This is a genomic window from Rhizobium sp. TBD182, assembly GCF_001950375.1.
Classification (GTDB): Bacteria; Pseudomonadota; Alphaproteobacteria; order Rhizobiales; family Rhizobiaceae; genus Agrobacterium; species Agrobacterium tumefaciens.
Genome location: NZ_BDLN01000004.1, coordinates 247049 through 304719, shown reverse-complemented (window position 1 = coordinate 304719; position 57671 = coordinate 247049). Strand labels below are relative to the sequence as shown.

The 57671-nt window shown below is 58.8% G+C and carries 53 protein-coding genes (1 of these 53 cut by a window edge); 18 read left to right on the top strand and 35 right to left on the bottom strand.

The features are described 5' to 3' along the window. The 4 genes from T18_RS15585 to T18_RS15570 all read left to right on the top strand — a co-directional run. A protein-coding gene (locus tag T18_RS15585; protein WP_038492328.1) for an autotransporter assembly complex protein TamA crosses the window boundary here: on the top strand, positions 1-1850 show its 3' portion. Its footprint begins 76 nt before the window's first position; only the last 1850 of its 1926 coding nucleotides appear in the window; its start codon lies off the left edge, out of view; its stop codon occupies positions 1848-1850. 45 nt (positions 1851-1895) lie between these two features. After that, entirely contained in the window at positions 1896-6056 is a 4161-nt protein-coding gene (locus T18_RS15580; protein ID WP_038492331.1) for a translocation/assembly module TamB domain-containing protein, read from the top strand. A 167-nt stretch (positions 6057-6223) separates the two neighbouring features. Further along, entirely contained in the window at positions 6224-6700 is a 477-nt protein-coding gene (locus T18_RS15575) for a chemotaxis protein CheW (protein WP_003504949.1), read from the top strand. Between the two features lie 372 nt (positions 6701-7072). After that, positions 7073-8845 carry a methyl-accepting chemotaxis protein gene (locus tag T18_RS15570; RefSeq protein WP_038492338.1) on the top strand — a complete coding sequence of 591 codons (1773 nt, stop codon included), beginning with the start codon at positions 7073-7075 and terminating at the stop codon, positions 8843-8845. A 43-nt stretch (positions 8846-8888) separates the two neighbouring features. Here the strand turns inward: T18_RS15570 and fdhD are convergent, their stop codons facing one another. From fdhD to T18_RS15530, 8 genes are all read right to left on the bottom strand, one after another. Further along, complete coding sequence (fdhD, locus tag T18_RS15565) at positions 8889-9704, bottom strand: formate dehydrogenase accessory sulfurtransferase FdhD (RefSeq protein ID WP_075807705.1); 816 nt, start codon at positions 9702-9704, stop codon at positions 8889-8891. Between the two features lie 275 nt (positions 9705-9979). Then, positions 9980-10390 carry a F0F1 ATP synthase subunit epsilon gene (locus T18_RS15560; RefSeq protein ID WP_038492341.1) on the bottom strand — a complete coding sequence of 137 codons (411 nt, stop codon included), beginning with the start codon at positions 10388-10390 and terminating at the stop codon, positions 9980-9982. 129 nt (positions 10391-10519) lie between these two features. Next, positions 10520-11974: a F0F1 ATP synthase subunit beta gene (gene atpD / locus T18_RS15555; RefSeq protein ID WP_003516750.1), complete on the bottom strand. Its 1455-nt coding sequence runs from the start codon at positions 11972-11974 to the stop codon at positions 10520-10522. 23 nt (positions 11975-11997) lie between these two features. After that, complete coding sequence (locus T18_RS15550; protein ID WP_003516748.1) at positions 11998-12876, bottom strand: F0F1 ATP synthase subunit gamma; 879 nt, start codon at positions 12874-12876, stop codon at positions 11998-12000. 30 nt (positions 12877-12906) lie between these two features. Beyond that, positions 12907-14436: a F0F1 ATP synthase subunit alpha gene (gene atpA / locus T18_RS15545; protein ID WP_003516747.1), complete on the bottom strand. Its 1530-nt coding sequence runs from the start codon at positions 14434-14436 to the stop codon at positions 12907-12909. Then, complete coding sequence (locus tag T18_RS15540; protein WP_025594541.1) at positions 14436-15002, bottom strand: F0F1 ATP synthase subunit delta; 567 nt, start codon at positions 15000-15002, stop codon at positions 14436-14438. The genes atpA and T18_RS15540 overlap by 1 nt, the downstream gene beginning before the upstream one ends. A 261-nt stretch (positions 15003-15263) precedes the next feature. Further along, positions 15264-15650 (bottom strand): phage infection protein, encoded by a 387-nt coding sequence (locus tag T18_RS15535; RefSeq protein WP_019566060.1) that lies wholly within the window; start codon positions 15648-15650, stop codon positions 15264-15266. Between the two features lie 77 nt (positions 15651-15727). Further along, positions 15728-17944, bottom strand: a complete 2217-nt coding sequence (locus T18_RS15530; protein ID WP_038492960.1) for a primosomal protein N' — start codon at positions 17942-17944, stop codon at positions 15728-15730. A 144-nt stretch (positions 17945-18088) separates the two neighbouring features. On the opposite strand from T18_RS15530, the gene T18_RS15525 reads away from it, so the two are divergent. Together T18_RS15525 and T18_RS15520 are read left to right on the top strand one after the other, a co-directional pair. Next, complete coding sequence (locus T18_RS15525; protein WP_038492346.1) at positions 18089-19036, top strand: tyrosine recombinase XerC; 948 nt, start codon at positions 18089-18091, stop codon at positions 19034-19036. An 80-nt stretch (positions 19037-19116) separates the two neighbouring features. Continuing rightward, positions 19117-20211, top strand: coding sequence for a TraB/GumN family protein (locus T18_RS15520; RefSeq protein ID WP_038492348.1), 1095 nt, complete (start codon positions 19117-19119; stop codon positions 20209-20211). Here the strand turns inward: T18_RS15520 and T18_RS15515 are convergent. The 16 genes from T18_RS15515 to sdhC all read right to left on the bottom strand — a co-directional run bounded on the left by T18_RS15515 (position 20195) and on the right by sdhC (position 37348). Beyond that, complete coding sequence (locus T18_RS15515; RefSeq protein ID WP_038492351.1) at positions 20195-20683, bottom strand: DUF2867 domain-containing protein; 489 nt, start codon at positions 20681-20683, stop codon at positions 20195-20197. The two genes, T18_RS15520 and T18_RS15515, sit on opposite strands and share 17 nt — an antisense overlap. Before the next feature lie 166 nt (positions 20684-20849). Then, entirely contained in the window at positions 20850-21350 is a 501-nt protein-coding gene (locus T18_RS15510; RefSeq protein WP_013636883.1) for a cytochrome b, read from the bottom strand. Between the two features lie 112 nt (positions 21351-21462). Further along, positions 21463-22869, bottom strand: coding sequence for a dihydrolipoyl dehydrogenase (lpdA, locus tag T18_RS15505; protein WP_038492354.1), 1407 nt, complete (start codon positions 22867-22869; stop codon positions 21463-21465). 64 nt (positions 22870-22933) lie between these two features. Then, complete coding sequence (locus tag T18_RS15500) at positions 22934-23578, bottom strand: LysE family translocator (RefSeq protein ID WP_003516732.1); 645 nt, start codon at positions 23576-23578, stop codon at positions 22934-22936. A 14-nt stretch (positions 23579-23592) separates the two neighbouring features. Continuing rightward, a complete protein-coding gene (locus T18_RS15495; protein ID WP_013636885.1) occupies positions 23593-24006 on the bottom strand; it encodes an MAPEG family protein in 414 nt (137 codons plus the stop codon). A 68-nt stretch (positions 24007-24074) separates the two neighbouring features. Then, positions 24075-25307, bottom strand: coding sequence for a 2-oxoglutarate dehydrogenase complex dihydrolipoyllysine-residue succinyltransferase (gene odhB / locus T18_RS15490; RefSeq protein WP_019566052.1), 1233 nt, complete (start codon positions 25305-25307; stop codon positions 24075-24077). A gap of 53 nt (positions 25308-25360) precedes the next feature. Continuing rightward, positions 25361-28357 carry a 2-oxoglutarate dehydrogenase E1 component gene (locus tag T18_RS15485; protein WP_003516728.1) on the bottom strand — a complete coding sequence of 999 codons (2997 nt, stop codon included), beginning with the start codon at positions 28355-28357 and terminating at the stop codon, positions 25361-25363. Positions 28358-28533: 176 nt separating this feature from the next. Further along, positions 28534-29436: a succinate--CoA ligase subunit alpha gene (sucD, locus tag T18_RS15480; protein ID WP_003516727.1), complete on the bottom strand. Its 903-nt coding sequence runs from the start codon at positions 29434-29436 to the stop codon at positions 28534-28536. 17 nt (positions 29437-29453) lie between these two features. After that, positions 29454-30647, bottom strand: coding sequence for an ADP-forming succinate--CoA ligase subunit beta (gene sucC / locus T18_RS15475; protein WP_003516725.1), 1194 nt, complete (start codon positions 30645-30647; stop codon positions 29454-29456). 131 nt (positions 30648-30778) lie between these two features. Then, a complete protein-coding gene (gene mdh, locus T18_RS15470; RefSeq protein WP_003516723.1) occupies positions 30779-31741 on the bottom strand; it encodes a malate dehydrogenase in 963 nt (320 codons plus the stop codon). Between the two features lie 176 nt (positions 31742-31917). Further along, on the bottom strand, positions 31918-33081 hold the full coding sequence (gene zapE, locus T18_RS15465) for a cell division protein ZapE (protein ID WP_013636887.1): 1164 nt from the start codon (positions 33079-33081) through the stop codon (positions 31918-31920). An 87-nt stretch (positions 33082-33168) separates the two neighbouring features. Then, positions 33169-33711 carry a protease inhibitor Inh/omp19 family protein gene (locus T18_RS15460; RefSeq protein ID WP_003516719.1) on the bottom strand — a complete coding sequence of 181 codons (543 nt, stop codon included), beginning with the start codon at positions 33709-33711 and terminating at the stop codon, positions 33169-33171. Between the two features lie 205 nt (positions 33712-33916). After that, positions 33917-34696 (bottom strand): succinate dehydrogenase iron-sulfur subunit, encoded by a 780-nt coding sequence (locus T18_RS15455; RefSeq protein WP_003516718.1) that lies wholly within the window; start codon positions 34694-34696, stop codon positions 33917-33919. Between the two features lie 15 nt (positions 34697-34711). Then, entirely contained in the window at positions 34712-36553 is a 1842-nt protein-coding gene (gene sdhA / locus T18_RS15450; protein ID WP_013636888.1) for a succinate dehydrogenase flavoprotein subunit, read from the bottom strand. Between the two features lie 7 nt (positions 36554-36560). Further along, the gene (gene sdhD / locus T18_RS15445) at positions 36561-36941 is read right to left on the bottom strand and encodes a succinate dehydrogenase, hydrophobic membrane anchor protein (RefSeq protein WP_003516716.1); all 381 of its coding nucleotides are present in this window, start codon (positions 36939-36941) and stop codon (positions 36561-36563) included. Positions 36942-36955: 14 nt separating this feature from the next. Next, positions 36956-37348 (bottom strand): succinate dehydrogenase, cytochrome b556 subunit, encoded by a 393-nt coding sequence (gene sdhC, locus T18_RS15440; RefSeq protein ID WP_013636889.1) that lies wholly within the window; start codon positions 37346-37348, stop codon positions 36956-36958. Positions 37349-37654: 306 nt separating this feature from the next. Between sdhC and T18_RS15435 the strand changes: the two genes are divergently transcribed. Next, complete coding sequence (locus T18_RS15435) at positions 37655-38023, top strand: hypothetical protein (RefSeq protein ID WP_038492360.1); 369 nt, start codon at positions 37655-37657, stop codon at positions 38021-38023. 5 nt (positions 38024-38028) lie between these two features. Here T18_RS15435 and T18_RS15430 read toward each other — a convergent pair whose 3' ends face one another. The 5 genes from T18_RS15430 to tsaD form a co-directional block, all read right to left on the bottom strand. After that, the gene (locus tag T18_RS15430; protein WP_038492363.1) at positions 38029-38673 is read right to left on the bottom strand and encodes a class I SAM-dependent methyltransferase; all 645 of its coding nucleotides are present in this window, start codon (positions 38671-38673) and stop codon (positions 38029-38031) included. 7 nt (positions 38674-38680) lie between these two features. Next, a complete protein-coding gene (locus tag T18_RS15425; protein ID WP_003516712.1) occupies positions 38681-39124 on the bottom strand; it encodes an EVE domain-containing protein in 444 nt (147 codons plus the stop codon). Between the two features lie 6 nt (positions 39125-39130). Further along, positions 39131-39424 carry a YciI-like protein gene (locus T18_RS15420; RefSeq protein ID WP_003516711.1) on the bottom strand — a complete coding sequence of 98 codons (294 nt, stop codon included), beginning with the start codon at positions 39422-39424 and terminating at the stop codon, positions 39131-39133. Positions 39425-39510: 86 nt separating this feature from the next. Next, the gene (locus T18_RS15415) at positions 39511-40494 is read right to left on the bottom strand and encodes an NAD(P)H-dependent glycerol-3-phosphate dehydrogenase (protein ID WP_038492366.1); all 984 of its coding nucleotides are present in this window, start codon (positions 40492-40494) and stop codon (positions 39511-39513) included. Beyond that, positions 40494-41591 carry a tRNA (adenosine(37)-N6)-threonylcarbamoyltransferase complex transferase subunit TsaD gene (tsaD, locus tag T18_RS15410; RefSeq protein WP_013636893.1) on the bottom strand — a complete coding sequence of 366 codons (1098 nt, stop codon included), beginning with the start codon at positions 41589-41591 and terminating at the stop codon, positions 40494-40496. The genes T18_RS15415 and tsaD overlap by 1 nt, the downstream gene beginning before the upstream one ends. A 73-nt stretch (positions 41592-41664) precedes the next feature. On the opposite strand from tsaD, the gene hemC reads away from it, so the two are divergent. The 6 genes from hemC to T18_RS15380 all read left to right on the top strand — a co-directional run bounded on the left by hemC (position 41665) and on the right by T18_RS15380 (position 47686). Further along, the gene (gene hemC, locus T18_RS15405) at positions 41665-42594 is read left to right on the top strand and encodes a hydroxymethylbilane synthase (protein WP_038492370.1); all 930 of its coding nucleotides are present in this window, start codon (positions 41665-41667) and stop codon (positions 42592-42594) included. A gap of 4 nt (positions 42595-42598) precedes the next feature. Then, on the top strand, positions 42599-43339 hold the full coding sequence (locus T18_RS15400; RefSeq protein ID WP_038492373.1) for a uroporphyrinogen-III synthase: 741 nt from the start codon (positions 42599-42601) through the stop codon (positions 43337-43339). Between the two features lie 73 nt (positions 43340-43412). Then, positions 43413-44855, top strand: coding sequence for a COG4223 family protein (locus T18_RS15395; protein ID WP_038492376.1), 1443 nt, complete (start codon positions 43413-43415; stop codon positions 44853-44855). A gap of 3 nt (positions 44856-44858) precedes the next feature. Continuing rightward, complete coding sequence (locus T18_RS15390) at positions 44859-46466, top strand: heme biosynthesis protein HemY (protein WP_038492379.1); 1608 nt, start codon at positions 44859-44861, stop codon at positions 46464-46466. A gap of 10 nt (positions 46467-46476) precedes the next feature. Further along, positions 46477-46965, top strand: a complete 489-nt coding sequence (locus T18_RS15385) for a TerB family tellurite resistance protein (protein WP_003516699.1) — start codon at positions 46477-46479, stop codon at positions 46963-46965. Beyond that, positions 46955-47686 (top strand): glutamine amidotransferase, encoded by a 732-nt coding sequence (locus tag T18_RS15380; RefSeq protein ID WP_003516697.1) that lies wholly within the window; start codon positions 46955-46957, stop codon positions 47684-47686. The genes T18_RS15385 and T18_RS15380 overlap by 11 nt, the downstream gene beginning before the upstream one ends. A 12-nt stretch (positions 47687-47698) precedes the next feature. Here the strand turns inward: T18_RS15380 and T18_RS15375 are convergent, their stop codons facing one another. Continuing rightward, positions 47699-48931: an MFS transporter gene (locus T18_RS15375; protein WP_038492382.1), complete on the bottom strand. Its 1233-nt coding sequence runs from the start codon at positions 48929-48931 to the stop codon at positions 47699-47701. A 137-nt stretch (positions 48932-49068) separates the two neighbouring features. Between T18_RS15375 and T18_RS15370 the strand changes: the two genes are divergently transcribed. Both T18_RS15370 and T18_RS15365 read left to right on the top strand, forming a co-directional pair. Continuing rightward, complete coding sequence (locus T18_RS15370; RefSeq protein ID WP_003516688.1) at positions 49069-49359, top strand: YggT family protein; 291 nt, start codon at positions 49069-49071, stop codon at positions 49357-49359. Beyond that, positions 49356-49667 (top strand): DUF167 domain-containing protein, encoded by a 312-nt coding sequence (locus tag T18_RS15365; protein WP_038492385.1) that lies wholly within the window; start codon positions 49356-49358, stop codon positions 49665-49667. The genes T18_RS15370 and T18_RS15365 overlap by 4 nt, the downstream gene beginning before the upstream one ends. A 14-nt stretch (positions 49668-49681) precedes the next feature. On the opposite strand, the gene ppa is transcribed toward T18_RS15365, so the two are convergent. The 4 genes from ppa to T18_RS15345 all read right to left on the bottom strand — a co-directional run bounded on the left by ppa (position 49682) and on the right by T18_RS15345 (position 55137). Continuing rightward, positions 49682-50215, bottom strand: a complete 534-nt coding sequence (ppa, locus tag T18_RS15360; RefSeq protein ID WP_003516686.1) for an inorganic diphosphatase — start codon at positions 50213-50215, stop codon at positions 49682-49684. Between the two features lie 169 nt (positions 50216-50384). After that, a complete protein-coding gene (locus T18_RS15355) occupies positions 50385-50891 on the bottom strand; it encodes a GNAT family N-acetyltransferase (RefSeq protein WP_003516685.1) in 507 nt (168 codons plus the stop codon). A 215-nt stretch (positions 50892-51106) separates the two neighbouring features. Then, positions 51107-52927 (bottom strand): translational GTPase TypA, encoded by a 1821-nt coding sequence (gene typA, locus T18_RS15350; protein ID WP_003516684.1) that lies wholly within the window; start codon positions 52925-52927, stop codon positions 51107-51109. 149 nt (positions 52928-53076) lie between these two features. Next, the gene (locus T18_RS15345) at positions 53077-55137 is read right to left on the bottom strand and encodes a M3 family metallopeptidase (protein ID WP_038492388.1); all 2061 of its coding nucleotides are present in this window, start codon (positions 55135-55137) and stop codon (positions 53077-53079) included. A gap of 176 nt (positions 55138-55313) precedes the next feature. On the opposite strand from T18_RS15345, the gene T18_RS15340 reads away from it, so the two are divergent. From T18_RS15340 to T18_RS15330, 3 genes are all read left to right on the top strand, one after another. Next, positions 55314-55739 (top strand): hypothetical protein, encoded by a 426-nt coding sequence (locus T18_RS15340; protein ID WP_013636902.1) that lies wholly within the window; start codon positions 55314-55316, stop codon positions 55737-55739. 133 nt (positions 55740-55872) lie between these two features. Next, entirely contained in the window at positions 55873-56328 is a 456-nt protein-coding gene (locus tag T18_RS15335; RefSeq protein WP_003516681.1) for a MarR family winged helix-turn-helix transcriptional regulator, read from the top strand. 20 nt (positions 56329-56348) lie between these two features. Continuing rightward, entirely contained in the window at positions 56349-57527 is a 1179-nt protein-coding gene (locus tag T18_RS15330; RefSeq protein WP_075807725.1) for a multidrug effflux MFS transporter, read from the top strand. Between the two features lie 55 nt (positions 57528-57582). Here the strand turns inward: T18_RS15330 and T18_RS27740 are convergent. Then, a partial coding sequence (locus T18_RS27740; RefSeq protein ID WP_323455231.1) for a hypothetical protein occupies positions 57583-57671 on the bottom strand: 89 nt, incomplete at its 5' end.

The following is a 57671-nucleotide window of genomic DNA, read 5'->3' as shown; positions in this document are numbered from 1 at the left end:
CGTTCGCCCTGTACCCGGCGTTTACTCGCGATGCCTTTGCTTTCAAGCTGTTCGGCGTGCGTCTTTGGGGTTCGGAAGAACCGGAGATCGAAGTTATAAATCCGGTCAAATATGCCGTGACGCTGAATGCTGCCGATGCAGACAAATCTCTCAAAGGCAGCCTGGAAAACAGCTCGCTTCTTCTGGCCGACAAGGACAAACCGGCCTCCGGCGATCTCGGCCTTCTGATCAAGGCGCGTGATGACAGGGACAGGCTGATCGCAGCGCTTTACGAAAACGCCCGGTATGGCGGCATCGTCAAGGTCACGGTCGCCGGCAAGGATGTGGACGATCTGCCACCCAATCCGGTCTTCGATCACTCCGCTCCGGTGCCCGTGGTGATAACCGTCACCCCCGGCCCGGTCTTCACGCTCGGCACTATCAGGCTCGAGGGCGATGTGACGGGCCGCAACCTTGAAGAATACGGTCTCGTCACCGGCGGCGATGCCGGATCTCTGGCAATCATCCGCGCCGGCAACAAGCTGATCGATGATCTGAAAGCCGAAGGCCGCCCGCTTGCGAAGCTGACGAAACGCGAGGCCGTTGCAAACCACGCGACGAACACGGTCGATATTACCATGGCTGCCGAAGGTGGCCCCGTGGCACCCCTCGGCGCGGTCACCGTCACCGGCGAAAAAACCGTCGACGGCAACTTCATCCGCCGTTATTCGCGCCTCAATGGCGGCGAACCCTACTCCCCGGAAAAACTGCGCAAGGCCGCAGACCGGCTACGCCAGCTCGGCGTCTTTTCCAGCCTGACAATCAAGGAAGCAGGAACGCTGTCACGCGATGGCTCCATTCCGCTCACCATCGAGGTGTCAGAGGGCAAGCACCGTTATTTCGGCGTCGGCGCACAATATTCCACCACGGAAGGCATTGGCCTCCAGGGGTATTGGGGCCACAGGAACCTGTTCGGGCAGGCGGAATCGCTGCGGATCGAGGGTTCGGTTTCACGCATCGCCGAAGCATCGAGCGTCGAAGGCATGGACTATTCGGCGGGCATCACCTTCACAAAGCCCGGCATGTTCAACCCGCGCACCACATTCAAGACCAGCCTGATCGCCAAGACCGAACATCCCGATACCTATGAGGCCAAGACTATAACTGGAGCCGCCGGTTTCAGTTATGAGCTGAACGACACCGATACCGCAGCCGCCGGTCTCGAGGTGCAGTGGGCAGATACCGAAGACGCATTCGGCAAGAACAAATATCTGACCACCTCCATACCGCTGGAATTCGTTCGCGATACGCGCGACGACAAGCTCAACCCCACTGAAGGCTTTCGTGCATCGGTGGCCGCCAAGCCCAGCTACGAAGCGCTGAACGGCACTTTCTTTTCCTCCTTTGAAGGCTCTATTTCGGGTTATAAGGGACTTGGCGCCGAAGATCGCTTGATCATGGCCGGAAAGCTTTCCGGCGGCGTGCTCGTCGGCGGCAGCAATCTGCAGGACATACCGACCACAAGGCGCTTTTATGCCGGCGGCGGCGGATCCGTCCGCGGCTATAGCTACCAGGAAATATCGCCCTATAATGCAGCCGGTGATGCAACTGGCGGCCGCTCTTACGTGGTTGGCTCCATCGAAGCCCGTATCAAGGTCACCGATACGATCGGAATCGTGCCCTTCATCGATGCGGGTGTGGTATCCGACAGCGTAACCCCTGATTTCTCCGATATCCGGGCTGGCGCCGGTATTGGTTTGCGTTACGCAACACCCTTTGGGCCTTTGCGTCTTGATGTCGCCATGCCGCTTGAAAAATATGATGGTGGCAACAATTTCGGCATTTATGCTGGCATCGGCCAGTCTTTTTAAACGCCGCCATCGAACACCCTAGCAACAGAGTGTAGATTACGCTTGATGACAACGTTGATTCGATTGCTGAAATGGCTGGGCTACGCTGCTCTTTGCGGCGTGGTGCTGGTGTTGCTTGCGGTTCTGTTCGTCGGTCTTACCCCGATGGGTGCAAGAATTGCCGCAAAGCAGATTTCATCGCTCGTTTCCACGCCCGACCAGACAATCGAAATCTCTCCACCCAGCGGTCTTTTGACCGGTAGCCTGCGGCTCGACAATGTCACTCTTGCGGATCGGCAGGGACCTTACGCCCGTGTGAACCAGATCGCCGTTGACTGGTCGCCGCTCTCGCTTCTTGCCGGAACCTTCCACGCCGACCGGGTGTCGGCCGGATCGATTGATGTCGATCGCAAACCGCTTCCCGCTGAGCAAACATCGACCAAAAGCTCCGGCAGTTCGTCCCTGCCGATTGAAATCGACATCGACAGTTTCGATTTCCCCGATATTAGCCTCGGACAATCCCTTCTTGGCCGCGACTTCGAGCTGACCGCCGAGGGCAATCTCAAGGCCGCGCAGGACGATATCAGGCTATCGCTCACCGCCCACCGGCAGAGCACGCCGGACGCTGCGGTCAATGCAGACATCGCGTTTCTGCCGAATGAAAATGTCTTGAAGTTGAAAGCGGAGATGAAGGAGCCCGAGGGCGGGCTTCTGGCCACGCTGCTCTCGCTTCCGGGCACACCCGCCGTGGCGATCGATGTGAACGGTGAAGGTCCGCTTTCTGACTGGACCGGCACTCTGCGCGGCAACGTCGCCGGCAACCCCGTGCTCAACGTCACCGGCCACCATCTACTTGGAGACGACGGCACGCGGCGTATCGAGGTCGCAGGCGGCGGCCAGCCCGATCTGCTTCTGCCCCCCGCTTTCCGACAGCTTTTCGCCGGCGAGACGAAACTTGATGCAAACGCCACGCTCTCACCGCAGGGGCGCATCGAAATCGGCAGCAGCACGCTGGAAACCGGCACATTGCTGCTGACGGCCTCGGGCACCGTGGATCCGAACGGCCAGAACGATCTTAGTGCCAACCTCATCGGCACCGCCGGGCCAGTGGATTTCCGCTGGCCGCTGAACAATGGCGAGATCCAGGCCCTCATCAATGGCATTGATCTTTCCCTGAAGGGCAACGCTGATGCCGCTCATCTCAACACCACGGCATCGTTGCGCAGCCTTTCCCTGCCACAGGGTAGGCTTGATGATGTCAAGCTGACGGCCAGGAGCGGCAATCTCAACATTGCCGATCGCAGCGGCACCATCGACACCATTCTCTCCGTGGCACAATCGTCCTTCGTCAGCCCAGATATCGACCGGCTGGTGCGTGCGCCGGTCACCATCAAGGCGCCGGTCAGCCTCACCTCGTCGACCATCGGCTTTGACGGCGCGACGCTGGAGAGCGCCAGTGTCGGCGGAACGCTGAACGGCAGTTTCGACCTCGCCAACAATCGCCTGACATCCAGCGTGCAGCTCTTCGCGTTGCCCGCCACCCTGCCGCCAGCGCTGGCGGAAAAATTCGATACCACCATAGCTTTGCAGGGCGATATCGACCTGATCATTGGCGGGCGCACAAGCGTTCAGAACCTCGTGGTCAAATCCGGAACAATTGAAGCGACAGGTGATGTCAGTCTCGAAGACGACGCGTTGAGCGCCAATCTGACGGGCAAGTTTCCCGCTCTCGAAAAACTGACGCCACAGGCAAAGGGCGTTGCCGATTTTGCAATTGAAGCCAGCGGCGCGCTTGCCGCGCCCGACTTCAATGTCACCTTAAGCTCCGAAAGTGCCACACTTGCCGGACGGAAGCTTGAAGCCCTGAAGGTCAATGCCGCAGGCAAGGCCGATCCGGCCGCACCGCAGGCAAAACTGACCGCCAGCGGCAGCCTCGACCGGCAGAAGATCGACGCCAACGCCAATGTGGTGCAGACAGAAAACGGCACGGCAATACCCGAGCTTCATGTGGCAGTGGGTCGCAACATCTTGAACGGCAAGCTGCAATTCTCGCAACAATTCCTGCCATCTGGCAATCTGTCGTTCAATTTCCCGGACTTGGCCCTGCTGGCGGCACTTGCCGCGCAACAGGCAGATGGCGATATTGCCGGCGACATCGTACTCAGTAACGATAACGGCCGGATTGCCGCGACGATAAAGGCGAATGGCGGCAGTATCCGCCAGGGCACAACGGTTATTTCGAAGCTCGCTGCCGATATCTCCATTGACGACCTTCAGGCGCTCGCCATCAACGGCAAGGTCAGCGCCGACAGCGTCAATGCTGGCACCGCGGCGATTTCGGCGCTGAATGCAACCATTGGCCATTCCGGCACGACCACCAACTTCGATGTCAACGGACGCTACGACAATGCGCCGCTCGTGGTAAAGGGCAGTGCCAATACCGCAGGATCGCCGATGACCGTGCGGCTCGATGCCTTCTCGGCCGCCCCCAAGGGCATTGCCGTACGGCTCGAAAAGCCGAGTACAATTGCGATCGAAAACGGCACGGCCCGCATCTCCGGTCTGACTATCATCACCGGCGACGGGCGCGTCGAGGTAAACGGCACGGCGGGTTCGACACTCGACATCAACGCCAATATCCGCTCGCTTCCCGCGAACCTCGCAAATGCCTTCGCCACCGGGCTGGATGCGGCGGGGAGTATATCCGGGACAGTCAGCGCCAAGGGCACGGCTTCAGACCCGGCGGTCGATTATAATCTGAACTGGACGAATGCCGAGGTTGCCCAGACGCGTGCGGCAGGGCTCGCAGCGCTCGGCATCAAGGCAAACGGCCGTTTCGCCGGCGGCACCCTGCAGATCGATACGAATGTAACCGGTCAGGGCGGCATGTCGCTTTCGGGCGGCGGCTCCCTCGGCATTGCCGGTAACCGTCCGCTTTCCATGGCCTTTTCCGGGAGGTTGCCCTTCTCCGCCGTTGCCGCACAAACCGCAGCACAGGGCCTCGATGTGGACGGCACCGCCGCCATCGATGTGAAGATTTCCGGCAGCGCTTCCGCGCCTGTCGTTACCGGCAGCATCACCACCGATGGTACACGACTGACCGATGTGCGCCGTAACCTCACGGTCAACGGGCTGGCAGCAACGGTCACCTTCGATCGTGATCGCGCCGTCATCTCCCGGCTGACGGGAAAGCTTGCTGGCGGTGGAACGATCTCGGGAACGGGTAGCGTCGGTATAACGGGCGGTTCGGGCTTTCCAGCCGACATCACGATCACGTTGGACCGCGCCGGTTACAATGATGGCACGCTGGTGACGACCATCGTAAGCGGCACGCTGACGCTGAAGGGTCCGCTTCTGAATTCGCCCGTGCTTGGCGGCAAGCTGACGCTGGACAGAAGCGCCATCACCATCCCGGAGAAACTTCCAGCCTCGCTGACGGAAATCGACGTCAAGCACAAGAACGCCCCGCCGCAGGTGCGGGCGCAGGTAAAGGCACTCGGCAACGATCAGGGCGGCAGTGGTAGTTCATCGACCATCAATCTTGATCTTCAGGTAAACGCACCAAGCGGCATCTTCGTGCGCGGACGCGGCATCGACGCAGAACTGACCGGCAATCTGACCATTCGCGGCACGGCGGCTGTTCCCGTCATCTCCGGCGGTTTTGAAATGCGCCGTGGACGGCTCGAAATTCTCACCCGCCGTCTCGATTTCAATACGGGCAAGATAACTTTCGGCGGCGGCCTCGTGCCGGTTCTGGATATGGAGGCGCAGTCCACCGCTGGTTCCGCCACCATCACCGTTGCGGTTTCCGGCAATGCCAACGACCCGACATTCGCCTTCTCCTCAACCCCGGCTCTGCCGCAGGATGAGGTTATGGCACAGCTGATCTTCGGCCAATCCATGTCCAAGCTCTCGGCCTTGCAGATCGCGCGGCTGGCGGATGCGGCAGCCCAGCTTGCCGGCGGGCGCTCCACATCGTTGTTCGACAAGCTCCGAAGCAATCTCGGTGTCGACGATCTCGACATCTCGACGGATTCGGAAGGCCAGGCCCGCGTTTCCGCCGGCAAATATCTCAACGAGCGAACCTATCTCGAACTGCAGCAAAGCGGCGATTCCGGCGCGAAGGCCATCATCAACCTCGATGTCGGGCGCGGCGTGAAGCTGCGCGGTGAAGCGGGCGGTAATGGCGAAGGTGCAGCCGGTATATTTTACGAGAAAGAATATTGAAGTCTTCGCATTTAGGTTTGCGAAACCATCTCATGCTACGAATCTTCCATTGAAGGCGGAAAATATTGTTTCCGGCTGTTCAGGCACCAGGCAGAACGCCAAATTCGCATATGCAAGTGTCGGTGCACTTGCGCTGGCCTCCACAGCGAGCATTGGGAAGAATTCTGATGGCAATGATAAACTCTACCAACTTTGGCGGCGAGACGCTCGAAATCATCGCATTCCGCCTGCATGATCAGGAATTCTGCGTGAAGACGACGACTATCCGCGAAATTCGCGGCTGGGCGCCTTCAACGCCCATTCCCCACGCGCCGAAAGACGTCATCGGCGTCATGAACCTGCGCGGTTCGGTTATTCCGATCATCGATCTCGCACACAAACTCGGAATGAAAAGCACCGTCGCAAATGAAAGAAGCGCCATCGTGGTGGCCGAAGTGCACAACATGGTCATCGGCATGCTCGTCGATCGCGTTTCGGACATTCTGACGATCCCGGCAAATCAGGTCCAGCCGGTTCCGGAAATCTCGGCCTCTTTCGACAAGTCCTACTCCGAAGGCATCATTGCCAACGAACATGGCATGATCTGCTTCCTGAACCTTGCAAAGATGTTCAAGGGAACCGAAGCGGAAGATCTCGCCGCCTGATCGTTGCAATTCCTTTGCATGACGGCCGGTTCGCGTTCTTAGGCAACCTAAGAACAGAGGCTCAAATACGAGACTATTGACCATTGAACCAAACCGCCGGAGCACCTGCCCGGCGGTTTTTGTTTTCATGACCGTCTCTTTTATTAAATAAGAACATTTTAATATTATAGATATCTAATATTAAAAGCCGACGAACAGTATCGCGCCTACATCACATCACGCGGGGTCCGATACCTGACCGAGGCTGACAAGTCGCAAGTGCCTGCATTGCTGCCTTTGGCGGCAGAACCTGTTCGTTGTTCAACATGATACGGCGCCGACCACACCTCCTGTGCGGCAGCGCGCGCCGAGGCCGCTATTTGGGGGACGTTAATGCTGGGGTTAGGGAAAAGCGCAGACAATCGAAATATGCTCGATGCGATATCCAGATCGCAGGCAGTCATAGAATTCGATCTTAAAGGCAATATTCTTACGGCAAACAGCAATTTCTGTGTGACGCTGGGCTATGATCTCGCGGAGATCGTCGGCAAGCATCATCGTATTTTCTGCGACCGGGAATTTGTCGCATCGCACGCATACCAGGAATTCTGGGAATCTCTTGCGCGCGGCGAATTTCAGGGCAAGGAATATCGCCGCATACGCAAGGATGGATCGACCATATGGATCGAGGCCTCCTACAACCCCGTCTTCAGGTCAGGCAAACCCTATAAGGTTGTCAAGATAGCGACCGACATCACAGCCAAGAAGATCAAGGCTGTAGAAGATGCTGGCAAACTCGAAGCGCTTTCACGCTCCCAGGCCACCATCGAATTTTTGCCGGATGGCACGATCATTACCGCCAATCCGAATTTCTGCGCCACTGTCAACTACGACCTCAAGGAAATCGAAGGCCGGCACCACCGTATGTTCTGCGATCCGGCCTATGCAGCATCGCCAGCCTATGCCAATTTCTGGCCGCGGCTGGCATCCGGAGAATTCATCTCGGACGAATTTGTTCGTTATGGAAAGAACGGCAAGGAGATATGGATCCAGGCCGCTTACAACCCGGTATTGGATGAGACAGGCAAGGTGGTGAAGGTTGTGAAATTCGCAACCGACGTGACGCCGCGTATGAGCGCCATCACCCTTCTCGCCGATGCCTTGCAGGCACTGGCCGAGGGTGACCTGGTGCAGCGCCTCGATAGCAGCTTCGTGCCCAGCATGGAGAAATTGCGCCAGGACTTCAACGACGTGGTCGGCAAACTTCAGTCCACCATGCAGACGATTGCTCACAATGCCTCGACAATCGCATCCGGCTCGGGTGAAATCCGCATAGCCGCCGATCAGCTCTCGCAGCGAACCGAACAGCAGGCGGCCTCGCTGGAAGAAACAGCAGCGGCACTGGAGCAAATCACCACCACCGTGACCGATGCCAGCCAGCGCGCCGGCGAGGCCGGGAAACTGGTGCTGCGCACGAGAGAACATGCCGAACATTCCGGTGAAGTCGTTCAGCAGGCAATTTCCGCCATGGACGCGATTTCGCGCTCCTCCGGTGAAATCACCAACATCATCGGCGTCATTGACGACATCGCATTCCAGACCAATCTACTGGCGCTGAATGCGGGCGTGGAAGCTGCCCGTGCCGGTGAAGCGGGCAAGGGTTTCGCGGTGGTCGCCCAAGAGGTACGGGAACTCGCGCAACGATCCGCCGTTGCTGCCAAGGAAATCAAGTCCCTCATTAACACCTCCCGCGAACAGGTCGCCAATGGCGTCGATCTGGTTGGCAGAACCGGCGGTGCGCTGCGGGATATTCAATCGCAAATGGGCGAAATCGATGCCAACGTCTCGGCCATCGTCGAGGCCTCGCGCGAACAGGCCAACGGTCTGAGAGAAATCAACCAGGCCGTCAACGTTATGGATCAGGCGACCCAGAAAAACGCGGCTATGGTGGAAGAAACCACTGCCGCCAGCCACGGCCTCGCCAATGAAGCGGACAACCTGCACGAATTGCTGCGGCAGTTCAGAATATCGCGCGAAGGACAGGTATCATCCGCCCAGCCGATCAATAAAAGACCCGCTGCAATAACGAGGCTGACAGCACCACAGCCGCGATACACAACGGCAAGGTCTCACGGAAATGCTGCGCCCGAATGGGCGGAGTTTTAGTATGCTTCGAAGCCCGGATGCCAATGCCGGCCGGCAACTGGCATTATAAAATAACGCGGTCCGCACGGGTGAAGATTTCGAAGTCTTCACCCCGCACCAGCGCAACAAGCGTGATGCCCGCACTCTCGGCGGTTTCGATGGCAAGCGCGGTAGGAGCCGAAATTGCTGCCATAACCGGACTACCAAGGATCGCTGTCTTCTGAACCATCTCCACCGACAGGCGACTGGTGACGGCAACAATGCCTGTCTTGGCGGAAATACCGGCATTCACGACAGCACCGGCCAACTTGTCGAGCGCATTGTGGCGACCGACATCTTCGCGCACCGCAAGCAAACCATCTTGAGGACTATAAAAACCCGCACCGTGAACGGCTCTCGTTTCGCGGTTGAGGCTTTGTGCGTCGCTCAGTGCTTTCACCGCGGCAACGATATCATCACCGTGGATCGACATTCTCGCGCCGCTGAGATCGGGGACCACGCGAACCGCCTGTTCTATGGATTCGATCCCGCACAGACCGCAACCAACCGGACCCGCCATATGCCGCCGTCTCGCCCGCAGGGCATCAGCCTCGGCATCCATCAGATCCACCTGGACATCATAGCCCTGCCCGGCTTCAATGACCTCTATCGCCCGGATTTCGGTGCGTGCCGAAATGATGCCCTCTGTCAGGCTGAAGCCGACGGCAAAATCGATAAGATCAGCGGGACTAGCCATCATCACGGCATGGGTGCTGCCGCCGTAAGAAAAGGCAACCGGCACCTCCTCCGGCACGGCACGCTCACCCGTGCTGAGGGCGCCCTGTCGCAGCGCGGATCTTGCGACCCTTCGATAACTGGCTTCTATCGACACGGCGATTATCCCTCCATGACAAGAAACATGCCTTCTCGCCTACTCCCGACCGGCAGCAGCACGTTACTTTTCACCATCATGTCTAGCCTATCGCCCTGAAAATCGGAATCGATTTCCGCAAACGTAATGAGCGGACCGAAGCGCATTTACTGGAACGAGAACTCAGATTTTTCTGCCTGCTTAAGAAAACAGGCAGTGGCCGAAAACAAAAAAGCGACCGAAACGGCCGCTTTCTGTTTTGGGTATTGTGTGGACAGTCATTCTTTCGAACCCGCCCGGTGCTTTCAAGCGGCGACGAGAACCTCATGCAGGTTCGTCAGTTCGTAGAGATGCTTTTCAAGCTTGGTCAAATGCTCGTGGTGATGATTGCCTTCCTGGATTTCGGCCTTGGCCAAATCGATGCGCTTCTGCAGCGTGTCAGGGGACATATCGTCAGCCGAAACAGCGGATTCTGCGAGAAGCGTGCAACCTGTCGGAAGAATATCGCCAAAACCACCGAAAACGACGTATTTATGGGTTTCGCCAGAGGCGAATTTCACCGTCACCAGGCCCGGCTTGATCGTCGTCATGGTGGGCGCGTGATTGGCCAGAACCGTCATCTCACCCAGCGTAGCCGGAATGACGACTTCCGTAACCGTTTCGGAAACGAGCAGACGTTCCGGGGAAACGAGATCGAATTTGAAACTGTCAGCCATGGCTATTCACTTCTTTTCAATTACGCGGGCGTCACGGACTTGTTTATTAAAACGCCGGCAAAGCCGTTCCGGTTTCACCGTCATCGTCGGCGAGGCGCGTGGTCGAACCACGCGCCCGCCAATTCATAATCAGGCAGCTTCAGCAGTCAGCTTCTTTGCCTTTTCGATGGCTTCTTCCATCGAACCGACCATGTAGAAAGCTGCTTCCGGCAGGCTGTCGTATTCGCCGTTGACCAGGCCCTTGAAGCCCTTGATCGTGTCTTCGAGTGCGACGAGCTTGCCCGGAGAACCGGTGAAGACTTCGGCAACGAAGAACGGCTGCGACAGGAAGCGCTCGATCTTGCGGGCGCGGGCAACCGTCAGCTTGTCTTCTTCCGACAGTTCGTCCATGCCGAGGATGGCGATGATGTCCTGAAGGGACTTGTAGCGCTGCAGGGTCGACTGAACCTTACGGGCAACCTCGTAGTGTTCTTCACCGACGATCATCGGGTCGAGCATGCGCGAGGTGGAGTCCAGCGGGTCAACAGCCGGGTAAATACCCTTTTCTGCGATCGAACGCGACAGAACCGTCGTTGCGTCAAGGTGCGCGAACGAAGTGGCCGGCGCAGGGTCGGTCAAGTCGTCGGCGGGAACGTAAATCGCCTGAACAGAGGTGATCGAACCCTTGTTCGTGGTGGTGATGCGTTCCTGCATCTGGCCCATGTCGGTTGCGAGCGTTGGCTGATAGCCCACAGCCGAAGGAATACGGCCGAGAAGAGCCGACACTTCCGAACCAGCCTGCGTGAAGCGGAAGATGTTGTCCACGAAGAACAGAACGTCCTGGCCTTCGTCGCGGAAGTTTTCAGCGATCGTCAGACCGGTCAGAGCGACGCGAGCGCGGGCGCCCGGCGGTTCATTCATCTGGCCGTAAACGAGAGCTGCCTTGGAACCTTCGCCGCCGCCAAGCTTGTTGACGTTCGACTCGATCATTTCGTGATAGAGGTCGTTACCTTCGCGGGTACGCTCACCCACGCCGGCGAATACCGAGTAACCACCGTGCGCCTTGGCGACGTTGTTGATCAGTTCCATGATGAGAACCGTCTTGCCAACGCCAGCGCCGCCGAACAGGCCGATCTTGCCGCCCTTGGCGTAAGGAGCCAGAAGGTCAACGACCTTGATGCCGGTAACGAGGATCTGGCCTTCAGTCGACTGCTCGACGTAAGACGGTGCGTCTTGGTGGATGGCGCGCTTCTTGGCCGTTACGATCGGACCTGCTTCGTCAACCGGCTCACCGATGACGTTCATGATGCGGCCGAGCGTTTCCAGACCGACAGGAACCTCGATCGGGGCGCCCGTATCAGCGACGACCTGACCGCGGACGAGACCTTCGGTCGAGTCCATGGCGATCGTGCGTACGACGTTTTCGCCGAGATGCTGAGCGACTTCCAGAACCAGGCGGTTGCCGTTGTTATCGGTTTCGAGCGCGTTGAGGATCGGAGGCAGTTCGCCTTCGAACGCCACGTCGACAACAGCGCCGATAACCTGGGTAACCTTGCCCGCGCCGTTCACCGCTGCGGTTTTCTTGGGGGTAGCTGCCTTAGCCATTATCCTTACCCTCTTTCCTTACCTCAGAGCGCTTCCGCGCCCGAAATGATTTCAATGAGTTCCTTGGTGATCTGAGCCTGACGCTGACGGTTGTAGGAAAGCGTCAGCTTGTTGATCATATCACCGGCATTGCGCGTTGCGTTGTCCATCGCGCTCATCTTGGCGCCCATTTCACCGGCAACGTTTTCGAGCAAAGCCCGGAAAACCTGAACCGAAATGTTGCGCGGAATAAGGTCTTCCAGAATAGAAGCCGCATCAGGCTCATATTCGTAGACGGCGCTCTGCGTTGCCTCAACCTCTTCCACAACAGGGACTGCGGCAGGAATAAGCTGCAGACCGGTCGGGATCTGGCTGATGACGGACTTGAATTCCGAGTAGATCAGCGTGCAGACGTCAAATTCACCCGCATTGAACAGGGAGATCACCTTCTTGGCGATCTGGTCGGCGTTTTCGAAACCGACCTTCTTCACTTCGCGCAGTTCGATGCGCTCGATGATATTAGCTGCGAATTCGCGACGAAGGCTGTCGTAACCCTTCTTGCCGACCGTGATGATCTTGACCGTTTTGCCTTCGGAAATCAGCTTGCGGGCTTGATCGCGGGCAAAACGGGAAATCTGCGAGTTGAAACCGCCGCAAAGACCACGTTCAGCGGTGCAGACAACGAGCAGATGCACGTTGTCCTTGCCGGTGCCGGTCATCAGCGCCGGAGCGACGTCCGCCTCGACCGCCTTGGCGATGTTGGCAAGAACGGCGCCCATGCGCTGAGAATAAGGCCGGGCGGCCTCCGCAGCTTCCTGGGCGCGCCGAAGCTTCGCCGCGGCGACCATTTTCATCGCCTTGGTAATCTTCTGCGTCGCCTTTACGGAGGCAATGCGGTTTTTCAGATCCTTTAGTGAAGGCATCCGTTATCCGTCCGAGTAAAAGAGCCCTAATTACGAGAAAGACTTCGCGAAGCTATCAAGAGCGCCCTTGAGCTTGCTCTTGGTATCGTCGCTGATTGCCTTTTCCGTGCGGATGGTGTCGAGGATCGCCTTGCCTTCCGAGCGGAGGTAGGAGAGCAGACCCTGCTCGAACTTGCCGACCTGCGCGACCGGGATCTTGTCGAGATAACCGTTGACACCTGCGAAGATCACCGCGACCTGCTCTTCCGTCTTGAGCGGAGAGAACTGCGGCTGCTTCAGAAGCTCGGTCAGGCGGGCACCGCGGTTAAGCAGGCGCTGCGTGGAAGCGTCAAGGTCCGAGCCGAACTGGGCGAAGGCGGCCATTTCGCGATACTGGGCAAGTTCACCCTTGATCGAACCGGCGACCTGCTTCATCGCCTTGATCTGGGCCGCAGAGCCAACGCGCGAAACCGACAGGCCGACGTTAACGGCCGGACGGATACCCTGGTAGAACAGGTCGGTTTCAAGGAAGATCTGGCCGTCGGTGATCGAGATCACGTTGGTCGGAATGAAGGCCGAAACGTCGTTGCCTTGGGTTTCGATGACAGGCAGAGCCGTCAGAGAGCCAGCACCCATTTCGTCGGAGAGCTTTGCAGCGCGCTCCAGAAGACGGGAGTGAAGGTAGAAGACATCGCCCGGATAAGCTTCGCGGCCCGGAGGACGGCGCAGCAGAAGCGACATCTGACGGTAAGCAACGGCCTGCTTGGAAAGGTCGTCATAACCGATGAGGGCGTGCTTGCCGTTATCACGGAAGTATTCGCCCATGGCGCAACCGGCAAACGGTGCAAGGTACTGCATCGGAGCCGGGTCGGAAGCCGTGGCAGCAATGATGATCGAATACTGCAGGGCGCCGCGCTCTTCCAGAACCTTTACGAACTGGGCAACGGTCGAACGCTTCTGGCCGATAGCAACGTAGACGCAATAAAGCTTGTCGCCTTCCGGACCATTGTCGTGAATGGCCTTCTGGTTCAGGATCGCGTCGAGAATGATCGCGGTCTTGCCGGTCTGGCGGTCGCCGATGACGAGCTCGCGCTGGCCGCGGCCAACCGGGATGAGGGCGTCGATAGCCTTGAGGCCGGTCGACATCGGCTCATGAACCGACTTACGCGGAATGATGCCGGGAGCCTTGACGTCCACGCGCGAACGCTTGGCGGCATTGATCGGGCCTTTGCCGTCGATCGGGTTGCCAAGGGCGTCAACGACGCGGCCGAGCAGTTCCGGGCCAACCGGAACGTCAACGATAGCGCCAGTCCGCTTTACGGTGTCGCCTTCCTTGATGGCACGGTCGGAACCGAAGATAACCACACCGACGTTGTCGGCTTCGAGGTTGAGCGCCATGCCGCGAACGCCGCCAGGAAACTCGACCATTTCGCCGGCCTGAACATTGTCGAGACCATAGACGCGGGCGATACCGTCACCGACGGAAAGCACCTGACCGACTTCCGAGACTTCCGCCTCGTTGCCGAAATTTTTGATTTGATCTTTCAGAATTGCGGAAATTTCCGCGGCGCGGATATCCATCAGCCAACCTCTTTCAGTGCAAGCTTAAGGGTGGAAAGTTTGGTGCGAAGAGACGTATCGATCTGGCGAGAACCAACCTTGACGATCAGGCCACCGAGGATCGAAGGATCAACGGTAACGGAAACCGTCACATCCTTGCCGGTAACGCTCTTCAGCGCCGCCTTCAGTTCAGTTTCTTGCGCTTCGTCGAGCGCATGTGCCGAGGTGACCTCGGCGGTAATTTCGCCGCGATGGGCAGCAGCAATGGAGCGATAGGCACGGATCATGCCGGGAACGGCAAACAGACGGCGGTTATTCGCAACGACCTTGAGGAAATTGACAGCAAGACCGGCAATACCGGCCTTCTCGCAGATTGCCGTGATTGCCTTGAACTGATCCTCGGCGGAAAACACCGGGCTCGCAACCAGACGCTTCAAATCGTCACTTCCATCGAGAAGTGCGCCGAACCTGTCCAGATCGGCTCCAACTGCCTCGACCGCACCCGCTTCCAAAGCAAGCTCGAAAAGCGACGATGCATACCTTTCGGCTACACCGGATGTTCCATGGGAGGTATCTGCCACGGGCACTTTTTCCCTGCTAATCGTCCAAGAACATCAGCGAGGGGGATCCTCCGCATCAAATTCTTGAAATCGTTTCAATTTCCCCGAAAAAGACCGGAATTCCCCCCTGCCTTTTCCCAATTTCGCGGTCCGTCTAGCATAGGACGCCGGGACTCGCAACACGCGTAATAGCGGAAAGCGCCGTTTGGGCAAGGGGGAATGCGTTTAAATTTTCCGATTCCGCCCAGGATGCGCCGCAGGTGCGGCACAAAAGCCAAAAAGCCCGTCTCAGACCAGTCCGAACACGTAGCTCAACGACAGTGCAGACAACAGAAGGTGTACAACCAGAAGTATGAAATTCCGCACTGTTGCGCCTCCATCCGAGAGAATGGAGAGAATGCCGCCGAACACGCTTAGACCGAAAGCCGCACCGAAGGCGAGATAGACCATGGGCTGCGCCAGAAGCAGGGCGGAAGCACCGAGGCCGAGATAAAAACCGGCAAGCGACGAGCGCACAAGCGCGTAACCATCCCGGCGCTCGCCGATCGCCTGCAGACCGAAGGCACGCAGAGTAACGCCTGGTGCAAACATGAAAAAGAGGCCGATCACGACCGACACCACCGCAGCGCCGAAGGCCAGCTGCTCGCCGAATTCGGCGGGAAAATAAAACTCCATCTCGTTCCCCAAATCATTTTTGCCTGCTGCGTTATGACACGGTCATGACAGCGGGAAAACGTCCCCATTGATAAAGTTCAAAGGAAACTTTGCGGATCGATATCGAGCTGCACATGCACGCTGCCCCGTTCCTTCGGGCCATTGGCCAGAAGCGTTCGAAGGAAGGATTGCATGTCGGAATTGCGCCGCCCATGCACCAGCAGGCGAAAACGGTGCCGGCCACGGATAAGCGCCAGCGGCGCTTCCGCCGGGCCGAGCAGCATGATGCCCGTAACCTGCGGTGCTGCTGCCCTTAAACCCCGCGCATGGGTTTCGGCCTCCGCACGCGTATCGGCGGAAACGATGATTGAGGCAAGCCGTCCGAAAGGCGGAAGAACGGCTTTTTCCCGCTCCACGATCTCCCTTTCGTAAAAGGCAGATGCATCGCCGGACACGATTGCCTGCATGACAGGGTGTTGCGGCTGGTAGGTTTGCAACAGGCCGTGGCTTTTCAGCCCGGTTCGCCCGGCGCGACCGGTCACCTGCGAGAGCAGCTGGAACGTTCGCTCCGCTGCGCGCGGATCGCCATTGGCAAGCCCGAGATCGGCGTCGACAATACCGACAAGCGTCATAAGGGGGAAGTTGTGCCCCTTGGCAACCAGCTGCGTGCCGATGACGATGTCCGCCTCTCCCTTGACGATCGCCTCCAGCTCCAGACGCAGCCGCTTGACGCCCATCAGGTCAGAGGAGAGCACGATGGTGCGGGCCTCGGGAAAGTGTTTCTCCACCTCCTCGGCGATCCGCTCTACCCCCGGCCCGCAGGCCACCAGATGATCGACGGTGCCGCATTCCGGGCAATGGTCCGGCGTCGGCTCGTTGTGACCGCACTGGTGGCATTGCAGTTGATTGCGGAACCGGTGCTCCACCAGCCAGCTCGAACATTGCGGGCACTGGAAACGGTGACCGCAGACCCGGCAGAGCGTCAGCGGCGCGTAACCGCGACGATTGAGAAAGAGCAGGGACTGCTCGCCCTTTTCGATGGTTTTGCCGATGCCGCGCAGGAGAACCGGCGAAAGAAACCCTCCCCTTTCCGGCGGATGGCGACGCATATCGATCAGATGCAGATCGGGCATCGCCGCATCGCCGAAGCGCGTATGCAGATGGATGGTGTTATAGCGGCCAGAACTGCCGTTGACCTGGCTTTCCACTGACGGCGTGGCGGAGACCAGCACCACCGGGAAATCCCCGATCCGGGCTCTGACGACCGCCATGTCGCGGGCATTGTAAAAGACGCGGTCTTCCTGCTTGTAGGCCGGGTCATGCTCCTCATCGACGATGATGAGGCCGAGATTGTCGAAGGGAAGGAACAGCGCCGAGCGCGCGCCGGCCACCACCTTCACCTCACCCGTCACCGCCTGTCGCCAGACCTTTTCGCGCATGCGCGGCGACAGGTCAGAATGCCATTCCGCCGGCTTGGCGCCGAAGCGGTCGTGAAAGCGATCCAGGAAGGCCGCCGTCAGCGCGATTTCCGGCAACAGGATGAGGACCTGCTTGCCTTGTCGCAGCGTTTCCGCCACCGCCTCGAAATAGACCTCGGTTTTGCCGGAGCCGGTCACACCATCAATCAGTGAAACATGGAAACCACCCTTGCGCACATCCTCGAGAATTTCCGATGCCGCCTGTTTCTGCGGGCCTTCCAGTCGCGGCTCGGCATAGTCAGGATCAGGCTCGGCCACAACGGGCGGCGCGGGCAGAAAAACCGTCTCGAATACGCCCTGCTTGACCAGACCATCGACAACGCTGGTAGAAACGCCGGCGGCATGGGCAAGGCCACTCTTCGTCCAGCCATGGCCCTCGGCCGCCAGCTCCATCACTCTCTCGCGGGCGGGAGTAAGCCGCTCCGGCCTGCCTTCGGTCAGCCGCAGCCCCTCGATCATGGGTTCGGGATCGAAGGCGGCGGGCGCGCGTAGGGCCATGCGCGCCACAAGGCCGGGCGGAGAAAGCGTGTAGGCGGCAACCCAGTCGATGAAGCGCCGCATTTCCGCTTTCAGCGGCGGGCACTCGAAACTCTTGGTGATGGGCCGCAGCTTTTTCGGATCGACGCTCTTCTCTCCTGCATCGTCCCACACCACGCCGAAGACCTGCCGTGGTCCAAGCGGCACCTGAACGATGGAGCCGGTCTCCACCACCATATCGTCAGGCACGGCATAACTGTAGGGTCCCGGCGCCGGCATCGGCACGAGAACGGGCACCGTGCGCGTGAGCACCGGCGGGTCGAACAGAGCCCCAAACAGATCGGACGAATCTTTTGCCATGATGTGGCGAACATGCTCCGGCGGAATGAAAAAGGAAACCGCCCGGATGTAATGGCTGACCCCGGTAAAGTCCACGCCAGATGCAAAGCCCAGGCGCAAGCCTTAACCAAATACTGACCATAAGGGCATAGCGTTGGGAGAGGAATGGAGCGCCCCGTGACCGAAATTCTGACTTTTGCCACACCCGATCTCTTGAACGAGCGCCAATCCTGGCTTGCCGCGATTGCCGGTGAACGCCGCCTTGCGGACAATACCGTCGAGGCCTACGAGCGCGACACTCGCCAGTTTTTGACATTCCTCACCGGTTACATCGGCAAGCCAACTTCAATCGCCGATATCGCCGATCTGCGCCCGGTCGATCTTCGCGCCTTTCTGGCCAGTCGTCGCAGGGAAGGCGCCGGCGCACGCTCGCTGGGGCGGCATCTGGCGGGCCTGCGTTCCTTTCTCCACTATCTGCAAAAGAAAGGTCTGGTGAATGCGGCCGGGGCCACCGCCATGCGCTCGCCGAAACAGCCGAAATCTCTGCCGAAACCGCTGACGGACCGGCAGGCGCTGAAAATAACCACCACCGAGGCGCAATTGAATGAAGAGCCATGGATTGCCGCCCGTAACGCTGCGGTTCTCTCGCTTCTTTATGGCTGCGGTCTTCGCATCTCCGAGGCGCTCGGGCTGGCTCCAGCCGACTTCACGCCCGACGCCCGCAGCCTTCGCATCACCGGCAAAGGCAACAAGACCCGGATGGTGCCTTTGCTGGCAGTGGTAACGGAAGCGGTTGAGGCCTACAAAAAGCTCTGCCCCTATCATCTGGCTGCCGACCAGCCGCTATTCCTCGGCGCGCGCGGCGGCAAGCTGCAACCTGCCATCATCCAGCGCGAGATGCAGAAGTTGCGTGGCGCTTTCGGCCTGCCGGAAAACGCCACACCGCATGCGCTGCGCCACTCCTTCGCCACCCATCTGCTGGCCGGCGGCGGCGACCTGCGCACCATTCAGGAACTACTCGGCCATGCCAGCCTCTCCACCACGCAGATCTATACCGGCGTCGATACCGCAAGATTGCTGGAAATCTACGATAATGCCCACCCGCGCGCATGAAGCAGGAAATGCTTAACCATAGTCATTAATCAGACGTCCAAGCCGCCGTTCTATAAGTGGACTAGAACCGGATGGTACCTATGCAAAGCCTGATAAAGCCACAAAATCTCACCGCCACCCTGATGGGCAAGACCGGCGACACCCTGCTCTGGTTGCTCGCCGCGCTGCACGTCACTGCTGTCGCAATCCTCTTCGCAACGTTGCTCTCGTTGGGTGAGGCGCAAGCCGCCGAACAGGAGATAAGCTGCACGGGCAGCGATATTCTCGTGGAGATGCGCAAGAGCGACCCGCAGGGCTTCGCGAAGATCGAACAGGAAGCGGCAGCTATCCCGAACGGCAAGGGCAACTTCTGGCGCATCCAAAAAGCTGGAACGGCGCCGTCCTTTCTTCTCGGCACCATGCATGTCACCGATCCACGTGTTCTTGGCATGCCAGCCGCCGCAACACCCGCGTTTGAAAAAGCCGCGACGGTCATCGTGGAATCGGACGAAATCGTCGATGACAAGAAAATTGCCGCATCGCTGCTGACAAGACCCGACCTCACCATGTTTCTGGACGGCAAGTCGATCACCGACATCCTGTCACCCGAAAATGTCGCACGCCTTGAAAAGGGTCTTAAGGAGCGCGGCATTCCGCTGAGTGCCGTTTCGCGCATGAAGCCATGGATGCTGTCGAGTTTCGTCGCCCTTCCCGCCTGCGAATTTGCCCGCAAGGCCACTGGCCTGTCTTTCCTGGATAAGAAGCTCGCTGAAGATGCGGTCGCGGACGGAAAGCATCTTGTCGGGCTGGAGACCATGGTGGAGCAGCTTGCGGCCATGTCTGAGCTGCCAATGGAATTTCATCTGCAGGCGCTGATCGAAACGCTCGAATTGGGCGACCGCATGGACGACATCATGACGACCATGACCGATCTTTATGTCAGCGGTGATATCGGCATGACCATGCCCATGCTGAAGAGCATCGATCCCAAGAAAGCGTCTGAAGATGACCAGGGCTACGCCGCCTTCGAGCAACGCATCATCACCGATCGCAACCACGTCATGGCGGAGCGATCGGCCCCTGAGCTTGCCAAAGGCAATGTCTTCATGGCCGTCGGCGCTTTGCACCTGCCGGGCGAAGAAGGCGTAATTGAACTCCTGCGTGCGCAGGGCTTTACCCTCACACGGGTCGACTGATCCACTCGTCTCCGGCCTTGACGGGGCGGACATTGGCGCAAAACGGCCGCATCGTCGCCGGCACGATGCGACGATGAAACGGCCCGACGACGAAAAGATAGAGACGCCCGAACAGGTTCTTGCGCCGGACGATAGTCGTGACCTTCACGATCTGCCGACCAGGCTCCTGTTCCACATCGACGACGATACGGAAATCGAGATGGTTGTCGTCGAAGCCGAGCACGGTCCGGTCCGCAGTAGACGACAGCACGGGAAATCCGCCCGCCGAAGTACCCGCCGCCAGCTCGACCGTTCTGAGACCGAAAAGCGATACGAGACGGTTTCGAAGCGCCATAAGGCCACTGATCCATGCCGGAGGATGATCGAGGAGAAGTCTGCTCACATCGAGTGAACTCGATGCGGCCGTCACCATCTCTCCTTCAAAGCAATCCCGCCAGTCCGCGCCCGGCAATATGTCTTCGCTATCCCGCATCCCATAACCTCATTGCCGCCTTGTGTGGCGAGGCTCATCATCACTATTTCCGATCATCGGGGAACGTGACAAACCGCCGCTAATGGCAATTCGAGCGGGTTTAGCTTCAGAAAATACGAAGAGACAGAGAGATAGAGCGTTTTCGCTTTTGGAAAAGCGTCGTGCTTTAGCCGTGCGTCATACGCTTCAAAACATTGGTGCGCCAGTAGAACTGGTGAACCAGAACTGCGGCGACGTGGCCGGCGATCAACACCCACATAAGCCCCTTGAACGGCCCGGAATGCAATTCTCCTGCTACTCGCGCGCCGAAATAATAGGCCGCAATGCCCGACAATGGCAGGGCAAAAAACAGCGCGTAAAAGGTGAAATGCGCGACCTTCGCGGCGATTTGAGAAGCGCGCGGTTCATTGGCGGGATGCGGCGGCACCCCCTGGAAAAACCGCAGACAGAGGCGCAGAACCGCAAGGGACAGGACGGCAAAGCCGACATACGCGTGAATATTGGCCGAGGAGATCTGGTCCGGCGTCAGCGTTTCACCCCGCCGCATCAACCGATACGCATGGGCCATGCCATCTGGAAACAGAAGGTTGAAAAAGATCAGAAGCGCCATCGTCCAGTGAAGGATACGCTGCGGAACGGAGAAGGAAACTTGAGTGGAGGACGCCATTTTATTGCCTTTTATCAAAAGGTTAGACAGGCTATGGCGCAACTATGCTGAACCCCGGCCTGCATTGCAAGCCGGGGTTCGCTTTATGGCTGAAATTTAATATTGGCTACAATCACATATGGATCGGCTTGAAGAAAGTCGCCAGCGCCGCTTCCTTCACCGCTTCCGACATGGTCGGATGCGCATGGCAGGTGCGGCCGAGATCTTCCGAGGAGCCACCGAATTCCATCAGCACGGTGATCTCGTGGATCATTTCGCCAGCGCCGAAACCAACGATATGGCCGCCGAGAACCCGGTCGGTTTCCTTGTCAGCGAGGATCTTCACGAACCCATCAGTCACCTGCATGGCGCGGGCGCGACCATTGGCGGTGAAGGGGAACTTGCCAACCTTGTAGGCGACACCAGCGGCCTTTAGTTCTTCTTCCGTCTTGCCAACGGAAGCGACTTCCGGCTGCGTATAGACCACGGCCGGAATGACATCGTAGTTCACATGGCCGCGCTGGCCGGCGAGAATTTCCGCAAGAGCGACGCCCTCGTCTTCCGCCTTATGTGCCAACATCGGGCCCTTCACCACGTCGCCGATGGCGTAGATGCCATCCACATTGGTCTTGAAGTGGCCGTCGATTTCGACACGGCCGCGGCTGTCGAGCACGACACCGGCTTCCGCAAGGCCGAGACCCTCGGTGTAGGGCTTGCGACCGGTGGAGATCAGCACAACGTTGGCTTCCAGCGTTTCAGCCGCGCCACCCTTGACCGGCTCGAACACCACGTTTGCGCCAGTGCCAGTTTTTTCAACGCCCGTCACCTTGGCACCGAGCTTGAAATCGAGACCCTGCTTGGCGAGCAGACGCTGAGCCTGCTTGGAGACTTCGCTGTCCATGCCGCCGAGAATGGTGTCGAGATATTCGACGACGGTGACCTTCGCGCCAAGACGCGACCAGACCGAACCAAGCTCGAGGCCGATGACACCGCCGCCCACCACGATGAGCTTTTCCGGAACCTTGGAGAGCGCAATCGCGCCGGTGGAGGAAACGATGACGCTTTCATCGATATCCACCTGGACGCCGGGAATACCAGCAACATCAGAACCGGTGGCGATGACGATGTTCTTGGCTTCGATTTCCTGGCTCTCGCCCTTGTCATTGGTGACGGAGACCTTGCCGGCGGATACAACCTTGCCTGTGCCCTGGAAGGCATCGATCTTGTTCTTCTTGAACAGGAAGGCAACGCCGTCGACATTGGCTTTCACCACGCTGTCCTTGTGCCCCATCATCTTCTCGAGGTTCAGCTTCGGAGCGGCGACTTCGATACCAAGCGTATCAACGCCATGGGCCACATGCGCGAAGGTTTCGGAAGCGTGCAGCAATGCCTTGGAAGGAATGCAGCCGACATTGAGGCAGGTGCCGCCATAGGTCGCGCGCTTTTCGATCACTGCGACCTTCAAGCCAAGCTGTGCCGCCTTGACCGCGCAAACATAACCGCCGGGACCCGTACCGATTACAACTACATCATATGCCATGTTTGTGTTCCTGATTGATTGCGGGCAGGATTTTGAACCGCCCTGCTTCCGTTTGACCTGAAACTCAGGCCGCTTTTTCCGTTGCGAGTTTTATACCGAGAGCGATGAAGACCACGCCACTGGTGCGGTCGATCCATTGGCTGGCGCGCTGAAAAGCTGCGCGCATGCGAGGCGTCGTCATGAACAGGCTGACGCCGACGAACCACAGGATAAGGCAGCTTGCCATGACGAGCCCATATCCGAACTTGATGCCAACAGGCGTATGCGCGTGAACCACCGTCGAAAAGATCGACAGGAAGAAAAACACCGGTTTGGGGTTAAGCGCGTTGGCGGCAAAACCGAGCGTGAAGGCCTTCAATGCAGTCTGGCCGCTTCTGGCCCGAACGCCATCTTCGCCTTCCGCAGCCGGCAATTCGGTCTTGCCGGCGCGCAGCGCCTTGATGCCGATATAGATCAGGTAGGCGACACCCAACCACTTGACGATGTTGAAGAGATAGATCGACTGGGAAATGATGAGACCAAGTCCAAGAATCGTATAGGTGACGTGGAACATCAGGGATGTGCCAACACCGAAGCTGGTGATGATGGCCTGCTTGCGCCCATGCACCATGGCCTGACGCATGACCATCGCCAGATCCGCGCCGGGAGAAACGATCGCGAAAAAGAAGATCGCCATCAGGGATGCAAGTTCGATCAGATACTGATGCATGGGAAAATCAACCTCTAAAACATCAACACGAAAAGCATCAGCCCGAGACCGAGCATCGAACCGAGCCAGACCAGCGAGCGGATATAGGGCACACCAGCGAGATAAAGTGGAATATAGACCACCCGGCAGATCAGCCAGATCAAAGCGCCGGTGAAGGCCAGCCCGGACGGATCGCCGGCCATGATGACACCGAAGGCGAGCGCAATGAAAGCGGGATAGGTCTCGCGAAAATTCGCCGAGGCACGCGCGGCGCGTCCGGCAACCCTGCCCTGCGGCTTCTTTTCAGCATCCCGCGGACCGGCATTCCAGTCCAGCCCGAATTCCCGCGTTGCCGTCATTCCCTGCAGCGCAATGTGGGCGGCCAGCAGCAGGACGCTGAGCCCGATCAGCGGCAAAAAGGGTGACGCGGCAAGAAATGTCGGCTGCACTTTCGCTCTCCTGATGGCATTTCAGCGGGATCGACTTGAAACCCCGCTGAAACGAAAAGCAAGACCGATCAGAGATCGAGAACCAGACGTTCCGGATCTTCGAGGCTTTCCTTGACGCGAACGAGGAAGGTCACGGCTTCCTTGCCGTCAACGATACGGTGATCGTAGGAGAGCGCAAGATACATCATCGGACGGATGACGACCTGACCACCGATGGCGACCGGACGCTCCTGGATCTTGTGCATGCCGAGGATGCCCGACTGCGGCGCATTGAGGATCGGCGAGGACATCAGCGAGCCGTAGACGCCGCCATTGGTGATGGTGAAGGTGCCGCCCTGCATGTCGGCCATGCCGAGCGAACCGTCGCGCGCTGCCTTGGCGAGACGGCCTAGTTCCTTTTCGACACCAGCGATGGAGAGCTGGTCGGCATCGCGAATGACCGGAACGACGAGACCCTTGTCGGTGCCGACAGCCATGCCGACGTGACAATAGTTCTTGTAGATGATGTCCGTGCCGTCGATTTCAGCGTTGACGGCGGGCAGTTCCTTCAGCGCGTGGGTCACGGCCTTGGTGAAGAAGCCCATGAAGCCCAGCTTGACGCCGTGCTTCTTCTCGAAAACGTCCTTGTAGCGGTTGCGCAGATCCATGACGGCGCTCATGTCCACCTCGTTATAGGTGGTCAGCATGGCGGCCGTGTTCTGTGCATCCTTGAGGCGACGTGCGATCGTCTGGCGCAGGCGGGTCATCTTGACGCGCTCTTCGCGAACCTGATCCTGCTCGGCCGAAACCGGACGGGGAGCAGCAGCAGCGACCGGAGCGGCGGCAGGTGCCGAAACACCCTTGGCAACAGCGGCGAGAACGTCGCCCTTCAGAACCTGGCCACGCTTGCCCGAACCGTCGACCTGATCGGCGGAAAGGTTGTTTTCAGCGAGCAGCTTGCCGGCGGCAGGTGCCGGCGGCATGGCGCTGCCAGCCGGAGCGGCGGCCACGGCTGCGGCTGGTGCCGGTGCAGCAGCAGGCGCAGCAGGCTTTGCCGCGGGAGCAGAAGTTGCAGCGCCGGCAGCACCTTCGGCGATCTGGCCGAGAAGGGCGTCGAGACCGACGGTTTCGCCGTTCTGCACGACGATTTCGGTCAGCACGCCGGAGGCGGGCGCCGGAACTTCGACGGTAACCTTGTCGGTTTCGAGTTCAACGAGAGGTTCGTCGGCCTTGACGGTATCGCCGACCTTCTTGAACCAGGTGCCGACGGTCGCTTCGCTGACGGATTCGCCGAGGGTTGGTACGCGGATTTCAGTGGCCATGATCTAGTTCCGTTATTCGGGTGTCTTTTTTGCGGGGCGATGCGGGAGAGTTCTCACTCTCCCAGCGCGTCTTCCAGGAACGCAGCAAGCTGCGCCAGATGCTTGGACATCAGGCCGGTCGCCGGAGAGGCGGCAGCCGGACGGCCCGTGTAACGGACCTTCTGGTACTTGGCGTCGATATGCGCCAGAACCCATTCAAGGTAAGGATCGATGAACGACCACGCACCCATGTTCTTCGGCTCTTCCTGGCACCAGACCATTTCCGCGTTACGGAAACGGGAAAGCTCGTTGATGAGCGCCTTGGCCGGGAACGGATAGAGCTGTTCGACACGCAGCAGGTAGATGTCGTCAATACCGCGCTTTTCACGCTCCTCGAGCAGATCGTAATAGACCTTGCCCGTGCACATGACGACGCGGCGGATCTTCGAATCCTTCTGCAGCTTGATCGGACCATCCTTGATGACCTCCGCATCGTCCCACAGGAGACGGTGGAAGGAGGATTCGCCTGCAAGCTCCGCAAGCGACGAGGTGGCGCGCTTGTGACGCAGCAGGGACTTCGGCGTCATCAGGATGAGCGGCTTGCGGAAGTCACGCTTCATCTGGCGGCGCAGGATATGGAAGTAGTTAGCCGGCGTCGTAACGTTGGCAACCTGCATGTTGTCCTCGGCGCACATCTGCAACCAGCGTTCCAGACGGGCGGACGAATGTTCCGGACCCTGACCTTCATAACCATGCGGAAGGAGGCAGACGAGACCGGACATGCGCAGCCACTTGCGTTCACCCGAAGAGATAAACTGGTCGAACACCACCTGGGCGCCGTTGGCGAAGTCGCCGAACTGGGCTTCCCAGAGCGTCAGTGCATTCGGGCGGGCAAGCGAATAGCCATATTCGAAACCGAGAACCGCTTCTTCCGAAAGCATCGAGTTGATGACTTCGTAACGGGCCTGCGTCGGCGAAAGATTGGCAAGCGGGATGTAACGCTCTTCTGTCTCCTGATCATAGAGAACCGAGTGGCGCTGCGAGAAGGTGCCGCGTTCGCAATCCTGACCGGACAGACGGATCTTGTGGCCGTCTACGACCAGCGAACCGAAGGCCAGAGCCTCAGCCATCGCCCAGTCCAGCCCCTCGCCAGTCTCGACCATCTGAGCACGGTTTTCCATGAAGCGCTGGATTGTGCGGTGTGCGCTGAAGCCTTCCGGAATGGTCGACAGCTTCTTGCCGATTTCCTTCAGCTGCTTCATCGGCACGCCGGTCTTGCCACGACGCTGCTCATCGGCATTGTCGGCGGCGCGCAGACCGGACCACTGACCATCCAGCCAGTCGGCCTTGTTCGGCTTGTAGGACTGGCCTGCCTCGAACTCCTGCTCGAGATGGGCGCGCCAATCGGCCTTGATCTTCTCGAAATCGCCTTCGGTGATCAGGCCTTCCGCAATCAGGCGGTCGGCATAGATGCGGGCGACAGTCTTGTGGCCACGGATGACCTTGTACATCTTCGGCTGCGTGAACGCAGGCTCGTCGCCTTCGTTATGGCCGAAGCGACGGTAACAGAACATGTCGATGACGACAGGCTTGTGGAACTTCATGCGGTATTCGGTTGCAACCTTTGCCGCATAAACCACCGCTTCCGGATCATCACCGTTAACGTGGAAGATCGGCGCCTCGATCATCTTGGCAACGTCGGACGGATAGGGCGACGAGCGCGAGAAGGCCGGGTTCGTCGTGAAGCCGATCTGGTTGTTGATGATGAAGTGCATGGTACCGGCAACGCGGTGACCGCGCAGGCCGGAGAGGCCGAGAATTTCGGCTACCACGCCCTGACCCGCAAAAGCGGCATCGCCGTGCAACAGGAGCGGCAGCACCTTGGCGCGTTCCGACAGCGGAATGATGTCACCGTCCCATGTCTTGGCAAGCTGGTCCTGCTTGGCGCGGGCCTTGCCCATGACGACAGGGTTGACGATTTCAAGGTGCGACGGGTTGGCCGTCAGCGAGAGGTGAACCTTGTTGCCGTCGAATTCGCGGTCTGAGGAGGCACCGAGATGGTACTTCACGTCACCGGAACCTTCGACGTCATCAGGCTTGAACGAACCGCCCTTGAACTCGTGGAACACGGCGCGGTGCGGCTTGCCCATCACGTTGGTCAGAACGTTCAGGCGGCCGCGGTGAGCCATGCCGAGCACGACTTCTTCCAGACCGTCCTGGCCGCCGCGCTTGATGATCTGCTCAAGTGCCGGGATCAGCGATTCACCACCATCGAGGCCGAAACGCTTCGTACCCTTGAAACGCACGTCGAGGAACTGCTCGTAGCCTTCGGCTTCGACGAGCTTGGACAGAATCGCCTTCTTGCCTTCCGGCGTGAAGTCCACACCCTTGTCGGGACCTTCGATGCGTTCCTGGATCCAGCCCTTTTCTTCCGGGTTGGACATATGCATGAATTCGACGCCGAGCGTCGAGCAATAGGTGCGCTCGAGAATGTCGACCATTTCGCGCACGGTCGCGTATTCGAGACCGAGGACGTTATCGATGAAAATCTTGCGGTCGTAGTCGCTTTCCTCGAAGCCATAGGACTTCGGCGAAAGCTCGTTATAGTCCTCAACGGCGCTGGCGATGCCGAGCGGGTCGAGCTTGGCGTGCAGATGGCCACGCATGCGGTAGGCGCGGATCATCATGATGGCGCGGACGCTGTCACGGGTCGCCTGAAGCACTTCGGCCGGGCTGACGGCCTTGCCGGTATCGGCGCTCTTGGCCTCGGCCTTCGCCTGAACCTTCTTCTCGATGGCCTTCTCGACCGTAGCCCAGTTGCCATCAAGCGCGGATACCAGGTCGCCGTTTGCCGGGATCGGCCAGTTGGCGCGCTTCCAGGAGGCGCCCTTGGCTGCCTTCTTCACGTCTTCCGGATTGTCGGACAACGCCTTGAAGAAGCTCTGCCACTCCGGCGACACGGAAGAGGGATCCTCTTCGTACCGGGCATAGAGCTGCTCGATATAGGCTGCATTCGCGCCGTCCAGAAACGACGTGATCTGAAACTGCTCGTTCGCTTCTTGCCTTGCCATTGTGTTCTTGCGGACTTGTCCGTCCGCCTCCTCGATGCCGTTAGGGCCGTTTATCGGCCTGCCGCTTGATTATTGCTGTCTGCCGCCGGGGCGGTATGCCGTCTGTCTGTCGTTCTTTGCGGCTTCGGGCAGCGTGGCGTTAGAGCCGCACCGCCCGTTACCGGTCTCATGTGGTCTCAGCCCTTGAGGACTTCAACCAGCGTCTTGCCGAGGCGCGCCGGGGAAGGCGATACCTTGATGCCTGCAGCTTCCATCGCTGCGATCTTCGATTCCGCATCGCCCTTGCCGCCGGAAACGACAGCGCCGGCGTGGCCCATGGTGCGGCCCTTCGGAGCCGTACGGCCCGCGATAAAGCCAGCCATCGGCTTCTTGCGGCCCTTCTTGGCTTCGTCGATCAGGAACTGTGCCGCATCTTCTTCAGCCGAACCGCCGATTTCGCCGATCATGATGATCGACTGCGTGGCTTCGTCGGCCAGGAACATTTCCAGCACGTCGATGAACTCGGTGCCCTTGACCGGGTCGCCGCCGATGCCGACAGCCGTCGTCTGGCCGAGGCCTTCGTTGGATGTCTGGAATACGGCTTCATAGGTCAGCGTGCCGGAGCGCGAAACGATACCGACCGAACCCTTGCGGAAGATCGAGCCCGGCATGATGCCGATCTTGCATTCTTCAGGCGTCATGATGCCCGGGCAGTTGGGACCGAGCAGGCGCGAGTTCGAACGGTCGAGGCGAGCCTTGACGCGCACCATGTCCATCACCGGAATACCTTCGGTGATGCAGGTGATGAAGGGGATCTCAGCCTCGATGGCTTCGATGATGGCGTCGGCTGCACCTGCCGGCGGAACATAGATCACGGATGCGTCTGCGCCGGTCTTTTCCTTGGCTTCTGCAACCGTTGCGAAGATCGGCAGGCTTTCGCCCTTGGAGCCGGTCCAGGTTTCGCCACCCTTCTTCGGGTGAATACCACCAACCATCTGCGTGCCGTAATAAGCAAGCGCCTGTTCGGTGTGGAAGGTACCGGTCTTGCCGGTCAGACCCTGAACGAGGATCTTGGTGTCTTTATTAACAAGAATAGACATTATTTCCGGTCCCTCAATTAGCCGTTGATCGCCGCGACGATCTTCTTGGCTGCGTCGTCCAGGTCGTCAGCAGCCGTAATCGCAAGGCCCGATTCGTTCAGGAGCTTCTTGCCAAGTTCGACGTTGGTGCCTTCGAGGCGAACAACGAGCGGAACCTGCAAACCGACTTCCTTCACCGCGGCGATAACACCTTCGGCGATGACGTCGCACTTCATGATGCCGCCGAAGATGTTGACGAGGATACCCTCGACCTTCGGGTCAGCCGTGATAATCTTGAAAGCTGCAGCAACCTTCTCCTTGCCGGCGCCGCCGCCGACGTCACAGAAGTTTGCCGGCTCCTTGCCGTAAAGCTTGATGATGTCCATCGTCGCCATGGCGAGACCGGCACCATTGACCATGCAGCCGATGTTCCCATCGAGCGCAACGTAAGCGAGGTCCCACTTGGAGGCTTCGATTTCCTTAGCGTCTTCTTCGGTCTCGTCGCGCAGCGCCTTGACGTCGTCGTGGCGGAACAGCGCGTTGCCGTCGAAGGACATCTTGGCATCGAGAACGCGCAGATGACCGTTTTCCATGACGATCAGCGGGTTAACCTCGAGGAGAGCCATGTCCTTCTCGTTGAAGGCCTTGTAGAGGATCGGGAACAGCGCCTTGGCGTCTTCCGCAGCAACACCCTCAAGCTCGAGCGCCTTGGAGATCGCAGCAACGTCAGCGTCGCTCACACCCTTTTCCGGGTCGATGGCGATGGTGTGGATCTTCTCGGGCGTGTCGTGGGCAACAGCTTCGATATCCATGCCGCCTTCGGTGGAAACCACGAAAGCAACGCGACCGACCGAGCGATCAACCAGCAGCGAGCAGTAAAGCTCGCGAGCGATATCCGCACCGTCTTCGATGTAAAGGCGGTTGACCTGCTTGCCGGCATCGCCCGTCTGCGCCGTTACCAGCGTGTTGCCGAGCATATCCTTCGAGTGGGAAACGACTTCTTCGATCGTCTTTGCGAGACGAACGCCACCCTTGGCGTCGGGGCCGAGTTCCTTGAACTTGCCCTTGCCGCGGCCGCCAGCGTGAATCTGGCTCTTGACGACGTAGAGCGGGCCGGGAAGCTGCTTTGCGGCGGCTTCGGCTTCTTCGACCTTGAGGATGGCGACGCCTTCAGCGACCGGCGCACCATAGCCCTTCAGAAGAGCCTTGGCCTGATATTCGTGAATATTCATGGAATAATCCCTGTTTGGAGCCGCTTGAAGCGCCCTGCATCCTTATCTGACGCAGGGCGCTTCAAGCTGTTGAATCTACGCATCGTGCCTTGCAAAAATCCAATCCGGTTTTGCGCCGATGCGTCAGGCTATTACTTCAGCGACGGAGCGATGTTGATGCAGGCTTCGCAAAGACCGGCAACAGCGCCGACGGACTTCTGGAAGGCGGCTTCTTCATCCTTGTTCAGCTCGATCTCGATGATGCGCTCGATACCACCGGCGCCGATGATGGTGGGCACGCCGACATACATATCGTCCACGCCGTACTGGCCCGACAGATGGGCAGCGGCGGGCAGAACGCGCTTCTTGTCCTTGAGGTAGGATTCAGCCATTTCGATCGCCGAAGCGGCGGGCGCGTAATAGGCCGAGCCGGTCTTCAGCAGGCCGACGATTTCCGCACCGCCGTCGCGGGTGCGCTGGATGATCTCTTCGAGACGCTCGGCGGTGAGCCAGCCCATCTTGACGAGATCGGTCAGCGGAATGCCGCCAACGGTGGAGTAACGCGCCAAAGGCACCATCGTATCGCCGTGGCCGCCGAGAACGAATGCTGTTACGTCCTGAACCGAAACGTTGAACTCTTCGGCGAGGAACAGGCGGAAGCGAGCGCTGTCGAGAACGCCGGCCATGCCGACGACCTTGTTCTTCGGAAGACCGGAAAACTTCTGAAGCGCCCAGACCATGGCGTCCAGCGGGTTGGTGATGCAGATGACGAAAGCGTTCGGGGCATATTTCTTGATGCCGGCGCCGACCTGCTCCATGACCTTGAGATTGATGCCGAGAAGATCGTCGCGGCTCATGCCGGGCTTGCGGGCGACGCCTGCGGTGACGATGCAGACATCAGCGCCTTCGATGGCAGCGTAGTCGGACGCGCCAGTGAGCTTGGCATTGAAACCTTCAACCGGTCCGGACTGGGCAATATCCAGACCTTTGCCCTGCGGGATGCCGTCGGCAATATCGAAGAGGACGATATCGCCCAGTTCCTTCAGGCTGGCGAGATGCGCCAGCGTGCCGCCGATCATGCCAGAACCAATAAGTGCAATCTTTTTGCGAGCCATCGAATGCTTCCTCTAGAGCTTCAATTCAATTTCACCACGCCACCGGCAGCCAAATTGTCGCACTTCGATTAGCCCCATTGACCAAAATTGGCAACAGATTCTTTTGGCATGAATATTTTCAATCGTTTAGATCAATATTTTCTTACGTAAACGTAAGAGAATGCGTCACGAAAGTGTCAAACTTTCTGCCGTTTTTCATGGTGGAGCACCAGATAATCTGCACTGCGCATCTCAAACAGGCGCGAGGCGGTGCGATCGAACTCGAAACCTTCGGTGCCCTTGCGCTTGCCGAGCAGGTCCTCGGGCATGGCCGCAGCGGAGGCGAAGAGGCGGACGCTGTGATCGTACAGCGCGTCTATGAGAATGATAAAACGCTTGGTTTCGTTCCGTTTGTCGGCATTGAGAAACGGGATGTGGTCGATGAAGACTGTATCGAAACGATTGGCTATCGCGAGAAAATCAGAAGCGCCGAGCGGCTTTTCGCAAAGGTCGGAGAAGGAAAAGCGGGCCACACGGCCGCTGGCGCGCGGCACCAGAATGGAGCGGCCCTTCATCGGTATTTCGGTTGGCGCGACAAGATGGCCACCGGTCATGTGCCGCCAGGCCATATCCATCGCCTGATCCGCCGCACCGTCGAGTGGCGTGACATAGACCGGCAGGCTTTCCAGCTTTTCCATGCGGTAATCGGTGGGACTGTCCAGCGTTACCACTTCCACATGCTTCTTCAGCAAATCGACAAAGGGCAGAAACAGACCGCGATTAAGCCCGTCCTTGTAAAGATTGTCGGGCACAACATTGGACGTTGTTACCAGTGTGCAGCCATTGGCAAAAAGCTCGCTGAACAGCCGGGCGAGGATCATCGCATCGGCAATATCCGTGACGGTGAACTCATCGAAGCAAAGAAGCTCCGCTTCCGCCAGAAGCTGGGCTGCCACAGGAGGAATGGGATCGGCCTGCTTGGTTTCGCCATTCTTGAGCTTCTGCCGATGCGCGTGCACGCGATTATGGACATCAGCCATGAATTCGTGAAAATGGCAGCGCCGTTTGGAAGAGACGGGCGCCATCTCGTAGAACATGTCCATCAGCATCGTCTTGCCGCGGCCAACGCTGCCATGGACATACAGTCCCTTGACGAAGGCGGCCGGGCCAGCCTTGCGAGCAAACATCCAGCCGAGTGCGCTTTTTTTCCTGGCGGGTTTGCGCGCTTTCAAATCGGCAAGGATACGGTCGAGGTGGGCCGCAACGCCGCGTTGTGCGGCATCCGCCTGCAAGGTGCCAGCTGCCGTCAATGCGTTGAGCTGTTCAACGACACTATGGTTGTAGTCAGGCAATGGCTTCATGGAAAAGCGCCCCGGTCGCGGACGGACGCCCGCGACGAATGGAATGGCTTGAAACAGGCGAGGCGATCCGGATGCACCGGAGATGCTCTATCGGCTGAGGCTCAGCGGCTGGCCGCTATTCGTCGTGCCGTCAAAACGCGCATCGGCGCTCTTGTAGACGCGGCCGATCGTATCGCCGGAACGGTTCTTGAAGAGGACCATCTTGCCGGACACTTCCCATGACCCCATCGCCGTGAGTTCGCCGGAGCAGCCACGCGTGCCGCCACGAGAACCGCTGCCGAGATTGGTAAGCGTCAGGAACATGTCGCAATTGGCGCCGCCATTGGAAACACGCCAGTTGCCGACCATGGATTCCTTGGTGACATCAAGCGCCGTTGTCGGCGGAGCGGCCGACGCCATATCAGTGCCGCCAGGCGTCGCAGAAGCGGGTGCCGACGGGAACTGACTGCCGGAAGCACCACCGGGTGGCGGCAGGGCGCCAGACTGAACGGAGGGAACCGGCTGTGCCTGCAACGGCGGCGTATAACCGGGATTGTTGCTGGTGTTGTTGTTGTAATCGTAGGAGGTACGTTGGCAACCGGCCAGGCTCATTACAACCGCAAGACCCGTCACCACATATCTGAATTGCATATCAAGCTCCCGATTCTCTCGCTTCCGGAAAGACCATGATCAAACAAGAAGGCTGAATTATTACCAAAGCCTTATCTTGCGCAAGCGATGGCTGGGATAATTACCATTTCGGTCGATTTTTACCGAAATTTCCCGCGCCCGGTTGTAAAAAAGGGCCGCAGTCCAAACCGCGGCCCGATAGATTTTCTGTCCAAACGAATCGTCTTCAGACGCGACGCTCGACCATCATCTTCTTGATTTCCGCGATCGCCTTGGCCGGGTTGAGACCCTTCGGGCAAGCCTGCGCGCAGTTCATGATGGTGTGGCAGCGATAAAGACGGAACGGATCTTCGAGATCATCAAGACGTTCGCCGGTTGCTTCGTCGCGGCTGTCGATCAGCCAGCGATAGGCTTGCAGCAGAACGGCGGGGCCGAGGTAACGGTCGCCGTTCCACCAGTAGCTGGGACAGGAAGTGGAGCAGCAGGCGCACAGAATGCACTCGTAGAGACCGTCGAGCTTCAGGCGGTCCTCATGGCTCTGCTTCCATTCCTTGGCAGGCGTCGGCGAAACCGTCTTCAGCCACGGCTCGATGGAGCGGTGCTGCGCGTAGAAGTTCGACAGGTCCGGAACGAGGTCCTTCACCACTGGCATATGCGGCAGCGGATAGACCTTCACCGTTCCCTTGATCTCTTCCATGCCCTTGGTGCAGGCGAGCGTGTTGGTGCCGTCGATGTTCATAGCGCAGGAACCGCAAATGCCTTCACGGCAGGAGCGGCGCAGCGTCAGCGTCGGGTCGATATTGTTCTTGATGTACAGCAGCGCATCGAGAACCATCGGCCCGCAATCGTCGATATCGATATAATAGGTATCGATGCGCGGGTTCTGGCCATCATCCGGGTTCCAGCGATAGATCCGGTATTCGCGAACGTTCTTGGCACCATCCGGCTTCGGCCAGACTTTGCCTTCGCTGATCTGGGAATTCTTGGGGAGAGCGAGTTCAACCATATCCAGTTCCTCAAATCAGTAGACGCGAGCCTTCGGCTCGATCTTTTTCGGATCGATGCCGTCGGCGATCAGGTCGGTGTGAACAGGGCGGTAGTCGAGCTTGACATCACCTTCAGGGCTGACCCAGGCAAGCGTGTGCTTGCGCCAGTTCACGTCGTCGCGACCGCCGAACGGACCATCGACGAAATCCTCACGGGCATGCGAACCGCGGCTTTCCTTGCGCGCTTCCGCGCCATAGACCGTGGTGATCGCGTTGGCCATCAGATTGTGCAGCTCGAGCGTTTCCACCAGATCGGAGTTCCAGACCATCGAACGGTCGGTAACCTTGACGTCAGGCAGTTCCTTCCAGATGGCGGAAATGCGCTGGCAACCGCTTTCCAGCGATTCCTGTGTGCGGAATACGGCGGCATCGTCCTGCATGGCGCGCTGCATCTTGTCACGCAGCACCGCCGTCGGCGTCGAGCCGTTGGCATAACGCAGGCTGTCGAAGCGATCCATGATCTTGTCGCAGGCAGCCGTGTCGAGAGCAGGAACCGGCGCATCGCGGTCGATGACCTGGGCTGCACGGATGGCGGCAGCGCGGCCGAAGACCACAAGGTCGATCAGCGAGTTGGAGCCGAGGCGGTTCGCGCCGTGAACCGAGGCGCAACCGGCTTCGCCAACGGCCATCAGGCCGGGAGCGATGCGTTCCGGGTTCTCGGCGTTGGCGTTCAGCACTTCGCCCCAATAGTTGGTCGGAATGCCGCCCATATTGTAGTGAACGGTCGGCAGGACCGGGATCGGCTCGCGCGTCACGTCAACGCCGGCGAAAATCTTGGCACTTTCGGAAATGCCCGGAAGACGCTCGTGCAGGATCGCCGGATCAAGGTGATCGAGATGCAGGAAGATGTGGTCCTTGTTCTTGCCGACGCCACGACCCTCGCGGATTTCCATCGTCATGCAGCGAGACACCACGTCACGCGAAGCAAGGTCCTTCGCCGAAGGAGCATAACGCTCCATGAAGCGCTCGCCTTCGGAGTTGACGAGATAACCGCCCTCGCCGCGCGCGCCTTCGGTGATCAGGCAGCCCGCGCCGTAAATGCCGGTCGGGTGGAACTGAACGAATTCCATATCCTGAAGCGGCAGGCCGGCACGTGCGATCATACCGCCGCCGTCGCCGGTGCAGGTATGAGCCGAGGTCGCCGAGAAATAGGCGCGGCCGTAACCACCGGTCGCCAGCACCACCATCTTGGCGGAGAAGCGATGGATCGTGCCGTCATCGAGGTTCCACGCCACGACGCCGGTGCAGCGGCCATCGGGCGCCATAATGAGATCGAGCGCGAAATATTCGATGAAGAATTCCGCATTGTTGCGCAGCGACTGGCCATAAAGCGTGTGCAGAATGGCGTGGCCGGTACGGTCGGCAGCGGCGCAGGTGCGCTGCACCGGCGGGCCTTCGCCGTAGTTCTGCATGTGGCCGCCAAACGGGCGCTGGTAGATCTTGCCCTCGGCATTGCGCGAGAAGGGCACGCCGTAATGCTCCAGCTCATAGACCGCCTTTGGCGCTTCCATGGCGAGATATTGCATCGCGTCGACGTCGCCCAGCCAGTCGGAGCCCTTTACGGTGTCGTAAAGGTGCCACTGCCAACAGTCGGGCGTCATGTTGGTGAGAGAAGCGGCGATGCCGCCCTGCGCCGCGACCGTGTGGGAGCGCGTCGGGAAAACCTTGGTGATGCAGGCCGTGCGGAACCCCTGTTCCGCCATGCCGAGCGTTGCGCGCAGACCCGCGCCGCCGGCGCCCACCACGATCACGTCATAGGAGTGATCGACGTAGGTGTAAGCCTTGCCATTCTGGGAAGGTGAACTGATCGATGCCATGGCCGATTTATCCTGCGAATGCGATTTTCAGAATGGCGAAGATGCAAAGACCGCCAATGAGAACCGCGAAAAACGTATTGAGCATCAGAAGAACGAGCTTCGAAACCTCGCCGTGCACGTAGTCTTCGATGATGACCTGCATGCCGAGCTTCATGTGAATGAGGCCGGAAACCAGCACCAGACCCATGATGACCGCAACGAGAGGGTTGGAAAGCGCCGCCGCAACTTCCGGATAGGGAGCGCCGGCATATTTGATGAGAAAGACCACGAAGAAGATCAGCAAGGGCACGTTGGCGACGGCCGTAAGGCGCTGGCGCCAGAAATGGTCGGTGCCTTCCTTGGCGGAGCCGAGGCCACGAACCTTTCCGAGAGGTGTACGCATATCCATGACAGGCTATCTCCTTAGCGCACGATCAGGGCGATGACCCAGATCAGCGCGGTCAGACAGATCGACGCTACAAAGGTCGCCTTGGCGAGTTTCGTGTTGAAGTTCTTCTCGAAGCCATGGCCGAGATCCCACATGAAGTGGCGAAGGCCGCCCAGCATGTGGTGAACGAGAGCCCAGGTATATCCGATCAGGATAAGCTTGCCGATGATCGTACCCATTGCCCAGCTGACCCAGTCGTAATAGGCAGGGCCGGAAGCAAGTGCGATAAGCCACCAGGCGACAAGAAGCGTTCCGAAATAAAGCGCCGCACCCGTGATGCGGTGCACGATGGATGCGACCATCGTCGGAATCGGCTTGTAAATTTGAAGATGCGGCGACAGAGGCCGGTTATTTGTCACGTTCGCCATCAGAACCTCGCGGCGTTTTCCCGTGCACCCGTCAGATCGGGCGCCCCCAAGCAACAGCACATGACGAAAGAATGTGCATTGCACCAACCGCGACGTTTAATCACATGGGAGCATCACGACAAGCACATTTCATGACCGATTCCAATTTAATCGATTGGTTCACGAATTTTTTTTGGAATTTTTTTGCTCGAAAATAAAAAAACGAGCATTTCCAAGATTTACGCATTCAAAATATTTACCTTTACGTAATTTCGAAATCATGTAATTTACTATTCGTTAACCAAAAAAATCCGGAGAATGAGGCTCATGTTACAGCGTCGAATCGCAGCTCTGGCGGTGATGACTGCAGGCATTATTTTCACGGCACTGCCTCCTGCGGCGGCAGGTGATTTTTACAGTCGCCACCATTATCAGCATCGTCAGTCACAGTTGAGCTTCTCCACGGACGGACTGCCCTCCACCCTTTCCGGCGGCACTTATGTGGGTGGAATATCCGCCTTGAGGGTCCGCGGGAACGGCAATTATTTCGCGATCAATGGTGGGCTTTCGCGACAAGGCGCAACCGTCAATATGGGCGCGCAGCTGGCACCGAAGGCGAAAATCATCAACGTCCGCGCCGAAACGACAGACGACGCCTGCGATTACCAGCACGGCGTCTGCATCATCAGGCCCTGATATAATCAGACAAAACGCCAGACGGTGGTTTTTTTGACTTCACTGTCTTCCAGAGCCCGCGTCACCGGCACCTGATAGGTTGCCTCGGCGTAAAGGCGCTGTTTGGGCAGGTAGGCCCGCCCCGGATCGCCGACGAGTACGGTCACGCCCCTATCCGCCAGTTCCAGAAACCAAGGCACGAGGAGATCGGCAAAGGCGCGATCATAAAACACGTCGCCCGCCAGCAGAACATCCGCCTCAACCGGCGTCCCAACCAGATTGCGGCCGGTAAAATCGATGGCCACACCATTGAGAGCCGCATTCAGCCGAATGGCCGTTTCCGTCCACGGATCGATATCGGCGGCTAAAACAGCCGCGGCGCCCGCCTTTACGGCGGCAATGGCGACCAGTCCGGAACCGCTGGCGAAATCCAGCACACGTTTGCCGGAGACACTTTCAGGATGATCGAGAACGTAGCGGGCAAGCCCCTGTCCACCAGCCCAGGCGAAAGCCCAGAATGGCGGCGGCAGGCCGATCTCTTCCAACTCCTCCTCCGTCTTCAGCCACAGCTCATGCGCTTCGGTCGCAAGATGAAGGCGCAATTCCGGCACATGTGGTGGATGCATGATGCCGGTATTGTCGAGAATGAAGCGTTCGGGATCGGTCCTCACCGAAAGCTCAGTCCGGAGATTTCGGTGGATTGGAAAGGCCACCCATGCGGCAGACTTCGAGATATTCCTCTTCCGTCACAGGCTGCACCGAAAGCCGCATGGATGTGACCAGCGACATCTTTTCGAGTTTCGGATTGGCCTTCACATCCTTCAGCGAAACCGGTTTAGGCATGTCGCAAACAGCGCGGATATCCACGCAATCCCACTTCAGATCGCCCTCTGCGGTCGAATCCGGGTGCGAAAGGGCGCAGACTTCCACGATGCCGACGACATCAAGCCCTTCATTCGAGTGGTAGAAAAAACCCTTGTCGCCGATTTTCATGGCGCGCATGTTGTTGCGGGCCTGATAATTGCGCACGCCGGTCCATTCTTCGCCGGCCTCGCCCTTGGCCTTCTGCATTTCCCAGGACCATTTGAACGGCTCAGACTTGTAAAGCCAGTAATTCGCCATGGCCGGTCACGCCCCCGGATTGTTGAAGACCCAGTTATAGGGCTTCACATCCACGCTTTCGAACAGGCCGGCCTTTGCATAGGGATCGGCATCGGCAAGGGCCTTGGCCGCATCGATGTCGGCAGCTTCCACGATGACAAGGCTGCCATTCGGCTTGCCTTCGGCATCCAGAAACGGTCCGGCAATCTTCAGCGTGCCTTCGGCGTTCAACTTGTTCAGGTGCTCCAGATGAGCCGGGCGCGTGTCCATGCGCACGTTCAGATGGCCGGGCTTGTCTTTGCAGATAAAGGCAAACAGCATTTTCGTCTCCTCGCTGGCGCATGCCTCCCAAAAGTGTAAGCGGTTTTGGGACCAGGACATGCGTAAAAACTATTCGAAGGCCACACTCATTCAGTGGTGATGGGCCTTGTCATCAATTGTTGCATGGCGCTCGCCACGTCCAGATTGCCGTCGATGATGGCCGCAACCGCCTCGGTCACCGGCATGTCGACAGCGTGATGTTCGCCGAGCCGGGCGGCAACGGCTGCCGCAAAGGCGCCCTCCACCAGCCCGCCGGACATGTCCTTGCCTTCGCCCCGGCCAAGCGCGATGCCGAAACGCAGGTTTCGCGACTGGTGGCTTGTGGCGGTCAGCACGAGATCGCCAAGGCCGGAAAGACCGCGCACGGTATCGGCCTTGCCGCCCATGGCAACGACCAGACGCGACATCTCGGCAAGCCCCCGCGAAATCAACGCCGCCCGTGCGGAATCGCCGAGGCCCGCACCTTCAACGATGCCGGTGGCAATGGCGAGCACATTCTTCAGCGCGCCGCCAAGCTGCACGCCCGTGCGGTCGGTCGAGGCATAAAGCCTGAAGGTTCTCCCGGAAATCGTGGTCGCCAGCCGCTCGGCGATGACAGCGTCTTCCGCCGCTATCGCCATCGCCGTCGGCAGTCCGCGCGCGATATCGGCCGCAAACCCCGGACCGGAGAGAACGGCGATTGGATGATGCGGCAGTTCCGCTTCCAGAAGTTCCGTCAGCAGCCGGCCGGACACCCGGTCGATGCCCTTGGCGCAGGTAACGATGATACAATCATTAGCCAGATAAGGACCGTAATGGCGCGCCGCATCGGCATGGGCCTGAGAGGGCATGGCAAACAACACGATGCCTGCATCGGCCAGCACATCCGGCTCAACGGAAAATTCCAGCGCATCCGGCAGGTCTACACCCGGCAGGACAGCCTCGTGAATACGATCAGCCCTAAGATCGGCCATCAGGGACGCATCACGGCCGAGCAGGGTCACGTCATGCCGGTTCTCCAGCGCGATGACGACGGCGAGCGCGGTTCCGAAGGCGCCAGCGCCGATGACGACGATTTTCTCCCGCTGCATCAGGCCTTGGCTCCCCTTTTGCCGAAACCGATCAATGTCTCCGCGCTGCCATCAAGCGGCCAGCGCGAGCGCGGCGCGATCTCCAGCGCATCGGGTTCCCGGCCGCATGCCATCCGCTCCAGCCCGGCCCAGGCAATCATCGCGGCATTGTCGGTGCAGAGCCGGTGCGGCGGTGCGACAAAGCGGAACCCGTGGGCATCACAAAGCGCCTGGAGGGTCTGGCGGATTTCCGTATTGGCGGCAACGCCGCCGGCCACGACCAAAGCGGGCTCCGTCTCGAGATGCGGAAACTCTTCCTTAAAGCGCGCAAGGCCACGGCCGATACGGTCCTTCAGCGTGCGTGACACCGCCTTCTGGAAGGAGGCGCAGATATCGGCAATATCCTGATCCGAAAGCGGAGCGATCGCGGTTGCCGCCTGCCGCACCGCTGTCTTCAGACCGGAGAAGGAAAAATCAAGTCTCGTCTCGCCGACCATCGGGCGCGGTAGTGCAAAACGGTCAGGGTTGCCTTTCGCTGCTGCCTTTTCAACCGCAGGCCCGCCGGGATAGGGCAATCCCAGAAGCTTAGCAGTCTTGTCGAAGGCTTCCCCAAGCGCGTCATCAATGGTCGTACCCCAGCGCTCGTATTCACCCACACCGCGAACCAGCACAAGCTGGGTGTGGCCGCCGGAGACCAGCAGCATCAGATAGGGGAAGGAAAGACCGTCGGTCAGACGCGCCGTCAGCGCATGGCCTTCGAGATGGTTGATGGCGTAAAGTGGCTTGTCTGCAGCCTTCGCAATCGCCTTACCGGTCATCAGGCCCACCAGCAGACCGCCAATGAGGCCGGGGCCGGATGTGGCCGCGATGGCATCGACGTCCGCAAGGGTGACACCCGCCTGTTCCAGCGCTTCTTCCACCAGCGTGTCCAGCGCCTCGACATGGGCGCGGGCAGCAATTTCGGGCACCACGCCGCCATAGGCGCTGTGTTCCTCAAGCTGCGACAAAACGACGTCGGACACGATCTCGCCACGTCCGTCCGCATGCCGAACCACAATGGATGCAGCGGTTTCGTCACAGCTTGTCTCTATGCCGAGGATACGAAGAAAGGGGGTCATCAATTCTGTTCGTTCATTGCGATCATGCGCTGAGTTGGTCTAAGACAACTCCGGTAACAATGGATAGACGCGGATGCAAACAAAACCTTTCCGAATCGGCACGCGCGGCAGCCCTCTGGCGCTCGCACAGGCTTACGAGACCCGTAACCGGCTGATGTCGGCACACGGTCTGCCGGAAGATATGTTCGAAATCGTCGTGCTTTCCACCAAGGGTGACCGGATAACCGACCGCGCTTTGTCGGAGATCGGTGGCAAGGGCCTGTTCACGGAAGAACTGGAGAGCCAGCTTCTTTCCGGCGAGCTCGATATTGCCGTGCATTCCTCCAAGGACATGCCGACCGTTTTGCCGAAGGGCCTTTATCTTTCCGCTTTCCTGCCGCGCGAGGATATGCGCGACGCCTTCATTGGTCGCACCGCACCAAAGCTTCTGGAACTACCGCAGGGCGCCGTTGTCGGCTCCGCATCCTTGCGCCGCCAAGCGCTGATCCGCCGCCTGCGTCCGGACCTGAGCGTCATCATCTTTCGCGGCCAGGTCGAAACCCGCCTGCGCAAACTGGAGGAAGGCCAGGCGGATGCCACGCTTCTCGCCTTTGCCGGCCTGAAACGGCTGGGCATGGAGAACGTCCCGACGGACATTCTCGACCCGAAGGATTTTCCACCAGCCCCCGCGCAGGGCGCGATCTGCGTCGAGAGTCGTATTGGCGACACACGCATGGACGAGTTGCTTTCACCTATCAACGACATACCCACCTACGATGCCGTTACCTGCGAGCGCGCCTTTCTGGCCGCCCTCGATGGTTCCTGTCGCACCCCGATTGCGGGCTTTGCTACCTGCCACGGCGAGGAACTTCATTTCTCCGGCCTGATCCTCACACCGGACGGACAGACGAGCCACAGCGTCGAGATTTCCGGTGCTCGCAAGGATGCCAAGGACTTGGGTCGCAAGGCCGGTGAAGACGTACGTGCCAGGGCAGGCAGCAACTTCTTCGACGGCTGGAGCTGAGCCGATGCGGATCGTCGTCACCCGGCCGCTTCGTTCGGGCGAAAAGACGGCCGCAAAGCTTGAAGCCCTCGGTCACGAGCCGGTGCTTCTTCCGCTGTTTCATCCCGTCCACCACGGCGAGCGCGCCATATCAGCGCTGTCGGAGCCGCTGTCGGCCATCGCCGTGACCAGCGCCGAGGCCTTGCGGGCGCTTAGAGACTTCCGCCACCGACTTGCGCCCCATCTTTCGAAACCGCTTTTCGCCGTCGGCGAGGCGACGGCGGAAGCGGCGAGGGAAGTTGGCTTCCAAAACGTCCTCACCGGATCTGGCGATGCGGTGGCTCTCGCCGGGCTTGTCACGGAGCATCGCCCCCTAACGGAGAGCACAGATCCATTGCTCTATCTTGCCGGCACGCCGCGAGGCGCCGTGTTCGAGGACGGAATTGCCGCTGCGGGAATTTCCTTCCGGACCGTCGATTGTTACGAAATGCAGCCGTCAGATCTTTCAGACGATATGCTCGAAACAGCACTTGTGAAGACAGCTGCCGATGTAGTCCTGCTCTATTCGTCGGAAGCCGCACGGGCCTTTTTCCGCCACGCATCGTCGGAAAAATATGTGGCGGCGCTGACCACCACACAATTCGTCTGCATCAGCCGCAATGTGCTTTCACTGGTTCCGGAAATCTTCCGCGCGAACGCCGCAGCCGCCGAAGGGGCAAACGAGGCAGCCATGTTTGAACTTCTCCACCGAAAGTCTGGAACCTAATTCAGGCTCGCCTCTTTCCTTTGCCGCCGTCACTGACTAGGTTTAGACTATTGCAGGCAGAAATGAGGTTGTCATGGTATCGGGAAAGCCGCCACGCCACTCCAAGTCCAACGCCGAACCGGTCACCATCGACCTGGACGCAAAAGACGTGAAAGCAATTTCCGCCGACGTGGATGCTGCGAAGACTGATGACAAGACCGGCGAGACGACACCGGCAGCAGCTCAGCCAAACGTTCCTCCCAAGCCAGAAGCAGCCGAAACGTCCAGCCCGGCTCCCGTTTGGGAACAGACGCATAAAACACCCATAGAGCCTGCACCGAACGTTCACAAGGCGGAACCGGCAACCGGCAAGCCCCAGGTGGAAAAACCTGCCGACAAACAGCCCGAGACAGCTTCGCCAAAACCCGAAGCGAAACCGGTGACCAGCGCGACTGACGCAAGCGCTGCTTCCGCTTCCTCGGCGGGCGCAAAGCCTGCGACTTTTGCTTCCACATCGTCGTCCGCAGCATCCGGAAGCGCGACTACTGGTACGAAGCCATCGACAGGCGCGTCATCCTCCGGACCGGCCAAGCCATCCACGCCACAGCAACCCGAGCGCAAACAGGCGGCAACCTCCGGTGTGATCGCGGCGGGTATCGTGGGTGGCCTCGTGGCGCTCGCAGCTGCCGGCAGCATGCAATATGCCGGCATTCTGCCCTCGTTTAATGTGAGCAAGACCGGAAGCGATGAGATTGCCGCATTGAGAACCGAGCTAGGGAGCCTGCGTCAGCAGCTCGCCAATGTTCCCGCGGCAGGAGGGGATACCTCGGCGCTGGAACAGCGCATCGCCGCTCTTGAGGGCGCAAAGGGCGAAGCCCCGCAGGTGGACGCACTTTCGGAAAAAATAACCGCGCTGGAATCCGCGCTCACGTCAGAGCGTTCCGCGCAGGCCTCAGCAACGGCGGAACTGACACGCCGCCTGACTGACGCGGAAACCAAGATCAACGAACCGCGCGACGATATAGAAGTCGCCCGCGCCATTGCGTCGGCCGCACTGAAAGCCGCGATCGATCGCGGTGGGCCGTTCCTCACTGAACTCGACACATTGTCTAAGGTAACCCCGGACGATCCGGCAATCGCATCCTTGCAGTCTTTCGCCGCAACCGGCGTGCCGTCGCGCTCGGAGCTGATGCAGAAATTCCCCGACGTTGCGAATGCGATGCTTTCGGCGATCAATCGGCCCGACCCAAATCAGGGCATCATGGAACGTCTGACGGAAAGCGCCTTTTCGCTGGTGAAGGTCCGCCCCGTCGGAAACATCGAAGGCGAGACCCCCGACGCCATGATCGCGCGCATGGAAAACAAGTTGCGCAACGGAGATCTGCAGGGTTCGGCACTTGAATGGAATGGGCTTCCCGAGGCCGCCAAGACAGCATCCGCCGACTATAAAAAATCTCTGGATGCGCGCATCGAGGTCGAAAACCTGGTGGGAGGCACGTTAAACCGCGCCATCACCAGCACCGGCAAGCAGGGGTAAGGCATGACCAGAATTCTGACTTTCGTCCTCATCGTTCTGGCGCTCGGTTTCGGTTTCTCCTGGCTGGCGGACAGGCCCGGTGTCCTCTCAATCGTCTGGCAGGGCCAGCTGATCGAAATGAGCCTGATGGTCGCCGCCTCCATCGTTGCTGCACTGGTTGCGGCCGTCATGCTGGTCTGGTGGGTCGTCAATGCCATATGGACATCGCCGAACGCGGCACGACGCTATTTTCGCGCCCGCAAGCGCGACCGTGGTTATCAGGCGCTCTCCACCGGCCTCATCGCCGCCGGCGCCGGCAACGCCATTCTGGCCCGCAAGATGACGGCCCGCACGCAGGGGCTTCTCAGTGCTGATCAGGAGCCGCTGATCCACCTGCTCGATGCGCAAGCCGACCTCATCGAAGGCAAATATGACGAGGCGCGGCGCAAATTCGAGGCGATGGCCCGCGATCCTGAAACCCGCGAACTTGGCCTTCGCGGCCTTTATATCGAGGCGCGCCGACAGGGAGCCCATGAAGCAGCCCAGCAATATGCCGAGGACGCAGCCGAAAAAGCCCCTTACCTGCCCTGGGCAGCACAGGCGACACTGGAAACCCGCTGCCGCAATGGCGAGTGGGATGACGCGATCCGCCTGCTCGACCAGCAAAAAGCAGCAGGCGTCATCCAACGCGGCGAGGCTGAGCGGCTGAAAGCTGTGCTTCTTACCGCAAAGGCCGGTGAAAAACTGGAGAGCGACCCGGTGGGTGCGCGCGAAGACGCAAAACAAGCCCTGAAGCTTGCAAAAAGCCTTGTGCCCGCAGCATTGATCGCAGCAAAATCCTATCTGCGCGAAGACAATCTGCGCAAGGCCGCAGCGGTTCTGGAACCGGTATGGAAGAACGATCCCCACTCGCAGATCGCCGATCTCTATGTTCGGGCGCGCAGCGGCGATACGGCCATTGATCGCCTTAAACGTGCCGAACGGCTTGAGAGCCTGAAACCCAACAACATCGAATCCCTGTTTGCCGTGGCGCAGGCAGCTCTCGACGCCAAGGAATTTGCCAAGGCGCGTGCCAAAGCGGAAGCCGCCGCCCGGATCGAGCCGCGCGAAAGCATCTTCCTGCTGATGGCTGACATCGAGGAAGCCGAAACCGGCGATCAGGGGCGGGTGCGTTACTGGATGGCGCAGGCGCTGCGCGCACCGCGTGATCCCGTCTGGGTGGCAGATGGTGTCACTTCGGAAAAATGGCTTCCGGTTTCGCCGGTGACAGGCCGTCTCGACGCCTTCGAGTGGAAAGCGCCTTTTGGCCAGCTTGAAGGACCTGTCGAAGACCTGACAATCGAAAATGCGATTGCAGCAGCACCGGCAAGGACCGAACAGGCTCCGACCCCGATCGTTGTTGAAGTGGCACCTCAGCCCATTGTTGTGACAAAATCCGCACCCATCGAGGTCAAGCCGGACGTATCTGCCCGGAAGGAGAAAAAGCCGGCAACAAATGAAGTTCCGGTGGAAGCCAGGCCAGCGGATGCGAAGACAGAACCAGTGCCATTTTTCGGTGGTGCACCGGATGATCCCGGCGTCAAGAAACCCGGCGTGGAAGCCGAACCCAAAACCCGGCTAAAACTCTTCTGACAGGCTATCGATGTTCAACCAGATCCAGTCGTTTATACAAAACCTCGTTGGCCAGCATGCGGATGAATTCAGCCCCGATGATCTGAGGGTCGCGGTGGCCGCCCTCTGTTTTCAGGTAATGGAAGCGGACGGCACGGTCTCCAAAAGCGAACGTGATCGCCTTCGTGAGATCCTCCACGACTATTATCATCTCGATGCCGGCAAGCTGGACGCGCTTCTTGCCGCAGGCCAGGAGGCCGGCAAGGAAGCCGTAGACTATTATCGCTTCACCACCGATATCCGCCGCCATCTCGATGAAGAGCAGCGCGTGGAGCTTATTGGCATCCTATGGGATATTGTTTACGCTGACGGCGAACGAAGCGAGATGGAAGATCATGTGATCTGGCGCGTGGCCGATCTACTCGGTGTTTCCGTGCGCGACAGGGTTCTGCAACGTCAGCAGGCCGCCACCAGGTCCGGACCCGCTGAAGAAAGCGAAAACGAAGACGATGCTGTTTGACCCCTCCAGGCAACAGAGAAAACAACCTTCGCTGCTCGTCATCCTGCATCAGGAACGTTCCACGCCCGGCCGCGTCGGCCAGATGCTGGTGGAAAAAGGCTATCGGCTGGATATAAGGCGCCCCGCGCTTGGAGACGATCTGCCGCAAACGCTGGAGAAACATGCGGGCGCCATCATCTTCGGCGGCCCGATGAGCGCCAACGACCCGCATGACTATATCAAAGCCGAAATTGACTGGCTGAAAGTGCCGCTGAAGGAAAACAAACCCTTTCTCGGCATCTGCCTCGGCGCACAAATGCTGTCCAAACATCTGGGTGGTAAGGTAGAGGCCGACCGTGAAGGCAAGGTGGAAATCGGCTGGTATCCGCTTCATGCGACCGAACACGGGCGATTGCTGATGCCGCATTGGCCGAAGATGGTCTATCATTTCCACCGCGAAGGGTTCGATTTGCCGCGGGGAGCGGAGCTTCTGGCATCGGGCGAAACCTATCCCAACCAGGCTTACCGATACGGAAAAAACGCCTGGGGCCTTCAGTTTCACGCAGAACTGACCCGCGCGATGATGCACAGCTGGGTGGTGCGTGGCGCACAGCGCTTCGGCATGCCCAATGCGCAGGTCGGCAGCCAGCATCTGGAGGGGCGCATGTTGTTCGACACACCGCTCCGGTCCTGGCTTGGCAATTTCCTTGATCTGGTTTTCGAAGGCAAACCGCAGCGCTGAGGCGCGTCAGCGTCAGCGTGGTGCGTCGAGATTATCGATCCTGCGCAGCTTCGAAAAGCCGAGTGCCCAGATGACCGCAACCGCAAGCGTGCCCGCCCCGCCGATGACGACGGCTGGCACGGCCCCGACGACATGGGCCATGGTGCCGGCACGGAACTCGCCCAGCTCGTTGGACGCCCCGACAAACACCATGTTCACCGCATTCACGCGTCCGCGCACCTCATCCGGCGTCCAGAGCGCAATCAACGTTTCCCGCACATAAACCGACACCATGTCCGATGCGCCCATGACCACCAATGCGGCAATGGATACCCATGCCGTTTCGGAAAGTCCGAATATGACGGTGGAAATGCCGAAAAACCCGACACCGACGAACATCAGCAGTCCGGCATGGTGGCGGATGGGCCTGAACGCCAGAATGACCGCGACGGTTATGGCGCCGATACCGGGTGCCGCGCGCAGAAGCCCAAGCCCCCAAGGCCCGAGTGTCAGCACTTCCTTGGCGAAAATCGGCATCAGGGCGACAGCGCCGCCGAGCAACACGGCAAAAAGATCGAGCGAGATGGCGCCGAGAACCACTTTTTCCTGCGAGATGAATTTGAACCCGGCCAGCATGGTCTCGAGGCTGATCGCTTTCGCCGGACCCCGTTGCTCCGGTTTGCGGATCGTCACCGCCAGCATAGCGGACACGATGAACAGCACGAGCGCCACGCTATAGGCCACGGAAGCGCCGAGACCATAAAGCAGGCCACCGGCGACAGGGCCAAGAATGGACGCCATCTGCCATGAAGAGGAGTTCCAGGCGATGGCGTTCGGCAAATCCTCGACAGGCACAAGATTGGGAGCCAGCGATTGCACCGCCGGCCCCATGAAAGCCCGCTCTATGCCGAACACGACGAGAATGGCAAAGACCGGCCAGGGAGAAAAGCTGTGTGCCAACGTCAGGCCGAGCAGAGCCGCCGCGCAACCGGCCGCGATCAGAAGGCATAAGGCCATAATGCGCCGGCGATTGTGCCTGTCCGCCACCGTTCCAGTGACAAGGATCAAAAGCAGCGATGGCAGAAACTGGAAAAGACCGATCAAGCCGAGATAAAAGGCATTGCCGGTGACCTCATACATCTGCCAGCCCACGGAAACGCTGACGATCTGGATTGCGAAGGCCGAAAAAAACCGGGCGCTGAAAAAACGGCGATAGGAACTATGCCGGAATGCACCGAAGCGGTTTTCGGCAGAAGGCAGGGACATCGGCTGGGTGCTCTCGAGACAATATGAGAAGTCTGCAATAGAGCGATACGACAAGAATCGCCAGCCCTATAGGCGCAACACTTGCCGGTTCACGAGCGAATGTCTAAATGTCTTGCAATCAAGATACGGAGATATTGATGCTTGCCCTGTTTCAGACCATCGATCTGGCTTTGAACCTCTATACGTGGGTGCTGATCGCCAGCGCCATTTTTTCCTGGCTTTACGCCTTCAACGTCATCAACTCCCGCAACCAGTTCGTGAATGCCATCGGCAGCTTTCTGGTCAACGTCACCGAGCCGGTTCTGCGCCCAATCCGTAGCATTCTGCCTAATCTCGGCGGCATCGATATTTCGCCGATCATCCTGCTGCTGATCATCTTCTTCATCCGCTCCTTCATGTGGAATACGCTCTATCCCATGGTCGCTTGAGCGACCTCTGGCAAAAACACGGCGATCACATACGCCTGTCCGTTCGCCTCACCCCGAACGGGGGACGCGATGCCATTGACGGCGTGGAGCAGGATGCTGACGGAAATGCCCATCTGAAGGGCCGCGTCAGCGCAGTACCTGAAGGCGGCAAGGCGAACAAGGCCCTGGTCATTTTGCTGGCGAAAAAACTCGGACTGCCCAAATCGTCCATCACCTTCATTTCAGGTGAAACAGCGCGTAAAAAAATCCTCCGGATCGATACCGACCCGGAGGATTTCGAAAAGCTTTTTAGAAAGCTGGGAGTCTAAAGCAACGGCTGAAATCAGCCCTGCGTCTTGTAGCGCTCGATGGCTTCGACGATAAGCTTCTTGGCAACGTCGACATCCTGCCAACCGCCCATCTTCACCCACTTGCCGGGCTCCAGATCCTTGTAGTGCTCGAAGAAGTGCTCGATCTGCTTCAGCGTGATTTCCGGCAGGTCGGTGTAGTTGTGGACCTTGTCGTAACGGCGCGTCAGCTTCGGAACCGGAACGGCGAGGATCTTCTCGTCCTTGCCGCCGTCGTCTTCCATGATCATGACGCCGATGGGGCGCACATTGATCACGCAGCCAGGAACCAGCGGGCGGGTATTGCAGATAAGAACGTCGATCGGGTCGCCATCGTCGGAAAGCGTGTGCGGCACGAAGCCATAGTTACCCGGATAGGTCATTGGCGTGTAGAGGAAGCGATCGACGATCAGCGCACCGGCGTCCTTGTCCATCTCGTACTTGATCGGCTGGCCGCCAACCGGCACCTCGACAATAACATTCACGTCTTCCGGCGGATTCTTGCCAATGGAAATTGCATCGATACGCATTCGCTTCCCTCATTCGACGGGGTTGGATTTGGTTTTCGATACTGGGAAAGTCGCCGTATTGCAACATGGCTTTAGGTGGATAAGGCAGAATGCCGAATTTGAGGGCATCGGGATTGCGAATGGTCGACCGGAAAAAATGAAACCGGCGTGAAATCACCCGGCTGCGTACTCAGTTCCAGACGAAACCGATCTTGCGCAGTGACCTGCCGCCGAAATCTTCCATGCCCTCGGCGATGTCCCGGCCGCCATGCGAACGGAAAAACCGATTGGCGACCTCGCTATCTTCGAGGCACCAGACCACAACACCATTGCAGCCGAGCGAGGTCAGCAGCCGGCGAGCTTCCGTGAACAGCAGCGAGCCAAGCCCGATGCCCTGATATTCCGGCCGCAGATAAAGCTCGTAGATCTCGCCGTCATGCGGCAGCCCACGCGCACGGCTTAAGCCCAGCGTGGCATATCCGGCAACCACGCCCTTCACTTCCACCACCAGCATGGTTGCGGAACCCCGGGTCGCCTTCTTCCACCAGATTTCGCCGCGGCGCTCCAGCATCTGCGTCAGCGGTCGGTGCGGGATCAGCCCGGCATAGGCCTGTTGCCATGACAGACGGTGCGCTTCGGCTATTGCGCGCGCATCTTGCGGTTCGGCTCGGCGAACATCTATGGATAACGTTTTCATAACGCGATTCTGGCCCCGACCATGAAAACTTGCCAGCCATAAAGGTTAACGACAGCAAGCTTACCCACAGCCTATTCATGTGGACGACCGAGAAAAATTAACGCATCCTTAACCTTTGACACAAGGGTCTTTCGACTCATGCACAAATAAAACATGCGCATAAAAAAACCCGGCTCGCGGCCGGGTTTTTTCAAATTCTTGACGGGAAGCCGCAATCAAACTGCGAGCTTCGCCTTTTCGAAGCGCTTGCGATCGTTGGCGTCGAGGAACATCTTGCGCAGACGGATGGACTTCGGCGTCACTTCCATCAGCTCGTCGTCCTGAATCCAGGAAAGCGCGCGGTCGAGCGTCATGCGGATCGGCGGCGTCAGCTTTACGGCTTCATCCTTGCCAGCGGCGCGGATGTTGGTCAGCTGCTTGCCCTTCAGCACGTTCACTTCGAGATCGTTATCGCGAGAGTGAATGCCGATAATCATGCCGGCATAAACCTTCTCACCCGGCTCGATGATCATCGGGCCACGATCTTCCAGGTTGAACATGGCGTAGGCGACAGCTTCGCCCGAACCGTTCGACAAAAGAACGCCGTTAACGCGACCAGCAATCGCACCCTTGTACGGCTGATAGTCGTGGAACAGACGGTTCATGATCGCCGTGCCGCGCGTGTCGGTCAAAAGTTCCGACTGGTAGCCTATCAGGCCGCGGGTCGGAGCGTAGAACTTCAGACGAACGCGATTACCGCCGGACGGACGGAGCTCAGCCATTTCAGCCTTGCGCTCGGACATCTTCTGAACGACGACTCCGGAATGCTCTTCATCGACGTCGATCACGACTTCTTCGATCGGCTCCATCATGGCGCCGTTCTCATCCTTGTGCATGACAACGCGCGGACGCGAAACTGCAAGCTCGAAGCCTTCGCGACGCATGGTTTCGATGAGAACTGCCAGCTGCAATTCGCCACGCCCGGAAACGAAGAACGAATCCTTGCCTTCAGCCTCTTCAATCTTCAGCGCGACGTTGCCTTCGGCTTCCTTGAACAGACGGTCGCGGATGACGCGGCTCGTGACCTTGTCGCCTTCGGTGCCGGCAAGCGGGCTGTCGTTGACGATGAACGACATGGTAACGGTCGGCGGATCGATCGGCTGTGCGGTCATCGCCTCGGTGACGGAAGGGTCACAGAAGGTATCGGCAACAGTGCCCTTGGAAAGACCAGCGATGGCGACGATGTCACCCGCATGGGCTTCATCGATGGACGTGCGCTCAATGCCGCGGAATGCGAGGATCTTGGAAATACGACCGGTTTCGATCGTCTTGCCGTCCTGGCCAAGTACCTTCACGGCCTGGTTCGGCTTGATCGAACCGGAAGCGATACGGCCGGTGATGATACGGCCGAGGAAGGGGTTGGCTTCGAGGATGGTACCGATCAGACGGAACGGGCCTTCTTCAACCGTAGGCTCCGGAACATGCTCGAGAACCAGATCGAGCAACGGTGCAAGACCCTGATCCTTCGGACCTTCTGGGTTGACGTTCATCCAGCCGTCACGGCCGGAACCGTAAAGGATCGGGAAGTCGAGCTGCTCGTCGGTAGCATCGAGGTTTGCGAAAAGGTCGAAAACTTCGTTGATGACTTCTTCATGGCGGCCATCCGGACGGTCGATCTTGTTGATCGCGACGATCGGGCGAAGACCAACCTTCAGTGCCTTGCTGACGACGAACTTCGTCTGCGGCATCGGGCCTTCGGAACTATCGACCAGAACGATCGCGCCATCCACCATCGACAGGATACGCTCAACTTCGCCGCCGAAATCGGCGTGGCCGGGGGTGTCGACGATGTTGATGCGAACACCCTTCCACTCCACCGAAGTCGCCTTGGCAAGAATGGTGATGCCGCGTTCCTTTTCGAGATCGTTGCTATCCATCACGCGTTCCGCAACGCGCTGGTTGTCGCGGAACGAGCCGGACTGCTTCAGAAGCTCGTCAACGAGCGTCGTTTTTCCATGGTCAACGTGCGCGATAATCGCGATGTTGCGAATTGCCATTGTTCAAAATCTCTGAGGTTGGGCGCTACCGTCGGGAGATGCGCCAATTTAGTTTGGCGCGCTCATAACCTTTTTTTTGCAAATGCGAAAGGGGGGCATTGTCATATGCCCCCTGCGCTCAGGTTCTAGCTCAAGAATATGACAGTCTTTTATACGAGGCCGCGCTTCAAAAGCATGGCATCGGGACTTGGCATCTTGCCGCGAAAAGCGAGATAGGCCTCCTCCGGATCGATCGAGCCACCGACTGAATAGATATTCTCTTTCAGCTTGCGCGCCATTTCACCATCGAAGGCGTTGCCGGTTTCCTCGAAGGCAGAAAACGCGTCGGCGTCCAGCACCTCCGACCACATGTAGGAGTAATAACCGGCCGAATAACCATCACCGGAAAACACATGCTGGAAATGTGGCGTCGCATGCCGCATGACGATGGAGTTCGGCATGTTCAGGGCGGAAAGCACCTCACCTTGCACGACCATGGGATCGCCGACGCTGTCACGGGTATGGAACGCCATATCGACGATAGCCGAAGAAGTGAATTCCACCGTGCTGAAACCGGCATTGAAGGTCTGTGCTGCCAGAACCTTGTCCAGCAGCGCCTTTGGCATCGGTGCCCCGGTTTCATAATGCAGGGCATATTTCTCCAGAATTTCCGGCACGGTCAGCCAGTGTTCGTAAAGCTGCGACGGCAACTCAACGAAATCGCGCGACACACCCGTTCCGGAAACGGAAGGATAAGTGACATCAGATAACATGCCGTGCAGGGCGTGACCGAATTCGTGAAACAGCGTGCGCGCATCATCGAGCGAAAGCAGCGCAGGCTTCCCCTCTGCCGGTTTTGCAAAATTGCAGACATTGTAGATGATCGGTATTTCACCGACAGTGCCGTTCTTCAAAGGCAGCTTGTGCTGCGACTGGAACGAACTCATCCACGCGCCGGAACGCTTGGACGGGCGGGCGAAATAATCGCCGAGGAACATGGCCTTCAGGTCGCCCTTGTCGTCGCGGATTTCAAAAACCCGCACATCGGGATGATAGGCGGCGACACCCTTGATCTCGACGGCACGAATTGCAAAGAGCCGGTTGGCCACATCGAAACACGCATCGACGATCTTTTCCAATTGCAGATACGGCTTCAATTCAGTCTCGGAGAAGCTGAATTTCTGTGCCCGCAGCTTTTCGGCGTAATGGCGCCAGTCCCAGGGCATCACCTCGTGGTTCTTGCCCTCCGCGGCGATGATGGCGGCAAGTTCAGCCTCCTCCTCACCCGCGCGCAGCACGGCCTTTTCCCAGACCTGGCCCAGAAGACCGTTCACGGCATCCGGCGTTTTTGCCATCGTGTCGTCCAGCTTGTAGGCAGCAAAATTCTTGTAGCCGAGAAGCTGTGCCTTTTCCTCACGCAGTTCCAGCGTACGGCGGACGGTTGCGCGGTTGTCGGTATCGCCACCATTTTCGCCGCGAGCCACCCAGGCCTTGAAGGCTTGCTCGCGCAAGTCGCGGCGTTCGGAGAAGGTCAGGAATGGCTCGATGATGGAGCGGGAAAGGGTAACGGCAAATTTGCCGTCTTCGCCATGTTCGCGCGCGGCACCCGCCATGGCATCACGCAGAAAACCGGGAATGCCGGAAAGCTCGTCATCGGTAGAAAGCAGGAGCTTCCAGCTCTTTTCATCCGCCAGAACATTCTGCCCGAATTTGGCACCGAGACCGGCAAGCTCTTCATTGATGGCCGCCAGACGCTCCTGACGGTCCTTCTGCAACTTTGCGCCGGAGCGCACGAAACCCTTCCAGTGCCGTTCGAGAACGCGTTTTTCCTCGCCGGTCAGGGAAAGCGCATCGCGCGTTTCCCACAGCGTGTCGATGCGTCTGAACAGCGCCTCGTTCATGCCGATCTTGGAATAGTGCCGTGACATTTTCGGCGCGATTTCCCGCTCCAGTGCCTGAATGACGCTGTTGGTGTGGGCACCCGCCTTGTTCCAGAACAGCGCCGAAATGCGCGAGAGTTCGTCGCCTGCGATTTCAAGCGCGGTCACGGTGTTTTCGAAGGTCGGCGCCTGCGGATTGCCGGCAATCGCATCGATTTCCTGTTCATGGGACAAAAGGGCGGCTTCAAAGGCCGGAGCAAAATCCTCATCCTTGACCGCATCGAATTTCGGCAGACCGTTCTGACCGTTCCAGGTAACGAGTGCGGGATAGGGCGCGGTCGTGGATGGCATTTCATCTTCCTTGTACAATTCCGGTTTACGCCCATATGGGCATGCCTCCACCGCCAATTCAATATGCCGGAATTTGGTGTGGAAGACATGATCGTCAACACCGCCAAGTATTGACCGGCATGTCGACGGCATGTTTTGATTTCTCGTAATAATATCCCATGATGGAGATATGTATTATGGAGATTTATTCTTTAAGGTCTGCCAATAGTTTCATTTTCAGGGACAATTCCAAAAACAGCAGACCCGTGGGAAGCCCCGATTTCGGCAAGGCAGCCCCATCCGACGCGGCCACCGGCTTTGAAGAAACGATAGACCGCATCGATTTCACCCGCGTCAGCCCCCGGCAATTGCGGGAAATCGCGCAGGAATATTACGACACCGGAAAAATCAGCCACGATACCTGGCTTGAGCTTTCGTCCGAACTTCCGGCACAGACGCTGAATGCCAATGGCGAGGTGATTGACATTGCCGACGTGACCGACGACACGGATTTCGACTTCGTGACGTATTTTTCTGACCGGATCGAGATTGCCCGTTCCATTGGCACAACGGATGAAGTGGAAAAAATGCAGGACGTATTGTCTTTTTTTGCTTCGACGTGACGATGACAGGCAATGTTGTTGGACGTCCCGCAATCGAACTGACGAATACTTTACGCAATTTTCGATAATATGATTTATGCGCCATTGCTTATCGTCCGAAACTTAGTAAGGCTGGCTTACCAAAAGGCGAAGCATGGGCACACGCGAAAAAGATTCATTGGCATTTTTGCTGAACAGCGGCGCACGCCTGCTGAACAGTGCATTTGAGCGCCGTATCTCGGAAGCCGGACTGGGCCTTACCCCCGGCGAAGCAAGAGCATTGCTGACAGTTGCGGTTATCGATGGCAGCAAACAGGCTGACATCGCCGCCCGTCTCGGCATCGAACCCATGACGATCTGCGCCTATCTCGACAAGTTGCAGTCACTCAATCTGATAGAACGCCAGCAGGACCCGCAGGACAGGCGTTCCAAACGTATCGTCCTGACGAAAACCTCCGCCGACATGCTGGAAGCTGTCGGTCATGAAATCGACCAGCTCGTTCTTCAGGCCACACAGGGACTGAACGAAGAGGAAGTCGCGCTTTTCCGTAGCTTCCTGCAGACGCTTCGCAACAATCTGCAACCGGAACAGCAGGGCCAGAACGGCTGATCGCAATGTCGAAAACGATCATGTCCAGAAAGCGCACGGCTTTGCTCGGAGCATTGCTGACAGCGCTGGCGCCCATTTCCATGTCGATTTACACGCCGGCCATGCCGGAACTGACACGGGTTTTCGCAACCACCGAGTCCGCCATAAAACTCAGCCTGTCGCTCTATTTTGCCGGTTTTGCCTTAGCCCAATTGCTTGCCGGGCCGGCATCCGATGCCTTCGGGCGGCGCAAGGCGAGCCTCGTCTTCCTGTCGATCTTTCTGGGCGGTGGTGTGCTCGCCCTCTTGGCCCCAACCATCGAAGTGCTGCTGTTCGCGCGCCTCGTTCAGGGCATCGGCGCTTCCGTTGGCATGACTGTTGCGCGCGCCGTGGTGCGCGATCAGTTCACCGGCCCGGAAGCCTCCAGCATCATGAACCTCATCGGCATCATGCTGGCGATCGGCCCTGCGATGGGGCCGACGATCGGTGGTCTGTCACTTGCGGCTTTTGGCTGGCAATCGGTGTTTTTCCTCATGGCCGGTCTCGGAGCTATCGCCATCCTTTCGGTGGTGCTTTTTCTGCGTGAAACGACGGTGCCTGACAAAACCAGGATCCGACCCCGACACCTTCTGTCGGCCTATGGCACATTGCTGAAGCAGCCATGTTTTCTTCTGGCCGCCCTCGTGCTCGGCGGCTCCATCGGCGCACTTTATGCGCAAGCCACCATGCTGACCTTCATCCTTATCAACGAAGTCGGCATGTCTCCCACGGCCTTCGGTGTCGGCATGCTGATGCAAACAGGCGCCTATTTCTTCGGTTCGATTGCGTTGCGTTACATCGCGCCAAGACTGGGCGACCGGCGTTCCGTCGTGCTTGGCCTTTGTTTTTCCGGCACGGGCGGTCTTCTCATCATGCTGTCGGTTTTCCTCGTGCCGCCATCCTTCCTCTCCATCATGGGGCCCGTCGCAGTGGCGACCGTCGGGATCGCGCTGTTGACGCCTTCGATGGTCACCGCGGCCCTCGCCCCCTTCCCGCATATCGCCGGCTCGGCATCGGCCATGATGGGTTTCATCCAGATGGGATCTGGCTTTGCGGGTGGGGCAATGGCCTCGCTCATTGGTTCCCCGCTGACCAGCTTCGGCATCATCATTCCGGTTATGGAATTCGTGGCCGTTGCCAGCTACATCGGCTTTCGCGCCGTTTCCAGAAGAGAGACATGAAAAAACCCGCAGGCGTTGCCACCTGCGGGTTTTTCCAATTCATGCTTCAGCAGAATTACTTGCCGAGATTACGCTTCGCAAGGGTGCGCAGGCGCAGGGCATTGAGCTTGATGAAGCCAGCTGCGTCCTTCTGGTCATAAGCAC

Coding starts and splice junctions, on each gene's coding strand:
- T18_RS15580 (WP_038492331.1), top strand. CDS start 1,896: ATGACAACGTTGATTCGATTGCTGAAATGGCTGGGCTACGCTGCTCTT.
- T18_RS15575 (WP_003504949.1), top strand. CDS start 6,224: ATGGCAATGATAAACTCTACCAACTTTGGCGGCGAGACGCTCGAAATC.
- T18_RS15570 (WP_038492338.1), top strand. CDS start 7,073: ATGCTGGGGTTAGGGAAAAGCGCAGACAATCGAAATATGCTCGATGCG.
- T18_RS15560 (WP_038492341.1), bottom strand. CDS start 10,390: ATGGCTGACAGTTTCAAATTCGATCTCGTTTCCCCGGAACGTCTGCTC.
- atpD (WP_003516750.1), bottom strand. CDS start 11,974: ATGGCTAAGGCAGCTACCCCCAAGAAAACCGCAGCGGTGAACGGCGCG.
- T18_RS15550 (WP_003516748.1), bottom strand. CDS start 12,876: ATGCCTTCACTAAAGGATCTGAAAAACCGCATTGCCTCCGTAAAGGCG.
- atpA (WP_003516747.1), bottom strand. CDS start 14,436: ATGGATATCCGCGCCGCGGAAATTTCCGCAATTCTGAAAGATCAAATC.
- T18_RS15535 (WP_019566060.1), bottom strand. CDS start 15,650: ATGGAGTTTTATTTTCCCGCCGAATTCGGCGAGCAGCTGGCCTTCGGC.
- T18_RS15530 (WP_038492960.1), bottom strand. CDS start 17,944: ATGGCAAAAGATTCGTCCGATCTGTTTGGGGCTCTGTTCGACCCGCCG.
- T18_RS15525 (WP_038492346.1), top strand. CDS start 18,089: ATGGAGCGCCCCGTGACCGAAATTCTGACTTTTGCCACACCCGATCTC.
- T18_RS15520 (WP_038492348.1), top strand. CDS start 19,117: ATGCAAAGCCTGATAAAGCCACAAAATCTCACCGCCACCCTGATGGGC.
- T18_RS15515 (WP_038492351.1), bottom strand. CDS start 20,683: ATGCGGGATAGCGAAGACATATTGCCGGGCGCGGACTGGCGGGATTGC.
- T18_RS15510 (WP_013636883.1), bottom strand. CDS start 21,350: ATGGCGTCCTCCACTCAAGTTTCCTTCTCCGTTCCGCAGCGTATCCTT.
- lpdA (WP_038492354.1), bottom strand. CDS start 22,869: ATGGCATATGATGTAGTTGTAATCGGTACGGGTCCCGGCGGTTATGTT.
- T18_RS15500 (WP_003516732.1), bottom strand. CDS start 23,578: ATGCATCAGTATCTGATCGAACTTGCATCCCTGATGGCGATCTTCTTT.
- odhB (WP_019566052.1), bottom strand. CDS start 25,307: ATGGCCACTGAAATCCGCGTACCAACCCTCGGCGAATCCGTCAGCGAA.
- T18_RS15485 (WP_003516728.1), bottom strand. CDS start 28,357: ATGGCAAGGCAAGAAGCGAACGAGCAGTTTCAGATCACGTCGTTTCTG.
- sucD (WP_003516727.1), bottom strand. CDS start 29,436: ATGTCTATTCTTGTTAATAAAGACACCAAGATCCTCGTTCAGGGTCTG.
- sucC (WP_003516725.1), bottom strand. CDS start 30,647: ATGAATATTCACGAATATCAGGCCAAGGCTCTTCTGAAGGGCTATGGT.
- mdh (WP_003516723.1), bottom strand. CDS start 31,741: ATGGCTCGCAAAAAGATTGCACTTATTGGTTCTGGCATGATCGGCGGC.
- zapE (WP_013636887.1), bottom strand. CDS start 33,081: ATGAAGCCATTGCCTGACTACAACCATAGTGTCGTTGAACAGCTCAAC.
- T18_RS15460 (WP_003516719.1), bottom strand. CDS start 33,711: ATGCAATTCAGATATGTGGTGACGGGTCTTGCGGTTGTAATGAGCCTG.
- T18_RS15455 (WP_003516718.1), bottom strand. CDS start 34,696: ATGGTTGAACTCGCTCTCCCCAAGAATTCCCAGATCAGCGAAGGCAAA.
- sdhA (WP_013636888.1), bottom strand. CDS start 36,553: ATGGCATCGATCAGTTCACCTTCCCAGAATGGCAAGGCTTACACCTAC.
- sdhD (WP_003516716.1), bottom strand. CDS start 36,941: ATGGATATGCGTACACCTCTCGGAAAGGTTCGTGGCCTCGGCTCCGCC.
- sdhC (WP_013636889.1), bottom strand. CDS start 37,348: ATGGCGAACGTGACAAATAACCGGCCTCTGTCGCCGCATCTTCAAATT.
- T18_RS15435 (WP_038492360.1), top strand. CDS start 37,655: ATGTTACAGCGTCGAATCGCAGCTCTGGCGGTGATGACTGCAGGCATT.
- T18_RS15425 (WP_003516712.1), bottom strand. CDS start 39,124: ATGGCGAATTACTGGCTTTACAAGTCTGAGCCGTTCAAATGGTCCTGG.
- T18_RS15420 (WP_003516711.1), bottom strand. CDS start 39,424: ATGCTGTTTGCCTTTATCTGCAAAGACAAGCCCGGCCATCTGAACGTG.
- T18_RS15415 (WP_038492366.1), bottom strand. CDS start 40,494: ATGCAGCGGGAGAAAATCGTCGTCATCGGCGCTGGCGCCTTCGGAACC.
- tsaD (WP_013636893.1), bottom strand. CDS start 41,591: ATGACCCCCTTTCTTCGTATCCTCGGCATAGAGACAAGCTGTGACGAA.
- hemC (WP_038492370.1), top strand. CDS start 41,665: ATGCAAACAAAACCTTTCCGAATCGGCACGCGCGGCAGCCCTCTGGCG.
- T18_RS15400 (WP_038492373.1), top strand. CDS start 42,599: ATGCGGATCGTCGTCACCCGGCCGCTTCGTTCGGGCGAAAAGACGGCC.
- T18_RS15395 (WP_038492376.1), top strand. CDS start 43,413: ATGGTATCGGGAAAGCCGCCACGCCACTCCAAGTCCAACGCCGAACCG.
- T18_RS15390 (WP_038492379.1), top strand. CDS start 44,859: ATGACCAGAATTCTGACTTTCGTCCTCATCGTTCTGGCGCTCGGTTTC.
- T18_RS15385 (WP_003516699.1), top strand. CDS start 46,477: ATGTTCAACCAGATCCAGTCGTTTATACAAAACCTCGTTGGCCAGCAT.
- T18_RS15380 (WP_003516697.1), top strand. CDS start 46,955: ATGCTGTTTGACCCCTCCAGGCAACAGAGAAAACAACCTTCGCTGCTC.
- T18_RS15375 (WP_038492382.1), bottom strand. CDS start 48,931: ATGTCCCTGCCTTCTGCCGAAAACCGCTTCGGTGCATTCCGGCATAGT.
- T18_RS15370 (WP_003516688.1), top strand. CDS start 49,069: ATGCTTGCCCTGTTTCAGACCATCGATCTGGCTTTGAACCTCTATACG.
- ppa (WP_003516686.1), bottom strand. CDS start 50,215: ATGCGTATCGATGCAATTTCCATTGGCAAGAATCCGCCGGAAGACGTG.
- T18_RS15355 (WP_003516685.1), bottom strand. CDS start 50,891: ATGAAAACGTTATCCATAGATGTTCGCCGAGCCGAACCGCAAGATGCG.
- typA (WP_003516684.1), bottom strand. CDS start 52,927: ATGGCAATTCGCAACATCGCGATTATCGCGCACGTTGACCATGGAAAA.
- T18_RS15345 (WP_038492388.1), bottom strand. CDS start 55,137: ATGCCATCCACGACCGCGCCCTATCCCGCACTCGTTACCTGGAACGGT.
- T18_RS15340 (WP_013636902.1), top strand. CDS start 55,314: ATGGAGATTTATTCTTTAAGGTCTGCCAATAGTTTCATTTTCAGGGAC.
- T18_RS15335 (WP_003516681.1), top strand. CDS start 55,873: ATGGGCACACGCGAAAAAGATTCATTGGCATTTTTGCTGAACAGCGGC.
- T18_RS15330 (WP_075807725.1), top strand. CDS start 56,349: ATGTCCAGAAAGCGCACGGCTTTGCTCGGAGCATTGCTGACAGCGCTG.